Source organism: Mesorhizobium sp. CA6, from assembly GCF_020165035.1.
Taxonomy (GTDB): domain Bacteria; phylum Pseudomonadota; class Alphaproteobacteria; order Rhizobiales; family Rhizobiaceae; genus Mesorhizobium.
Genome location: NZ_JAIUHI010000003.1, coordinates 112,839 through 170,509, shown reverse-complemented (window position 1 = coordinate 170,509; position 57,671 = coordinate 112,839). Strand labels below are relative to the sequence as shown.

Below are 57,671 nucleotides of genomic sequence, written 5' to 3'. Positions count from 1 at the left end.
ATACCGACTAATATGGCGGTCAATTGGACGCAGAAGGAAAGCATCAAACCAGCCGCGAGGATCGCGTGCCACTACGTTGTGCCGGATCGTTTGAACATCGGCGCGATCCAGCATCACTGTCCAGGGCCATTCCTTGCGCGCCAGCGGTTGGCCTACCGACAAGGGCGAATAAATCCAGCTAACGTCGCGCGTAACAGGAGGACGCGCACGGATGAAAGCGGCCACCACAGGTTGGCGGGCGCTTGCAAACAAACGGTAACGAAGGTGGGCGAAATTGGCCGCGCCAACGACGGTGTACTGACGGCCGAGAGCCAAGCGGAACGCTTCGGAAGTCGGATTGATGAATGACTTTGCAGGAAGTAGGAAAGCCAACACGCCATCGGGCGCAACGTGAAATTTCAATGCTTTCCAAACGAAGAGTTCCGCCGCTTGATCGTTGCCGATCGGCGCATTCTGCTTATGGGTGACGTGCCAAGCTACCGCATCATCGGAGCCCAGTTTGCTAAGCGCTTGCCAGGGCGGATTGCCGACCACGCAGTCTACTCGGTCAGGAAAGCGATCGAACGGTCGCGAAACGTCAAAGAAATCGCGGTCGTGGATGTTGCTGCCGATCAGCGGAGGGAACAGTTTCTCAGGTTCTTCGCCGGCGGCGACACGCGTTAGGTCGCGCGGGCTCACATAGTCGAGCAAGGTGAGATAGAGGCTGAATGCGGCAACGTGGCAAGCATCGCGATTGCGCTCGATCCCGAAGATGTTTCGGGTCAGAATCCCCCGCAGTTCATCCAATTCTAATGGGGCATCCGTTTTCGCCCAGCGCGCGCGCTCGATCATCCGGCGATAGGCACCGACCAGGAAGACGCCCGACCCGGCTGCCGGATCGAGCACGGTGACTCCGTCCGCCAGAATCCTCTCTTCCTCAAGGCGGTCCAGCATGAAATCGACGAGGAACGGCGGCGTATAGAAGGCACCGGAGCGTCGTCGCTCTCCGGCACGCAAATTTTCGAGAAATTGTTCGTAAACAGAGGAGAGGGTCTCGGTCCTGAGGGTGCCGAGATAGAAATCGAGGAAGCTCAGTTGCTCGCCGCCAGACGTCAAGGGTTCGGACCCGTGTTTCATCACCCGGCGCACTAGGTTAATGTGAGATGCGTCTATTTCTGCTCGCTCCTCGCTTCGGAGTGGGAAGATGCTTCCGTTGAAAATCGAGTCGAGATCCTCACAGAACGCCCAAGTCGCTTCCGGAGACCATTGATTGAACTTGTCGTCCAGGATTATCTGATGGCCGCGGGTCGTAACCCAATCCTGGTCAATGATTTTTCGATCCACCAAAAAGTAAATATAGAGAAAGCGTCCGATCAGGCCGTTCGCTGCTGCGGGCGAAAGCTTCCCAACGTCACCACTGCTTTCGATAAGGACCTTGCTGAGCCCTTCTAGGCTTCCCAAAAGCCTGCGGTCCACACGCCCGTCGACTTCGATCGAATGCTCGCGCCAGAACAGCGCCGTCCTTAGCCTGACGGCACGCAAGTCCCAGAGTTCGCCGGCATGATCGGTGAGCGTGCCAGGATCCAGAGGAGATGCGGGCAACTCCTCGACGATCATCCAAGGAAAGCGGTGGACGAGTTTGTTCCATTCCCGCTGCGAATAGGTGAACCCAGGACAAAGCAGTATCTCTTCCGGTGTCACGATGAGGAGAAACGGTACGAGCCCTTGGCTCCATACCTTCCGATGAATCTCCTGAGCGTCGGCGAACGTGCCGGCGAGAGCCACATAAACGAGCGGCGTCGAAACAATTTCGTCCTTGGTACTCGGACGCATTAAGCAGAATGCACCATACAGTGCCATCTCCGAGCACGCCTGCTGGAGCGCAAAGCGGTGACTTGCGAGCCGATGGAAATCGTTCGCAGACACCCAACCGGTTGCCTCGTCATAGCCGAGCCGGGCAATGAGCGCCTCAGCCGTCGAGATCATTTCGATGCCGCTCATCGCAAGCCAATCGCCGGGAAAAGTGGAAGCTGTGCAAGGGGCTCGGCAATGCCGAACCCGCGCATGATGGCATCAAGATGGGGCCGAAGGCTCATGACGAGCAGCGGCTGATCCGAATCGAAACAGATATCACGCGATGAGCGTAGCAACGGCGCCCCGGTGCCGCTAACGACCAGAGATAAGCCCCAGAGGGAATGAAACGGTAGGCTGGCGAGCTTGTCTTGGAGGTTCGCAAGCCGGTCGCGGTAGGCCTCCAACTCGATGTGAATCTGGGTCTTCATGGCGCCAGCCAACCGGAGCAATAGCAAGGTCTGCCACGAGAAGCGGGCTTGGGTCCCTTTGCCGCGCGCTGGTACGTCGGGCGAGATCAGGCCGCGCCGCCCGGTCCACTCCCGCAATTGATCCGCCGACAAGCCCGCAATGGCCTGGGCTTCTCTCGATCCGACTAGCCACACGTTGTTTCCACCATTTCGGCTATCGCCCAGCACCCCACGGAATGGGTATCATACCCATTTAAGGCGGTAAAGTTCGATTTCGATGGCTATCGAGCCGAACCCCCCGGCTGAGGTCGCGACGGAACTCTTCAAGCATCGTGAAGGCGATCCGCCTTATATGAAGTCACTTGCCACTGTGGCTAGGCGGGCCGGCCCCATTGCAGATCGTCTGCTTCTGAAGCAACGAGTTCCAAATCCGACCGTCTTCAAACGGCCCCAAAGGTGACATCAGAACATCCGATTGGGGAGCGCCACTCGTGGCGCGAAGCAGACAACCGATCCATGCATCCGCATTCCACCTCCCTTTCCCGCAAGCCTGCCACAAGCTTCTTCAGTCATTGTGCAACTAACAAAACCGGCAAAGGGCGGACTTTCTTGGCCATTTCCCCACCCAGCGACATCGTCATGGACGTCGCCCGCGCAGCGGAGCCGGCCGATGTCGAGGCCGCGCGGGCAGCGCTCGCGAGAAGGGCGAATGGCGCCTCGGCACCGTTCGCGCTCGATCCCCCCGCGACGGTTGATGCCGGCTCCATTCTCTCGCGTGCAACGGCGGACAAGGCGGAAGCCGCCAATCCGGCGAAGAAGTTCCAGCGCTTCGAGGCGATGGTGCTGACAACCTTCATCCAGAATATGATGCCCAAGGACACCGAGGGCGTTTACGGCAAGGGCTTGGCCGGCGACATGTGGAAGTCGCAGCTCGCCGAAAAGGTGGCCGATGTCATGGCCGCGCATGGCGGCATCGGCATCGCCAGATCCATGCTTGCCGACCATTATCTCGACGGCAAGCACAAGGTGCCGGTCGGCCCCATTGCCGGTGGAGCGCAGAAATCCGAGATCGACCGGCAGACCCGGCTTTCGACCTCGATGATCGAGGAGCTTGAGCGCAAAGCAGCACGGTCGATGACCGGCGACGAGACGACCATAAAAACAGATATTAAGATCTAGGGACCTACATGGCCGACCAAACGGACCTTTCCAACCTTCCCGCACGCACCAGCGCAATGGAGGCGCCCGCCGCCGCGCGACCCGGCAACCTCGCCGCCATCATCGGCCGCATCGAGGAAGTCGTGGACGAGGAAACCGCCGGCATCCGCAGCGGAACGGCCTATGACCTCAAGGCCTCGAACGCGCGCAAGAGCCGGTATCTCTACGAGCTGAACCGCGCCATGAAGGGCGCCAACGAGATCGAATTCCTCGAGCAGCATCGCGAAGGCCTGCTGCGGCTGCGCCAGAAGCTGGCCAGGAACGAGGCGGCGATCCTTGCCCATCTCAACGCGGTCAACGAAGTCGCCACGCTTTTGAGGAACGCCATCCAGCGCGCCGATACCGACGGCACCTATTCGGCCGGTGAGTTCGGAATGGCGCGAGCCTGATTGAGATGATAGAGGCGCAAGGACAGACCCGGTGATAAAATTCATCGCCGCCGCGCTGTGGATCTGCGCCGTGACGCTCGGCGCGGTCTTCTATTCCTTCCAGGCAGCGGGCCAGCGCGGCGCGGCCGAGCCGCCGAAGCCGATGCTGGGCGGCCTCGACTATGTCAAGACCGACATGATCTCGGTGCCGCTGCTGCGCGACGGCACGATCGAGGGCTATTTCCTCACCAAGCTCGTCTACACGGTGGAGCCGGACCAGATAAAGAAGCTGTCGATCCCGGCGCAGGCGCTGATGACCGACCAGGTCTATTCCTATCTCTATTCCAACCCGCAGATCGATTTCACCAAGAAGGAATCGATTGATCTCGACGCCTTCCGCAAGTCGATCCGCGACACCATCAACACCCGCGTCGGCGTCGAGCTGGTGCATGAGGTGTTGATCGACCAAGTCAACTTCCTGTCCAAGGACGATATCCGCGACAACGCGCTTCGACGCCGCAAGAATGCCGGTGACACCGCGGCGGCGATGACCAAGCCTTTCCAGGCGGCGCCGGAGCATTGACTGCCTGGCCGCGTCCGGAGGCGATAGACATGGCCCAGTTTTCCTAAGCGATATGACGCATGGTGACCGCGTTGACGTAAACGTCAACTCGAAGCTATATGCGCCTGTGGTCGCGCTGGAGCATGATCCCGAAAAGTGGGAACCGGGTTTCGGAAAAGGTCATGCTCCAACAAAAGAGTTAGATCAGGACGACGATTCAACGAAATGTCATCCTGATCTGGAGCGCGGCGCGTCTACCTCGCCCAGCGGCCAAGCGCCGGTGCGCGTCAACGCAACCAACGAGGAGAATCGCCATGGGCGTTCAGGAGATTGCCGACAAGATCAGGTCGCGCGTGGCAAGCGCCGGCTTCGAGCATTCGGTCAAGTTCGACACCGGCAGCGACGGCGTCATCGTCATCGACAGCGCGACCGTCTCGACCACCGATGCGCCGACCGACTGCACCGTCAAGCTGTCGCTCGACGATCTGGACTCGCTGATTGCCGGCGACCTCAATCCGACCATGGCCTTCATGTCCGGCAAGCTGAAGGTCGAGGGCGACATGAGCGTCGCCATGGCGCTCAGCCAGCTGCTCGGCTGACCCTTTGCAAAAACAGCAACGCCGCCCGATGGGCGGCGTTGCTGTTCTTGTCGAACCTAAAGCAATTCCAGGAAAAGTGCGTAGCGGTTAGGCTCGGCGCCTTCGCCGTAGCCTTCCGTCCGGAATTGCGTGAAAACAAAGGCTTCAGGCGACGAAGCCCAGCGCCTGTCCCTTGATCTTGCGGCCGGCGGCCTTGATCGTGCCTTTGGCGCCGTCCAGCGCGCCGTCCTGCAGTTCCAGCGCCAGAAGCCGGTGCCGCTCATAGGGGCCAGGCATGGCAAGCGCTCCCGTGCGGTCGGCTGAGAAGCCGAACCGCCCGTAATAGGGCGCATCGCCGACGAGCAGGATCGCGCCATGACCGAGCCGCGCGGCTTCGGCGAGTGCATGCCGCATCAGCGCCGAGCCGATGCCGCCGCTCTTCAAGCCCGGATCGACCGCGAGCGGGCCGAGCAGCAGCGCTGCCGGACCGCCCTCGCCCAACCTCACATCCCACAGCCGCACCGTGCCGACGACCGCGCCCGACGCATCGCGGGCGACAAAGGCCAGGCCTTCCGAGGGCCGGCGGCCGCGCCGCAGCTTCTCGGACGACTTCTTCTTGCGCTTCGGCCCGATGGCGCGGTCGAGCAGCGCTTCGCGCGCCGCGGCGTCGCCCGCGCCTTCGCCAAGGATGACGAAGGCCGGCGCCTGGGCGGCCCCCTCGTCCGGCGCGCCGCGCGAGCCAGCCTGTGCCCGCAGGGCCAGGGAGGGCGCAAACGCATTTTCAGGCGAAGTGGAAACCGCTTCGCCGTAAGAAAATGCGCCAAGAAGCACTGCCGTCGAGCCGTTCTCCCCCGCGGAGAAAAGCTCAGCCGACGGTCCGGACGAGGGGGCAATTTCAGTGGCCGCGAAGGCCGATTTGGTCAGGTATTCCATGTCCGCGATCCTTCACGAGCGGAGATCTGTCCCACAAGCGAGCCCGGGCGGGCGACAGGCGCCCGCGCCGGTTTGATCTGAGGTTTCTTGCGAACTGCTCAGATCACGTAGGATCGGAGAGGTTCGAAGCCGTTGAAGGCGACCGCCGAGTAGGTGGTCGTGTAGGCCCCGGTGCCTTCGATCAGCACCTCGTCGCCGATGGTCAGCGACAAGGGCAGCGGATAAGGCGTCTTCTCATACATCACGTCGGCCGAATCGCAGGTCGGGCCGGCGAGCACGCAGGGCGCGGTCTCCGAGCCGTCATGGCGGGTGACCAGCGGATAGCGGATCGCCTCGTCCATTGTCTCGGCGAGACCGCCGAACTTGCCGATGTCGAGGAACACCCAGCGCACATTGTCGTTGTCGGCTTTCTTCGAGATCAGCACGACTTCCGACTTGATGACGCCGGCATTGCCGACCATGCCGCGGCCCGGCTCGATGATCGTCTCGGGCAGCGCGTTGCCGAAATGCTTGCGCAGGGCCGAGAAGATCGCCTGGCCGTAGGCCTGGGCCGCCGGCACGTCCTTCAGGTAACGGGTCGGGAAACCGCCGCCCATGTTAACCATCTTCAAGACGATGCCTTCCTCGGCGAGCGTCGCGAACACCTTCCTGGCGTCGCCCAGCGCGCGATCCCAGGCCGACAGGTCGGTCTGCTGCGAGCCGACATGGAACGACACGCCATAGGCATCGAGGCCGAGGCCCTTGGCATGGCGCAGCACGTCGACGGCCATCGCCGGCACGCAGCCGAACTTGCGCGACAGCGGCCATTCCGCGCCTTCGCCGTCGGTCAGCACGCGGCAGAACACGCGCGAGCCGGGAGCGGCACGGGCGATCTTCTCGACCTCTTCGACGCAGTCCACGGCGAAAAGGCGAATGCCGAGCTGGTAGGCGCGTGCGATGTCGCGCTCCTTCTTGATGGTGTTGCCGAAGGAAATGCGGTCCGCCGGCGCGCCGGCATCCATCGCCATCTCGACCTCGGCAACCGATGCGGTGTCGAAGGACGAGCCCATCGCAGCAAGCAGGCGCAGGATTTCCGGCGCCGGGTTTGCTTTCACCGCATAGTAGATCTTGGAATCGGGCAACGCCTTCTCGAAGGCGCGGAAATTGTCGCGCACGACATCGAGGTCGACGACGAGGCAAGGGCCGTTCGGACGTCGGGTGGCGAGGAAATCAAGGATGCGCTGGGTGGCCATCGGGTCTCTCCATAACGCCTTTCGGCGCGCAATAAGGCTGCGGGACGCGGGCTGTCGGCCTCGCGAGCACGCGGTGGACAAAGGCGGGACGTCAAATCCATGGGACCAGCCGGTGGAGACCCCGGAACCATGAAATGCCGTCTCGCGGCGATGAACCTTGGCCTTGCCCGGCCTCGGTTCGCTTTGTCTGCCTTGGCTTGGATGGGAGACCCGTCCGCACTGCCGGCAATGAAGGTGTGCCTCTTTAGTAACCCCGGTCTTTGGACAACCGGAAGAGAACCAGAAAGGCCCGCACCGTCGTTGCTTCAAGGTGTCCTCGGTCTTGTGGTTGGCCACTGACCGACTGGAGGGGTTGGCTCCAGTTACCTTACCGATTGCCCTCACCATTCGAGGATCGGCGGACACCCACAGGCACGTGCGACTTTGGGCAAGCGCGATATAGGAGCGAAGGATTTCACAATCAATAAAAATCGTAAGTGCAGGTTGTAAAATTTCTGGCATCGAACAATGCTTGCCGCACTGTATCCGGATATCGAACGATGCCAGGAACTCAAGGACCGCTCAACGCCTTCCTCGATCTGCGCCAAATGCCTGTGGCGAATGCGGAATTGGGCCCGCTCGCAGGCCTTCGCCTGGCCGTCAAGGACATCTATGACGTCGCCGGCTACCGCACAGGCTGCGGCAACCCGCAAAAATTCGAGGAGGCGCACGCCGCCTCGCGCACGGCGCAAGCGGTGCAGACGATCCTCGACGCCGGCGCGCGATTCGTCGGCAAGACCCAGACCGACGAGCTGGCCTTCTCGCTGTTCGGCCAGAACGCGCATTTCCCCTATCCGGTCAATCCCGCCGCGCCCGAGCGCGTCACCGGCGGCTCCTCCTCCGGCTCGGCGGCCGCGGTTGCCGGCGGGCTGGCGAACATCGCCACCGGCTCCGACACCGGCGGCTCGATCCGTGCGCCGGCGAGCTTCTGCGGCCTGATCGGACTGCGCACCAGCCATGGCCGCATCCCGCTCGACGGCGCGATGAAGCTGGCATCGAGCTTCGACACTTTCGGCTGGTTCGCCGACGACATCGAAACCTATGAGGCGGTCGGCAAGCTGCTGCTTGGCCGCGATCCGCACCAGCACCCGCTCAACCGGCCGCTGTCGATCCGCTGGCTTGATGCCTTCGTCACCGGTCCAGCCGAAGCCGCCGAATATGCGCGTATGAAGGCGTCGGCGGCGGCCGTCGTCGGCCAGCCCGCGGAGACCGAATACGCCTTCGCCTCGTTCCCTGACGAGCTTTACTGGTGCTTCCGCCGCCTGCAGGCCTTCGAGGCCTGGCGCGAGCATGGTCCCTGGATTTCGGCCGGCGGCCGGCTCAGCCCGGGCGTCGAGGAGCGTTTCGGCTTCGGCCGCGCCATCGACGCCAAGACTGCCGCCACCGAAGCCGCGCGCCGCCTGGCGTTCCGGGCCGAATTCGCGGCGCTGCTCGGCAACAACGGCTTTCTGGTGCTGCCCACCGTTCCCGGCGCGGCGCCGCTCGCTTCAAGCACGCCCGAACAGTTCCAGGCCTTTCGCGAAAGGGCGCTGCATCTCTTGTGTCTCTCCGGTCTCTCGGGCTTTCCGCAGATCACCTTGCCGATCGGCTCCGTGGACGGCGCACCCTTCGGCCTTTCGCTGCTCGGCCCTTCCGGCAGCGACGTTGCCCTGATACGGCTCGGCCGCAGGATTCTCGACGCGGCTCGAAAGGTCTGACCATGGATACATTGACGCGCATGCGCGCCTTCATCGACGTGGTCGAGGCGGAAGGCTTTTCGGCCGCGGCGCGCAAGATCGGGCGCTCCAAGGCGCTGTTGTCGAAATATGTGCGCGAGCTGGAGGACGAGCTCGGCGCGCTGCTCTTAAACCGCACAACGCGCCAGTTCTCGCTGACCGAAGCCGGCCACACCTATTATCAGCGCGCCTCCGAGATCGTGCGCGAGGTCGACAGCCTCGCCGAGGCGGTGCGCCAGTCATCCGGCGACGTTCGCGGCAGGATCAAGCTGTCGGCCGCCCGCACCTTCGCCGATGCGCCGATCGGCCAGTCGCTGGTCGACTTTGCCAGGCAGCATCCCGACATCGTGCTCGACGTCCATCTCGACGACCGCTTCGTCGATCTTGTCGAGGAAGGGTTCGATCTTGCCGTGCGCATCTCGCGGCTGGAGAACTCCTCGCTGATCGCCAGGCGGCTGGCGCCGTTCTCGGTCAGGCTTTGCGCGTCGCCGGAGCTGATCGCCAGGCACGGCAAGCCGACACGGCCGCAGGATCTCGCCAATATGCCGTGCATCGTCGACACCAACGGCCGCTCGCTGTCCAACTGGCGCTTCAAGGGCGAGGGCGAGGACTCCATCAGCGTCGCCGTTTCGGGTCCGATCGAGGTCAACAGCCCGATCGTGGCGAGAGCCGCCGCCCTCTCCGGCCTGGGCTTCGCCATGCTGCCGGATTTCATCGCCGCCCCCGACGTTGCGTCCGGCAAGCTGGTCACCGCGCTCGACGATCGTCTCCCGACGGGCACCGGCATCTTCGCCGTCTACCCGCACCGCCGCTATCTGCCGGCCAAGGTAAGGGTCCTCGTCGATTTCCTGGTACAGTGGTTCAAGACGCGCGACACAGCGTGATAACCCGCGTCCCAATTTCGCCCCCTTTATGTTAACTGTCGGGTCTCACTCCCGAAGTCGATGGAATCGCGGCCCGGAATGCATCTGAAACGGCAAGCAACCATGCTGGCTTCGGCCATAGTGGCCACGTTCGCCTCGGTCGAGCAGGCCGAAGTGCACCCGCATGTTTTCGCCGAGGCTCGCCTCGACGTCATCCTCAGCCAGGATCACCAAAGTGTGACGGCGCTGCGCCACCTTTGGCGCTTCGACGACCTGTTTTCGAGTACGGTGATGATGGAGTTCGACAAGAACTCCGATCTGAAACTTGATGACAAAGAGCTCAAGGAAGTGGCCGACACCGTCCATTCCTCGCTTGCCGAGTTCAATTACTTCCAGCTCGTCACCCAGGACGGCAAGGACGTGCCTATGGTGCCGCCGCCGCATCTGATGGCGAACTTCGACAACGACCAGCTGATCATCCTGTTCGAGTCGCAGCCGAAGACGCCGATCAAGCTCGCCGGCAAAGTCGACATCGGCGTCTACGATCCGACCTTCTATACGGCGATCGACTTCACCGACGACGCCAACCTTGCCGTCGAAGGCCTGCCATCGACCTGCACCAAAAAGGTCATCCGGCCCGATCCTGACGAGGCGATCAAGGAAAACCAGAAGACCCTGACGGAGGCGTTCTTCAACGATCCGACAGGCACCAACATGAGCAAGATCTTCGCCACCAAGCTCGAGTTGAACTGCCCGCCGGAAGGATGATTTGGTGATGAAACCGTCGCTGCGCGCAAGCAGGTTCCGCAAAAGTGTCTCACGGTTTTGCGATCGGAACCTGCGACAAACAAGGGAATCCAAACGGATATTAGTGGCGCATCCCACGAATATCCGCTTGGCCCTCGGGCTCTTGGCCGCCGCCTTGATTGTGACCCATCTGCCTGTCGCGGCGCACGCGCAAAGTTCGCTCGGCATCGGCACCAATGACGGCATGGCGCCGACCGCAACGGGTCCGTTCGCCCATATCCTGATGTGGATCAATCTGCGTCAGCAGGAGTTCTACCATTCGCTGGCGACCGCCATGAAGGCGATGCGCCAAGACGGCAGCAAGCTTAGGCTGCTGATCGGCTTGTCCTTCGCCTATGGCATCTTCCACGCCGCCGGCCCCGGCCACGGCAAGGCGGTGATCTCGTCCTACATGGTCGCCAACGAAGTGGCGTTGAGACGCGGCATCATGCTCTCCTTCGTCTCGGCGCTGCTGCAGGGCCTGACGGCGGTGGTCGTCATGATGCTTGCCTATTTCGTGCTGCGCGGCACCGCGATCTCGATGACCGACGCGGCCTGGTTCCTCGAAATCTCGAGCTACGTGCTGGTGACGCTGTTCGGCGCCTGGCTTTTGTGGCGCAAGCTCGGTCCGTCGATCTTGCGCCTGTTCGGCAGGACGCCTGCCTACAGCCTGTCGGCCGCTCATGCCGGCCATTCGCATGGCGGGCACGCAGGGCATTCGCACGCTCATGCGCATGCACTGCACGTGCATGACGATCATGATCATTCCCGCGGTCACGATCACATTGATCACGACCACCACGACCATGGCCCAGGCGAAGTCTGCGACGCCTGCGGTCATTCGCATGCGCCGGACCCGGCGATGCTTTCGGGCGACCGCTTCGACTGGCGCACGGCCTGGTCGGCGGTGGCCGCCGTCGGCATCCGCCCCTGCTCCGGCGCGCTGATCGTGCTGAGCTTCGCGCTGCTCAACGGCCTGTGGGTCGGCGGACTGCTGTCCGTGCTGGCGATGTCGATCGGCACCGCGATCACCGTCTCGGCGCTGGCGACGATCGCAGTGCTGGCAAAGAACTGGGCGGTCTATTTCGCCGGCGACGGACGCCTCGGCAACCGCATCCATTCCATCGTCGAGATCGGCGGCGCGGCCTTCATCTTCCTGGTCGGCCTGCTGCTGTTGTCGGCCGGCTTGTCGGGCGGCGCCTGACCAAGCAGTGCCCAAAGCTGTATTGAGCTTCGCGTCAGCCCTGCATCACCTGGTATCGACAGACGTCAGGCGATCTTCCCGCCGAGCTCATCCTCGATATGCGCGCGGATGATTTCGTCGAAACTGCTTTCGGCGGCAAATCCCAATTCCCTCGCCCGCCTGGCCTCGAACCGCGTCGGCCAGCCTTTGACGATCGCCCAGACGGTCTCGTCGGGCTGCTCGCGGATCCGTTTCGCGACCTCGGCGCCGGCGATGCGTTCCAGCGCCTCGATCTGCTCGCCGACCGTGACGGCGACGCCCGGCATTGTGAGATTGCGGCGCGGACCAACCTTGTCGCCGTCGATCTCGGCCGCGTGGACGAGGAAATTCACCGCCGAACGCGGGCTGGCATGAGTATGCAGCACCGATCGCGGCACCGGCAGGATCGCCTCCTGGCCGGCGAGCGGCTCGCGGATGATGCCTGAGAAGAAGCTCGACGCCGCCTTGTTCGGCTTGCCAGGGCGGACGCAGATCGTCGGCAGCCGGATGCCGATGCCGTCGAAGAAACCGCGCCGCGTATAATCGGCGAGCAGCGCTTCGCCCATCTGCTTCTGCGTGCCGTAGGAGGTGAGCGGCGTCGGATGGAATTCGTCCGGGATGACGTCCGGAAACGGCGCGCCGAACACGGCGATCGACGAGGTGAAGACGAGGCGCGGCGCGAACGCCGCCAGCCGCACGGCGTCAAACAGGGTGCGCGTGCCGTCGAGATTGACGCGATAGCCGAGGTCGAAATTAGCCTCTGCCTCGCCCGAGACGATGCCCGCCAGATGGAAGATCACATCCGGGCGCGGAGCCACGAGAGCGGACATGGCGCCGGGCGCGGAAAGATCGCCGGTATGGATCGAGACATCGACGCCGGCGAGCGCCGGCGCCTGCGGCGCCACGATGTCATGCAGGTCGAGCGCCGTGATCTTTCGCCCGCGCAAGGCGCCGTCCTTGGCGAGCCGCGCGATAAGCTTGCGGCCGACCATGCCGGCCGCGCCCGTGATCAGTATTCTCATCTTCAGAGACCTTTCTTGCGCTGGCTGCGTCCGCGCAGCCACAGGACGACGAACAGACCGACCATGAAGATCGCGGCGATGACGGCCGCCAGCACCGTCGACACCTTGCCGGCGGCCAGCATGATGGCCGGCAGGAAATAGGCCGCGAGACCGAACACGAGCAGTATCACGGCCGCAGCGGTCGCCGCGTTCTTTGTGTCACGATCCATCAGCTGGCGTTCTTCAGTTCGAGGCTGTTCGGGTTCATCATCACGCCGCGATCAGTGATAGTGCCGGCGATCGCGCGGCGCATCATGCGCATGGTCGTGATCATGATGGTGGTCGTGCTCGTCATGGCTGTCCGCGCATTGGCCGAATTCGGGTTCGACAGTGGCATGCTCGATGCCATGCTCGGCCGCAAGCCGTTTCTTGATGGCGCTCACCGCCACATGCGCATCGACGCCGTCATTCAGGCAAGCATGCAGCGTCGCCATGTTGGAGGTCCCGTCGAGAGACCAGACATGCATATGGTGCACCTCGCGCACGCCCTTGACAGCGCCTTCGATGTCCTTGGCGATCAGGTCGCGATCGAGGCTGGCCGGCACGCCTTCGAGCAGGACGTGGGCCGCCTGGCGCATCAGCGACCATGCCGTCGACAGAATGAGCAGCGACACCAGCACCGACAGGATCGGATCGATGGGCGTCCAGCCGGTTGCCAGGATGATGAGGGCTGCCGCGATTGCCGCGGCTGAGCCAAGCAGGTCGCCCAGCACATGCAGGATGGCGCCGCGCATGTTGAGGCTTTCCCGATCGCCGCCATGCAGCACGAAGAAGGAGGCGATGTTGACCAGAAGGCCTGCCACCGCCACCACCAGCATCGGCCCGCCGAGCACCGGCGCCGGGTTCATCAGCCGCCCCCAGGCCTCGTAGACGATCCAGAGCGCGATGACGAAGATGGCGATGCCGTTGGTGTAGGCGACGAGCGTCTTCACCCGGGCGAAGCCATAGGTGAGACGGCCGGTGGCCGGACGGCCCGTCAGGTGGAAGGCATACCAGGCAAGACCGAGCGCGATGGCGTCCGCCAGCATGTGCCCGGCATCGGCGACCAGCGCCAGCGATCCGGTCAGCCAGCCGCCCAGTGCCTCGGCGACCATGAAGCCCGCGGTCAGGCAGGTCGCGATCAGCACCCGTTTCTTGTCGGTCGAGCCATGCACATGGCCGGCACCGGCCGGGCCGTGATCGTGCGAAGCGTGGTCATGCGCCATCGCTGAACTCCTGTCACGCGCCGAAATCAGCGCGGAAATCCTCAAGCCGCCGCCTCTGGCCGCCTTCGCCATCGAAATTCGCCGGATCGAGCCAGCCCTCATAGGCTTTGCGCAAGGCCGGCCATTCCTTGTCGATGATCGAATACCACGCCGTGTCGCGGTTTTCACCCTTGACCACAAGGTGTTGCCGGAAGATGCCTTCGAACGTGAAGCCGAAGCGCTCGGCGGCGCGCTTCGAGGGCTCGTTGCGGTTGTTGCACTTCCACTCGTAACGGCGGTAGCCGAGATCGTCGAAGAGATATTTCGCAAACAGGAACTGCGCCTCGGTCGCGGCCGGCTTGCGCGAGATCAGCGGGCCCCAATAGATGTTGCCGATTTCGCCGACGCCGTTGTTGGCGTCGATGCGCATCAGCGTCTGACGCCCAGCGACCTTGCGGCTCGCCTTGTCGATGACGGTGAAGAACAGCGGGTCCTCGCTCGCTTCGGCCTTGTCCAGCCAAGGCTGGAAGGCCGCGCGGGTCTCTGGCGGATAGTCCGGCAGCCAGGCGAAACGTCCGCCGGCATCCGAAACCGAGGAGGCCTCGTAGAGGCCGTCGCCATGCTTTGCCGCGCTCAGCGGCTCGAGCCTGACGGTGCGTCCCTCTATCGCTTTGCGCTCCGGCCGCGGGCGCGGCTGCCAATTCTTCAGATCTTCCGACACGGCCATTCCAATCCGTTTGACTTTTGCCTGCGGACGGTCACAAAAACGCTCGCTCACAGAAAGAACCACAGGATCGGGAAAAATGCTCCACACGATCGCGGCCTTCGACCGTCTCGGCGAGGAAAATGCCTTCGCGGTGCTGGCGAGGGCCACCGCGCTTGCCCATCAGGGTCGCGACATCGTCAACCTCGGCATCGGCCAGCCCGACTTCAAGACGCCGCAGCACATCGTCGAGGCGGCGATCAAGGCGCTGCGCGACGGCCACCATGGCTACACGCCGGCAAACGGCCTCTTGGCCACCCGCGAGGCCGTCGTGCGCCGCACGCTGACCACCACCGGCGTCGAGGTGTCGCCCGAGAACGTGATGATCCTGCCCGGCGGCAAGCCGACCATGTTCGCCGCGATCCTGATGTTCGGCGAGGCCGGCACCGAGATCCTCTACCCCGATCCCGGCTTTCCGATCTACCGCTCGATGATCGAGTTCACCGGCGCCACTCCGGTGCCGGTTCCGATCCGCGAGGAGAACGGCTTTGCCTTCTCGGCCGGGGAGACGCTGGCGCTGATCACGCCCAGGACCAGGCTGCTGATCCTCAACTCGCCCGCCAATCCGACCGGCGGCGTTACCCCGCGGGCCGAGATCGAGAAGCTGGTCAAGGGCCTGGAGAAGCACCCTGAGGTCGCCATCATGTCCGACGAGATCTACGACGTCATGACCTATGACGGCGAGACCCACTGCTCGCTACTCAATTTCCCCGAGATCCGCGACCGGCTGATCGTGCTCAACGGCTGGTCGAAGACCTGGGCGATGACCGGCTGGCGCATGGGCTGGTCGATCTGGCCGAACGGCGACAAGGGCGCGCATCTCTACGACAAGGTTCGCAAGCTGGCGGTGAACTGCTGGTCCTGCGTCAACGCGCCGAGCCAGTTCGCCGGCATCGCCGCGATCGACGGCCCGCAAGACGACGTCGAGAAGATGATGCGCGCCTTCGACAACCGCAGGAAGATCGTGGTCGAAGGGCTGAACGCGCTCCCGGGCATTTCCTGCATCACGCCTAAAGGTGCCTTCTATGCCTTCCCCAATGTCTCGAAGACCGGCTGGAAGGCCAAGAAGCTTGCCTCGGCGCTGTTGGAAGACGCCGGCGTGGCGCTCATCGGCGGCCCCGATTTCGGCGTGCTCGGCGAAGGCTATATCCGGCTTTCCTACGCCAATTCGGAGGAGAACATCCTGCGCGCGCTGGAGCGGATCGAGGCGTTCCTGAACAAGTGATCGATCAGGCGCTCATCCACGCCCAACGAATGGCATCTTCGTCGCCATCACCGTCATGAACAGCACATTGGCGTCGAGCGGCAGGCTGGCCATATGCAGCACCGCGTCGGCGACGCGCTGCACATCCATCACCGCCTCGGCGGCGATCGAGCCGTTGGCCTGCGGCACACCCACCGTCATCGGCTGCGCCATCTCGGTCAGCGCATTGCCGATGTCGATCTGGCCGCAGGCGATGTCGAAGGGCCGACCGTCGAGCGCCAGCGTCTTGGTGAGCCCGGTGATCGCGTGCTTGGTCGCCGTATAGGGCGCTGAGCCTGGGCGCGGTGCATAGGCCGACACAGAGCCGTTGTTGATGATCCGGCCGCCCATCGGCTTCTGCCGCCGCATCGCACCGAAGGCTGCGCGAGCGCACAGGAACGATCCGGTGAGATTGACGCCGACGACGTCGTTCCAGACCTCGACCGGAATCTCGTCGATCAGCGTCGACTTGTAGCCCATGCCGGCATTGTTGAAGAGCAGGTCGACGCGGCCGAAGCCTTCGAGCACGGTCTCGAACATGTCGTCGACTTCCTCGGCCTTGCTGATGTCGCAGGCGATGGCCAATGCCTTGGCCTGCGTCTTCCCTGCCTCTGCGATCGCCTCATCCAGCAGCGTCTTGCGGCGGCCGCAGAACACCGTGTTCCAGCCTGCCTTGAGCAGCGCCGTCGCGACGCTCTTGCCGATGCCGGTGCCGGCGCCGGTAACGATGGCGGTCTTCTCTGCTATGGCTGTCATCGCCGTCCTCCGGTCATGGATGGAAAGACGTGGCATCGCAAATGCCTGGGGTCATGGCAAGCCGCTGTTGGCAATAAAGAAAAGGCCAACAAAAAGGGCGGCCATTGGCGACCGCCCCGATCTGAACCGTGCTTGGGAGGAAGAAAAGCCGGTCCGACTGATTAGAATGATGCGCTTGCTGGGTTAACGGAAGATTAACGACCGGCAAGGCCTCCCCGAAGGACGTTTACCACGCCGAATCACCACGGCGAATTGGGCGCCGTTCCCGCCGGCACCTTGGCCGCCGAAACCGTCGCCTCGACATGATCGACCAGGGCGTCCGGCAGTCCGAGGCGGCCGGCGAGCAGGTCGAGATAACCGCGCTCGGTGCGCGTGTCGGGATCGATGGTGAGCCGCGAGGCGGTATAAAGCTCGAGCTTCTGCGCATCGGTCTTGGCGCCGGCGATCAGCGCGTCGAGATCGAGCGGGCTTTCGAGCTCGGCAAGCAGGAACTTTTCCGCTTCGGCCCCGATGCCCGCGAGCTTGAGCTTGTCGGCGATCTTCTTGCGCTCGTCATCGTCGACATGGCCGTCTGCCTTCGCCGCCGAGATCATTGCCCTGACCAGCGTCAGCGTGAACTCGGCCTCGCCCTGCGGCGCCTGCGAGGGGTGGAAGGCGGTGTCGGCCGGCGGCGGCAGCAGCTCTGGCTCGCTGCCGGCCGGTGCCTGCGCCGGCTCCTTGCCGGCCTTGTAATTCTGATAAGCCTTGTAGGCGAGGCCTCCGATCGCAGCCAGGCCGCCGAGCTTGACGGCCGCGCCCGTCACCTGCCGGCCAGTGCCGGTGCCGAGCAGCACGGCTGCCAGCGCGCCGGCGGCGAGCGGATTGTCCTTTGCCATCTGCACCGCCTGCCCCGCCTTGTCGCGGACAGTCGAGCCGGTCCCGGGGATTTGCGAGCCGAGAAGGTCGTCGAGCAGCTTCTTGGGATCGAGCATCAATGCCTCCAGAATGGGCCCGGCGAACGCGCCCGGGCAGGGTTTCGGACCGGCAAGAGGTAGGCCCCGTGCATCGACATTACAATGACGGGGCCAGCTTTTCGCTCGCAGAACTGGCCGCTCTAATTGCCGATATGGCGCTTGCCGCCGCGCGCTTGCGCCAGCTCGACCTGGCGGTGGCGTTCGGCATAGCGCTCGCGATCCTCGTCGGACCGCACTTCAAAGCAATGCGGGCATGAGACGCCGATTGCGTATTTCGGCGACAGCCGGTCCTCGACCGTCAGCGGATGCCGGCAAGCCCGGCAGAGCTCCGCCTCCCCCTCGACCAGACCATGCGAGACGGAGACCCGCTCGTCGAACACGAAACATTCGCCTTGCCAGAGGCTCTCTTCGGCCGGCACGTCCTCCAGATATTTCAGGATGCCGCCCTTGAGATGGAAAACGTTTTTGAGGCCGAGCGACTTCACATAGGCCGTCGCCTTCTCGCAGCGAATGCCGCCGGTGCAGAACATCGCCACCTTGCGACCTTCGAGCTCTCCACGATGCTGCTCGACCCAGGCGGGGAACTCGCGGAAGCTGGTGGTCTTGGGATCGACCGCACCCTGGAAAGTGCCGAGCGAGACCTCGTAGGCGTTGCGGGTGTCGATGACGAGCGTGTCGGTGTCCGAGATCAGCGCGTTCCAGTCGGCCGGCGCGACATAGGTTCCGGCGCTCGCCGCCGGATCGATATCCTCGACGCCCATGGTGACGATCTCGCGCTTCAGCCGCACCTTCATGCGGTGGAACGGCATTTCGGCGGCGGCGCTGTATTTGACTTCGAGACCGGCAAGGCCTTCGATGGCCTGCAGATGGTCCACAAGCGCGGCAATCGCTTCCTCGCTGCCGGCGACGGTGCCGTTGATGCCTTCACGCGCCAGAAGCAGCGTGCCCTTGATGCCGCGGCCGCAGCAGAAGGCGGCAAGCGGCGCGCGAAGGGCCTCGTATCCGTCGAGCCGCGCGAATTTGTAGAGCGCGGCGACCCGGACTGGCTGAATCTCCATAGCAGTTGTCATGGTCATGCCACTAGACCGTGGTGAAAGCCGTTTCAAGGCGACCGATATTCAGCTGGCCACGCGGCATCACGACACGCCGGGCTTCGTGGACTTGGCATATCCCTTCTGCTAATCGGTTTAAAACGATCGAGATGGAGACCAGCACATGACCAGCAAAACCGAAAAGCTCCTGTCGCTCCTCAATGGTCAGCCGGTCATCCCGGTGCTCAAGATCGCCAACGTGGCAGATGCCGTGCCGCTCGCCCGCGCGCTTTCGCGTGGCGGTTTGCGGGCCATCGAGATCACCTTGCGCACCGCCGATGCGCTGGAAGCGATCCGCCGCGTCGCGGCCGAGGTCGAGGACGCGGTCGTCGGCGCCGGCACCATTCTCGATGCCAAGCAGTTCGAAGAAGCAGCCCGCGCCGGTTCGAAATTCATCGTCAGCCCCGGCATCACCAGTCAGCTTCTCGACGCGGCCAAGGACAGCCCCGTGCCGCTGCTGCCCGGCGCCATCACGCCCGGCGAGATCATGGCCGCGCGCGAAGCCGGCCTGCGCTTCCTCAAATTCTTCCCGGCCGAGCAGTCCGGCGGCATCGCTTCGCTGAAGGCTTTCGCCTCGCCGCTCGCCGACGTGAAATTCTGCCCGACCGGCGGCATCACGGCCAAGAACGCCGCCGACTATCTGAGCCTCCCCAACGTCATCTGTGTCGGCGGCTCCTGGGTCGCGCCCGACGATCTCATCAAGGCCGGCAAGTGGGACGAGATCGAAGCGCTGGCGCGTGAGGCGAGCAAGCTCAAGAAGTAATCGGTCCGCCCCATAAAGCAAGGCCGCGCTGGCGGGCCAACGCGGCTTTTCAGCGGCCACGCTGGCTCGCCTATTTCGTTTGGAAGCGCGCGACCGAGAGGAATTTCACCGCGTTGCCCGTGAACCGGCTTGCGTCCGGCACCCCGCCATCCGCCTGGAAGCCGGCCGTATACACTTCGCTCGGCGGCGTATGCACGATGTTATAAGCATAGCGCGGCGCTGTCGTCGGGTCGGATACCGTGGCAATGTTGACGCCGCTGCCCAACGCCCAGCGCGCGGCTTGCGGCGGCGTCGCCACCACCATGGCCTTGGGCCCGGGCTTCAGATCGTGGGCTGACGCCCTGGCTTCCTTGGCCGTCGTCTTCACGCCGGCGCCAATCGCCTGCGCCGGATCGCTCCCGGCCGGGAGCGCGGCAATGGCCTGGCGCGGCGAGGCCGCATCGACGCCCGACGGATCGTTGAATGCGGAGCGCGGCTCCGGCTCGGTCAGCGACGCAAGCTGATATTCGGCGCCGCCGACGCCATCGGCCTCGACGGTGGCATTGGCCTGTTCGAGAACGGCTTTGACCTCGTCCTGCTTGCCGGGCTGCGGCCGTGCGGTCGGCAGCACGGAGAACGCGTCGGTCGCGCTCTTGTCCTGCGAAGCCGTTTCGGCCAGCGCCAGAAGCACGCTCTTGTCCTTCGGCGCCAGATCGGCCGGCGTCGCCGAGCGGTCGGGACGCCAGGTCGGCAGCGGGATGTTGTTGACCGCTACCTGGGCCGGATCGGTGCTCGCGGCCTCGGCGGCGCTGGCCGTGGCGAACGGAACCTTGTCCGGCACCGGCGCCTGCGCAGTCGAAACCGCCTGCTCCGTCGTCGCCGAGGCATCCGCCATGGCGAACGGCACGTTCTGCGGCGTCTGCTGGCCGACATCAACCTTCGGACGCGGCGCGAAATCGGGCAGCGGGATTTCCTTGGGCGGCAGGGCGGCGATGATCGTCTCCGGCGTATCCTGCTGTTGCTCGTCGGCGCCGTCATCCGCGATCTGCGGGATGCTGGCGCGCTTGGCATCCTTCGGCGAAACAATCGCGATGCCCGGAAGATTGCTGTCGCGTGCCGTGGCAGCAGTAGCGACCTGAACCTGCTTCACGGCTTTCCGCTGGGGCGCTGGGGCACTTTCATCGGCGGCGTCGTCGGCCTCGTCGGCACCGCCGCCGAAAAGGGCCGCGAGCAGGCCGCCGGAGCGCTTGGTCGAGCCGCCGGCGCTGGCCAGTTCGATGTTCGGGGTGCCGGCCCCCTTGCGGGCCTGGTAAGCTGCCACTGCTTGCTCATAGCCGGGCAGCGGGCGTCCGTCGCTCGGCACATGCAGCGTCTTGCCGTTGGGGAACAGACTGACCAGTTCCTGGCGGCTGATGCCCGGCCAATGGCGCACGTTGCCGACATCCATATGCACGAAGGGCGACCCGGAAGTCGGGTAATAGCCGACGCCGCCGCCCTGCATCTTGAGGCCGATGTTGCGCAGTTTCTTCAACGGCACGCCGGGGATGTAGAAATCCATCGCCTTGCCCAGCATGTGCTGGCTCTTCTCGGCGACGCCGCGGCTGCGCGAGCGCAACAGCGCGTTGGTCGACGGCGAGCGATAGCCGCAGACGACCTGGATATAGTCGGTCGCGCCGCTTTCGCGATAGGCTTCCCAGACGAGGTCGAGCAGCCGCGGGTCCATCTTGGTCGGCTCGTTGCGGCGCCAGTCGCGCAGGATGATGTTGATCTTGCGCAGGCCTTCGGGATCGTAGCGACCATTGCGCTTGTAGACGATCTCGGCCTTCTCGTGGGTGTGCAGGTGATAGAGCTTGAGCGTACGAACCTCGGCCCGGGCGCCCGACGTCGCCGCGGACAGAAAACCGACGGCCAAAATCACGAACGTCAGCCACCTCGGCCAGACGCTCATGTTAAAATGCCGCCGTTGTTGTGTCGTTCGACTTTGTTCAAATCAAATGGCCTTGCAGGCTGCCGTTTGTCCCCGGATTTGACCAAACGGATGCGTCGTTTTCACATCCGAATATCGATCCTAATGGTTAATCATCGTTTATTGAAGCCGAAATGCGGTAACACCGTGGCGATATCCCGTCAAAAATGATGCACGGCATTTCGTGGTAAACCGCTGGTTTATATCAAGAATCCGGTCTCGCCGAGAACACGATCTGTTACCGTTAGCCTTAATGCGTGATCCTTGGCAACGCCAACCGCTGAAAACCAAGCGTTTTCAGGTCAAAAGCGACAATTTGATTCGGATTTTAGGCAGGCAAGCTGGTTCGAGGCTTGCCCCTCATGAGGCAAGCTGGTTCGAGGCTTGCCCCTCATGAGGCAAGCCGGTCGACGCGACCAGCTTCGGGATCAATGCCATATTCTTTCAACTTGCGGTAGAGTGTCGAGCGGCCGATGCCCAATCGCCGGGCGACTTCGCTCATCTGGCCGTTGTAATGGTCGATCGCAAGCTTGATCATCTCGAGCTCGACGTCGGCTAGCGCCCGCACATTGCCGCGCTCATCGAGCGCACGGAGCGTTCCGAAACGCGGCTGCGGCCTGGCTGACGCTTCGCCGTCGGACAAGCCGGCTCCCATTGCATCTGCGACAGTCTCATCCCCTTGGCGAGTCGTGTCCGCAACCGTATCGGTGATGGCGGACCTCGGTTCCGCTCCGAGATTCACGGTTCCTTCCACCTGCGCCCGGATCTGCGGGAATTCCTCCTCGGTCAGCACGTCGCCCTCGGCAAGCACCGACGCCCGGAAGACCGCATTCTCCAGCTGGCGGATGTTGCCCGGCCAGTCATAGGCCTGGAGCATCGCAAGCGCCGTGGCCGATATGCCGGCAAGGCGGCGGCGCGGATCGGTCGGAGCGACCTTTTCCATGAAATGCCGGACCAGGTAGGGAATGTCGTCGCGGCGGTCGCGCAGCGGCGGCACGAAGATCGGGTAGACGTTCAGCCGGTAGAACAGGTCCTCGCGGAACTTGCCGTCCTTGACCTGCTGCAGAAGGTTGCGGTGCGTGGCCGAGATCAGCCTTATATCGACCTTGACGGTCGAGCGGCCGCCGACAGGATCGACCTCGCCTTCCTGCACGGCACGCAAAAGCTTGACCTGGACGTCGAGCGGCAGGTCGCCGATCTCGTCGAGGAACAGCGTGCCGGAATTCGCCTCGACGAATTTGCCGATGTGCTTGTCCGTTGCGCCGGTGAAGGAGCCCTTCTCATGGCCGAACAGGATCGATTCGACCAGATTGTCGGGGATAGCGCCGCAATTGACGGTGACGAAGGGCTTCGAGCGACGATCGCCGCTGCCCTGGATGGCCCGCGCCACCAGCTCCTTGCCGACGCCGGATTCGCCCTCGATCAGGATCGGGATGTTGGAGGCCGCCGCCTTCTGCCCGAGGCGTATCACGCGGTCCATTGCCGGGCTGCGCGTGATCATGTCCTTGAAGGTGAGGTGGCCGCCGCCGCGCCGCCGCGAAGCGCGCTTCATCTCGTCCTCGACGGCTTCCACCTTGAGCGCGTTGGAGATCGCGGTCTGCAGCCTGTCAGGCGACGCCGGCTTGACGACGAAGTCGAAGGCGCCGTGCCGCATCGCCGAGACGACGGTTTCGATGCCGCCCTGGGCGGTCTGCACGATGACGGGAATGTTGATGGCGCGCTCGCGCATCGCCTTCAGCACGCCGATGCCGTCGAGACCGGGCATGACGAGATCGAGAATGACGACGGAGACCTCGCGCGCGTTCGGCCCGTCGAGCACGTCGAGGCCGGCGGCGCCGCTATCCGTGACGATCGCGGTGTGGCCGAACTTGGTCAACGCGGCCTCGACCAGCCTGCGCTGCACCGGATCGTCATCGACTATGAGTATGGAACCTGTCATGACTGTTTGAGTTGTCCGCCCGAGAAAATCCCATGGATCATCTTGGCACAGGGTTCTAAATAAGGTTTCAAAAAACCCGGTGAACGAATTCCTTAGGATTTGACCGGCTTCTCCTTTCCCTTTGATTCTGGCCTTGGTTCAAAGAAGGTATTGTCGATGCGCATGATGTTTGGCCGGCGGCTTGCGGCCCCAGCGTCCGGCCAGGGCGCGGCGGAGCTTGGCGACCTGCCGGAGTGGAATCTCGCCGATCTCTATTCGGGCATGGAAGCGCCCGAGTTGAAGCGCGACATCGCCAAGGCGGCCAGCGACGCCATTGCCTTCGAAGCCCGCTGGAAGGGCACTTTGGCCACCGAGGCCGGGCGCGGCGGCGCCGGCCGGCTTGGCGAGGCGCTGAAAACCTATGAGGCGCTCGAGGAACTGATCGGCCGCATCGTCTCCTATGCCGGGCTCGTCTATGCCGGCAACACCGCCGATCCGCAGCGCGCCAAGCTCTATGGCGACGTCCAGGAAAAGATGACGGACGCCAGCGCCCATCTCCTGTTCTTCGCGCTCGAGCTGAACCTGATCGACGATGCGGCGATCGAGAACGCCTTGGCCACCGACAGGGACTTCGGCCACTACCGGCCTTGGGTGCTCGACCTCAGGAAGGACAAGCCCTATCAGCTCGAGGATCGCGTCGAGCAGTTGTTCCACGAAAAGTCGGTCACCGGCCGCGGCGCCTGGAACCGCCTGTTCGACGAGACGATGACCGACCTGCGCTTCGACGTCGACGGCGAGGAGCTGACGCTCGAGCCGGCGCTGAACCGACTGCAGGATGCCAATGGCGAGGTGCGGCGCCGTGCTTCCGAGGCGCTCGCGGCGACCTTCCGCAAGAACCTGCGCACCTTCACCCTCATCACCAATACCTTAGCCAAGGATAAGGAAATCTCCGATCGCTGGCGCGGATTCCAGGACATCGCCGACTCGCGCCACCTCGCCAACCGCGTCGAGCGCGACGTCGTCGACGCGCTGGCCGCGGCCGTGCGCGAGGCCTATCCGCGGCTGTCGCATCGCTATTACGCGATGAAGGCGCGCTGGCTCGGCATGGAGGTGATGAACCATTGGGACCGCAACGCGCCGCTGCCGGAGACGCCGCAGGCGGTGATCCGCTGGGACGACGCCAGGGACACGGTGCTTTCCGCCTATCAGCGCTTCTCGCCCGACATGGCCGAGATCGCCCGCGGCTTTTTCGATCGCAAATGGATCGACGCGCCGGTGCGGCCGGGCAAGTCGCCCGGCGCCTTCGCCCATCCGACGGTGCCGTCGGCGCATCCTTATGTGCTGCTGAACTACATGGGCAAGCCGCGCGATGTGATGACGCTGGCGCATGAGCTCGGCCATGGCGTGCACCAGGTGCTGGCCGCCGGCCAGGGCGCGCTGATGGCCTCGACGCCGCTGACGCTGGCCGAGACCGCCTCCGTCTTCGGCGAGATGCTGACCTTCCGTTCGCTGCTCGAGCAGACCGCTGACCGCCGCGAGCGCAAGGCCATGCTCGCCCAAAAGGTCGAGGACATGATCAACACCGTCGTGCGCCAGATCGCCTTCTACGAGTTCGAGCGCAAGGTGCATGCCGAGCGCAAGAACGGCGAGCTGACTTCAGACAGGCTCGGCGAATTCTGGCTGGAGGTGCAGGCCGAGAGCCTGGGGCCCGCGATCAAGCTGCGCGAGGGCTACGAGGTCTTCTGGACCTACATCCCGCACTTCATCCACTCGCCTTTCTACGTCTATGCCTATGCCTTCGGCGATTGCCTGGTGAATTCGCTCTACGCCGTCTACCAGAATGCCGAGCGCGGATTTCAGGAGAAGTATTTCGAGATGCTGCGCGCCGGCGGCACGAAGCATCATTCGGAGCTTCTGGCGCCCTTCGGCCTCGACGCCACCGATCCCGCTTTCTGGCAGATCGGCCTTGGCGTGATCGGTTCGCTGATCGACGAATTGGAGGCGCTCGACAATTGACGACAGCAACGGCGCAGGCATCGACCGTAATAGTTTAGCCGCAACGCATATTAGCAAGAATCTATTCTTGCCCTAAATAGCTGTTCTTGAATAACTCTCCGGCGCATTTTTCAACTGGCTTTCGACAAGCCATATGATAGCGTCCGGCCTCAAGCTCAGCCGGACGCATCGCGCAGGCCAGAGATGGCTGGTCGCGCCGCCACGGCGAATGCGATGACGGCCGTCGGCTTCGGACAAGGCCAACGCCGATGGCTCGATTGAAGCCGGCGATTGCGCCGATCACGGAACCTTTGACGATCCCTGGCGTGAGCTCGCCTTTCCGGGCCTCGGCCAACAGATCGGACTGGAGAGGGAAATGAGCACTTTTTTCTACATGCTCCTGGCGTTCGTTGTGGGTATCCTGGTCGGCTGGTTCATCTGGGGCCGTCTGCGCGGCGAGCTCGACAGCGTGCGTGGCGATCTCGACCGCACGCGGAGCGAGCGCGACAGGCTGCGCGCCGACAGCGATCGGTTGAAGGGCGAGCTCGACGCCAGCGGCCGTGCCCGCGCCGATCTCGAAAGCCGGCTACGCGATACGCCTTCCGCCAAGGCCGGCGCCGACAAGGCCGCCACGCCGGCGCCGTCGGCGCTGATGCCGACGACATCGGCGGCGGCAAAGGCCGGGCCCGCAAAGCCCGCCGCTGCAAAGAAGCCGGCCGCAACGAAGACTGCAGCGGCACCGAAGCCGGCGGCCAAGGCGGCCGCGCCGAAGAAGGCGGCAGCGCCCGCGGCAAAGAAGGCGGCAGCGCCCGGCAAGGCCGACAATCTGCGCCGCCTCATCGGCATCGGTCCGGTCAATGAAAGGCTGCTCAAAGGCCAAGGCGTCACCACCTACGCCCAGATCGCCGCCTGGACCGCCGCCGACGTCAAACGCATCGAGGAGGTGCTCAATTTCGACGGCCGCATCGCGCGTGAAAAGTGGATCGAGCAGGCAAAATTGCTGGCCGCCGGCGACGAGGCCGAATTCGCCCGCCAGTTCCCGACGGCCGGAACCGCAAGCAACAGCTGAACAATCCGCTTGTTGAAGCAAGGCGGCGTCCTCACGGGCGCCGTCTTTGTTTTGGCCCAGCCGCCTTTGCGCCGTTCGACGCCGTTCCCTCGATTGCGCCACGCCGAACCCCCATATAGAGCGGTCGGCTGAATTGTCCGCATCCGAGGCTCATGTCCCTGCCCGCAGCCATTTTCCGCAACGACGCGACCGCTCGTCAGCTGGTCTTCGATAGGCCGGATGAGATCATCGTCGCGCACGAGGCTGAAGAGTTCGGGCCTGCGCTTGAAAGGGCCCAGGCCGCCTCCGACTCCGGCAAATGGCTGGCGGGCTATTTCTCCTACGAAGCAGGTTACCTGCTCGAGCCGAAACTGGTGCCGCTGCTGCCCGATGGCCGCCGCGCGCCGTTGGTTTGCCTCGGCGTATTCGATGCGCCGGACGAGGAGGAGGTCCCGCAGTCACGGGCGTCAGCCAGCAATGGTCCAATCTTCGATGCCCGCGCAGCCTGGTCGGCCGAGGACTATGCCGGCCGTTTCGCGCGCCTTCACAACCACATCCGCAAGGGCGATTGCTATCAGGGCAACCTCACCTTCCCGGTCCGTGCGCAGTGGTCAGGCGATCCGCTTGCGGCCTTCGACGCGCTCACCGAACGCCAGCCGGTGAAATACGGTGCGCTGGTCTCGCTCGGCGATCCGATCGTCCTGTCGCGCTCGCCCGAACTGTTCTTCGAGATCGATGCCGACAGCATGATCGAAACCCACCCGATGAAAGGCACCGCGCCGCGCGGCGCGACCAAGGCCGAAGACGCCCGGCTGAAGGCCTTCCTGCGCAACGACGAGAAGAACCAGGCCGAGAACCGGATGATCGTCGACCTCCTGCGCAACGACATCTCGCTGATCAGCCAAGTCGGCACGCTGGACGTGCCGGAGCTGTTCCGCATCGAGACCTATCCGACGGTGCACCAGATGGTCAGCCGCGTGCGGGCAAGGCTTTTGCCTGGTATCGGCATCCGCCAGGTCTTCGCCGCGCTCTTCCCTTGCGGCTCGATCACCGGCGCGCCGAAAATCCGTGCCATGGAAATCCTGCATGAGCTGGAAGATGCGCCGCGAGACGTCTATTGCGGCGCCATCGGCTGGATCGCGCCGGGCGGCAGGATGCGTTTTTCGGTGGCGATCCGCACCATCTCGCTCTTTGCCGACGGCGGGGCCGTCTACAATGTCGGCGGCGGCGTCGTCTTCGATTCCACCGCCGAGGAGGAGTATCGGGAGTGCCTGTTGAAAGCTCGCTTCGCGACGGGAACGGTGCCGGCTTCGAGCTGATCGAGACCATGCGCTGGGAGCCGGCCACAGGCTTTCTGCGCTTCGAGCGCCACCTTGCGAGGCTCTATGCGTCCGCCGCTGAACTCGGCTTCACCTGCGATCCGGCGCGGATCGGTGAGGTGCTTTCGAATACCGTCGGCGGACAGGGAGTTGCCTTGCGCGTGCGCCTCGCCCTGCAGCGCAATGGCGAAGCGGCAGCTGCCGCTCAAGCCTATGAACCGCTGCCCGCCGACAAGGTCTGGCGGCTGCAGCTGGCGCGCATCCGTCTCGATTCAGCCAACACGCTGCTGCGCCACAAGACAAGCCTGCGCCAGGTCTACACGCAGGCGCGCAGCGAATATCTCGCGACCCGCGCCGACGAAGTGCTTTTGGCCAACGAGCGCGGCGAGCTCTGCGAGGGCACGATCACCAATCTCTTCGCCGATTTCGGCGACGGCCCGCTTGTCACGCCTCGCCTCGACTGCGGCCTTTTGCCTGGAATATTGCGCGGCGCGCTTCTGGACGAAGGCCGCGCGGTGGAAGCGATCTACAGCTTCGACGATCTGAAGGCGGCGAAGGCGATCTTCGTCGGTAACTCGCTGCGCGGGCTGATTCCGGCGCGACTCGGCTGACCGTGCTGGAGACATAAACTGGATAACACCCAAACAGGCATGACCATTCGCCAGCCGACGCACACGCCCTATGACGGGTCTTCGAAACTCTTCACCATCGGGATGAAGCCGCTCGACTTCGACCGCTGGATCGAGGTCGATGAATTGCTGCTGCCGCATCTGGCCGAAAAGCAACGGCTCTATGCGGAAATCCCGGAAAAGGTCTTTGTCGAGGAAGACCACACAAGCGAGGCTCAGCGCGAAGTGCTGGACCTGCTCGTCGCGCATCTCGAAGCCGCGCACCCCGGCACGCACCGCCGCAGCGGAGCGGATGTCGAGCCGATTGGTTTCGAGGAGACGATCGACAGGCTGCCTCCTGCCCTGCGCGAGGCGCCGCTGGCCAAGGCTTCGCTGCTCGTCCAGGAAGATCTGATCCTGATGCGCCGCGGCGAGCACGGCTGGCGGCTCGCCGCCGGCTCGCTCTGCTTCCCTTCGTCCTGGTCGCTGCAGGAAAAATTCGGCAAGCCATTGCAGGAGATTCACAAACCGGTGCCTGGATTCGGACCCGGCACGCGGCCGGCCGAGCTCATCAACCGCATGTTCGACGGCCTGCAGGGCCAGGCGGTCGAGCGCTTCAACTGGTCGATCCAGGCCGGCGATGCGCTCTATCATCCGCTCTCCAATGTCGAACGCATCGACCGCGCCACGAACCGCCCGAGCCGCTTCGCCGACGGCGATGTCGACGCCCACGCCTTCATCCGCGTCGAACGCCAGACGCTGCGCAAGCTTCCCCGGTCGCGCGACATCCTCTTCACCATCCGCATCCATCTCGATCCGCTCAAGCTGCTCATTCGCCATCCTGACCGGGCAGCCCTGGCCGTCTCCTTCGCGGAGCAGCTCCTGGTTCTCGACCAGCAACAACTCGACTACAAGGGCCTGACCGCGGACCGCGACCGGCTGGTCGAATTCCTCAGCGGCATGGCCTGCACGCCTTAACCAAGGTGCCAGCCGGGCCTGGCCGGCGGTTGGTGCTTTTCGCTGGTTTATGACAATGATCTGTGGTTGTAGCGCTTGGCCGTCGGGCAAAAGGCCCGGCTTTGCGCGTGTTTGAAGGAGTGTGCGAAAAAATGGCGAACGAAAACTGGCCCGTTTACGGTGAAATCACCGGCCCTGTCGTGATGATCGGCTTCGGCTCGATCGGACGGGGAACGCTGCCGCTGATCGAGCGCCATTTCAAGTTCGACAAGTCGCGCATGACGGTCATCGACCCGCGCGACACCGACCGCAAGCTGCTCGACGAGCGCGGCATCGCCTTCATGCAGGACGCGGTGACCGAGAAGAATTACAAGAAGCTGCTCACGCCGCTTCTGACCAATGGCGGCGGCCAGGGCTTTTGCGTCAACCTGTCGGTCGACACAGGCTCGGTGGACCTGATGAAATTGTGCCGCAAGCTCGGCGTGCTCTACATCGACACCGTCGTCGAACCGTGGCTCGGCTTCTATTTCGACGCCGAGGCCGACAATGCCAGCCGCAGCAACTATGCGCTGCGCGAGGCGATGATCAAGGAAAAGCAAGACAAGCCGGGCGGCCCGACGGCGATCTCCACCTGCGGCGCCAATCCCGGCATGGTCTCGTGGTTCGTCAAGAAGGCGCTGGTCAACCTCGCCACCGATCTCGGTCTCGAGTTTTCGGAGCCCGCGCAGGAAGACCGCGAGGCCTGGGCCAGGCTTATGAAGAAGGCCGGCGTCAAGGGCATCCATATCGCCGAGCGCGACACCCAGCGCACGAAGAAGCCGAAGCCGATGAACGTGTTCTGGAACACCTGGTCGGTCGAAGGCTTCATCTCGGAGGGCCTGCAGCCGGCCGAGCTCGGCTGGGGCACGCATGAAAACTGGATGCCGAAGAACGGCAAGAAGCACAAGCACGGCTCCAAGGCGGCAATCTATCTGGAACAGCCCGGCGCCAACACGCGCGTGCGCAGCTGGTGCCCGACGCCCGGCCCGCAATACGGCCTGCTGGTGACGCACAACGAGTCGATCTCGATCGCCGACTTCTTCACCGTGCGCTCGAAGAAGGGCAAGGTCCAATATCGCCCGACCTGCCACTACGCCTACCATCCCTGCAACGACGCCATGCTGTCGCTGGACGAGATGTTCGGCGCCGCCGGCAAGCCGCAGCCGGTTCACCACGTGCTCGACGAGAACGAGCTGGTCGACGGCGTCGACGAGCTCGGCGTGCTGCTCTACGGCCACGACAAGAATGCCTACTGGTATGGATCGCAGCTGTCGCTGGCCGAGGCGCGCAAGCTCGCCCCCTACCAGAACGCCACCGGCCTGCAGGTCACCTCGGCTGTGCTCGCCGGCATGGTCTGGGCGCTGGAGAACCCGACCGCCGGCATCGTCGAGGCCGACGAGATGGACTACCGGCGCTGCCTCGAAGTGCAACTTCCCTATCTCGGGCCGGTCAGGGGCTACTACACCGACTGGACGCCGCTGGATAACCGGCCGGGTCTCTTCCCCGAGGACCTGGACAAGGACGACCCGTGGCAGTTCCGCAACATTCTGGTCCGATAGCAGCCGGACCTACCGGAGCAATTCGAGGAAAAGTGTGAAACGGTTTTCCGTCCGGATTTGTGTGAAAACAAGGGGATAGAGCGGTTCGCCGTTTCCGCGAAACGGTGGAGACGCTCTCCCTCTGCGCCTTGCAATCGCCCGGAAATCGGGCGATTGAGTATCGGCGGACTGAGGAGAGGATTTTCAAAATGACCATTGCGCGCAAACTGCTTTCGGCAGGCGCCGCGGCAAGCCTTCTGGCTGCGGCCGCCTGCACCACCACCGGCCCCGCGGACCAGCCTTCGATGGCGGCGCCGAAGGGCGTCGAGGGCAACTGGATCGACGCCAAGGGCACCGGCCTGTCGACCTTCGCGGCCGGCAGCTTCACCACCGTCGCTACCGACACCGGCCAGAAGCTGTCGGAAGGCAGCTACACCATGACCGGAGCGACCTCGGTCGAGATCCACGGCACCTCGCTGATCCGCCAGACGCCGGTCAGCTTCAACTGCCTGATGGTCTCCACCAGCCAGCTCAATTGCACCAGCGCCAGCGGCCAGAATTTCGTGCTGACGCGCCGGGCTTGAGCGTTCGCAAATCTTCAGCCGACAGGGCCGGCGGCGCAAGCCGCCGTCCTTTTTTATGCCGGCAAACATCTCCCTGATTTGTGCTTGCATCGACCGGAACCCGATGTGAACATGACCGGAGCTGACTGTTATTTTCCAGTCAAGCGAGGGCGCTAAGCATATTCGAAGTCAGCTTATCCGGGAGACGAAGATGAAGAAGATTGCCGCGATCCTAGCCCTGTCGGCCTCGGCGCTCGGCCTGTCGGCAGGCGTGTCTTTTGCCGACTACACGCTGAACATCCTGCATTTCAACGATTGGCACAGCCGCATCGAAGGCAACAACAAATACGAGTCGACCTGCTCCGCCGATGAAGAGACCAAGGGCGAATGCATCGGCGGCGCCGGCCGGCTGATCACGGCGATCGCTCAGGAGCGCAAGAAGCTCGAAGGCCAGAACCTGCTGCTGCTCAATGCCGGCGACAGCTTCCAGGGATCGCTGTTCTACATCACCTACAAGGGTGCGGCGGAAGAGGAATTCCTCAATCAGATCAAGCCCGACGCGGTAACGCTCGGCAACCACGAGTTCGACGACGGCGAGACCGCGCTGGTTCCCTATCTCGACAAGGCGAAATTCCCGATCGTCAGCGCCAATGTCGTGCCCAACGACAAGTCCGGCGCCAAGGACAAGATCAAGCCTTCGATCGTCGTCGAGGTCGGTGGCCAGAAGATCGGCATCGTCGGCGCCGTCACCAACGACACGCCGGAACTCGCCTCGCCCGGCCCGAACATTGCCATCGCCGACGATGTCAAGTCGATCACGGCCGAGGTCGAGAAGCTCAAGGCACAAGGCATCAACAAGATCATCGCGGTCACCCATATCGGCTACAGGCGCGAGCGCGAAGTCATAGCGAAAATCCCGGGTGTCGACGTGGTGGTCGGCGGCCACAGCCACACCCTTCTGTCGAACACCGATCCGAAGGCCGAGGGACCGTACCCGACGATGGTCGACAACCCCGACGGTTACAAGGTGCCGGTGGTGCAGGCGGCGTCCTATTCGAAATATCTCGGCGAGTTCAAGGTCGTGTTCGACGACAACGGCGTCGTCAAGGAGGCGAGCGGCGCGCCGATCTATCTCGACAAGTCGATCACCCCCGATCCCGCCGTTCTTGCCCGCATCAAGGAGCTCGGCGCACCGATCGAGGCGCTGAAGAACAAGGAGGTGGCCGAGACCACCAAGGCCATCGACGGCAGCCGCGAGAATTGCCGCGCGCGCGAATGCGAGATGGGCAATCTCGTCTCCGACGCCATTCTCGAGCGCACCAAGGGCCAGGGCGTCGAAATCGTCATCTCGAATGGCGGCGGCCTGCGCGCCTCGATCGACCAGGGCACGGTGACTATGGGCGAGGTGCTGAATGTGCTGCCCTTCCAGAACACGCTGGCCACTTTCAAGATCTCGGGCAAGGACCTGGTCGCGGGCCTTGAAAACGGCCTCAGCCAGATCGAGGACGGCGCCGGCCGCTTCCCGCAGGTTGCCGGCATCAAATATTCCTTCGACAGATCCGTCGCGCCCAATGCCGGCCGCGTCAAATCGGTCGAGGTGATGGAGAACGGCGCCTGGACGCCGATCAGCCCGGACAAGCAGTACCTCGTCGCCACCAACAACTACGTCCGCCAGGGCGGCGACGGCTACAAGGTTTTCGCCGACAAGGCGACCGACGCCTATGACTACGGCCCCGGCCTGGAGCAAGTGGTGGCCGACTACCTCGGCGCCCACCGTCCCTACACGCCGAAGCTCGACGGCCGCATCACCGAGATTGCGGCAACGACGGCGGCGGCCGAGCCGGCCAAGCCTGCGGAACCGGCGAAGCCTGCCGAGACCGCCCCCGCCACCCAGGCGCCTGCGAACGGGGCAGCAAAACCAGCCGAGACGTCGCCGGCAAGCGGCGAGCCCGCCATTCCCGCTCCGCCTTCCGGTTCCAGCGACATTGCCGGCACGCCGCCGGCGGTTTCTACTGAAACCGCTCCGGCCGCGCCCACCGAGACCGCGAAGCCGGCAGAGAGCGCGCCCGCGGCGCCGGCCGCGGAACCGGCAAAGCCCGCCGAGACCGCCCCGGCAACGCCTGCTCCCGCAGCCGAGCCGGCCAAGCCGGCGCAGGCAACGCAGGCCGAAGCGAAACCGGCCGAGACCAGCCACACCGTTGCCGCCGGCGATACCTATTGGGACCTGGCCAAGAAAGCCTATGGCGACGCCACCAAGTGGAAGCTCATCTCCGAAGCCAACAAGGACTTTAAGCCGCGGCGCCTGCCGCTCGGCGCGACGCTGACCATTCCGCCTGCCGCGAAGTAACGCTCGGGCCGGGACTGATCGCACCCGTCCGGGCAACCGGGCGGGTGTTCCTTTTTGAGGTCCTGACGCGATAAGGTGCGGCCAGACGCAGCATTGAAAACCGGCAGGGCATCGCTAGGTTCCGCGGCGCTACCGGAGATTGTTGATGACCGTTGCCGACCCCACCGATGCCAAAGCCGCAAAGGCCGTCGGCCTGCCGCCGGCGCATGCCGCGCCGGTCAGGCCGGGCAAGATCGGCGTCCTGCTGGTCAATCTCGGCACGCCCGACGGCACAGACTTCCGGCCGATGTGGCGCTACCTGCGCGAATTCCTCTCCGACCCGCGCGTCATCGAGCTCAACAAGGCGATCTGGTATCCGATCCTGTATGGACTGGTGCTGACGACCCGGCCGAAAAAATCCGGCGCCAACTACGCCCGTATCTGGAACCGGGAGATGAACGAGTCGCCGCTGCGCACTTTCACCCGCGCTCAAGGTCAGAAGCTGGCCGCCGCACTTACCGACCTGCCCGATGTGGTGGTCGACTGGGCGATGCGCTACGGCAATCCGTCGACGGCAAGCGTCACTCAGAAGCTGGTCGACCAGGGCTGCGACCGCATCCTCACCTTTCCGCTCTATCCGCAATATTCGGCGACGACGACGGCGACCGCCAACGACCAGCTGTTTCGCGCGCTGATGAAGATCAGGCGCGCGCCGGCGATCCGCAGCGTGCCGCCCTATTATGACGAACCGGTCTATATCGACGCGCTTGCGCGTTCGATCGAGCAGCACCTGGCGACCCTCGACTTCGTGCCGGAGGTGGTGATCGCCTCCTATCACGGCATCCCCAAGCCCTATTCCGACAAGGGCGATCCCTACGGGACGCATTGCCTGGAGACCACGCGGCTGCTGCGGGCAAGGCTCGGCTGGGACGAGAAGAAGCTCATCGCCACCTTCCAGTCGCGTTTCGGCGCGCAGGAATGGCTGCAGCCTTACACCGATGTCACGGTCGAGAAACTGGCCAAGGACGGCGTGAAATCGATCGCCATCGTCAATCCCGGCTTCTCCGTCGACTGCATCGAGACGCTGGACGAGATCGGCCGCGAGGCCGCCGAAACCTTCCATCACGCCGGCGGCGAGAATTTTGCGCACATCCCCTGCCTCAACGACAGCGCCGAGGGCATGGCGGTCATCGAAGCGCTGGCGCGGCGCGAGCTTTCCGGCTGGGTGTGACCGGCTTCACCGACAGGCTTGAAACCGGTGCGCAAAAGCCTTCGCTAACCAATATTCCCGATCACCTGATTGTAACGCTGCGGAAACACACTTAAGTGATTCCGTGAGGTCGCCGCCTTTTGAGGGAGAAACGAAATGGGCTTCAGCGGTTTCGATATTGCCATCATTGTTCTTGTCTTCCTGGTCATCATCCTTCTTTTCAAAGGCATCAAGACGGTGCCGCAAGGTTATAATTACACGGTGGAACGCTTCGGCCGGTACACCAAGACGCTGACGCCTGGCCTGAACATCATCAACCCCATCTTCGAGCGCGTCGGCGCCAAGATGAATATGATGGAGCAGGTGCTCGACGTGCCGACGCAGGAGATCATCACCCGCGACAACGCCATCGTCGGTGTCGACGGCATCGCCTTCTACCAGATCCTCAATGCCGCGCAGGCCGCTTATCAGGTGGCCGGGCTGCAGAACGCCATTCTCAACCTGACCATGACCAACATCCGCACCGTCATGGGCTCGATGGACCTCGACGAATTGCTGTCCAATCGCGACGCCATCAACGAGCGCCTGTTGCGCGTCGTCGACGAGGCGGCGCATCCGTGGGGCATCAAGATCACCCGCGTCGAGATCAAGGACATCAATCCGCCGGCCAATCTGATCGAATCTATGGGCCGCCAGATGACGGCCGAGCGCAATAAGCGCGCCCAGATCCTGGCCGCCGAAGGCCTCAAGCAGTCGCAGATCCTCGAGGCCGAGGGCCGCAGGGAAGCAGCCTTCCGCGACGCCGAGGCGCGCGAGCGCTCGGCCGAAGCGGAGGCCAAGGCGACGCAGGTCGTGTCGGAAGCCATCGCCAAGGGCGACGTGCAGGCGCTCAACTACTTCATCGCCCAGAAATATACCGAGGCGTTGACCAGGATCGGCTCGGCCACGAACAGCAAGGTGGTGCTGATGCCGCTTGAAGCCTCGTCGCTGATCGGAACGCTCGGCGGCATCGGCGAGATCGCCAAGGAAGTTTTCAGGAGTGAAGGTACGGCCGGCGCGCAGCGGCAGGCCGCACGCCCGCCGCTGGTTCGGCCGAACGAAACCTGAGATCATAGGAGGCTGCTCCCATGTTCGACCGTATCGTTTCCGAACTCGGCCCGTGGAACTGGATGGTTCTGGGCTTCGTGCTCCTGGTGATGGAGATCGTCGCGCCGGGCGTCTTCATGCTGTGGATCGGCATCGCCGCGCTCATCGTCGGCGCCGTGTCGCTGGCGATATGGGACGCCGCTTTCTGGACCTGGCAGGTGCAGGTGCTGGCGTTCCTGATCCTGTCGCTGATCTCGGCTTTCGTCGGCAAGAAACTGATGGCCGGCCGCCACGACGATGCCGACCAGCCGCTGCTCAACCGCCGCGGCGCGCAGATGGTGGGCAAGCTGGCGACGCTGGCCGAGCCGATCAAGGACGGCCGCGGCCGCATCAAGCTCGGCGACACGCTGTGGCGCGTTTCCGGTCCTGACCTCCCTGCCGGCACGCAAGTGCGCGTTGTCGGCGCCGCCGACACCGACCTGGAGCTGACGGTCGAGGCGGCTTGAACCGAGACAGGTATCGGACGGGCTGAGACTAAGGCAATTCCTGGAAAAGTGCGTGGCTAGGCTGCGCCAATGCGCAGCAGGTCGTGGAAGTGAACTACGCCCACCGGCATTTTGTCTTTGGTCACGACCAGCGCGCCGATATTGTGCTCGTTGAGCATGGCGATCGCCGTGCCTGCCAGCGTCTGCGGATCGATCGTCTTGGGCGTGCGGGTCATGACCTCATCGACGGTCACGTCGGCCAGATTGCGATGCAGATTGCGTGCAACGTCGCCGTCGGTCACGATCCCGACCAGTTTGCCGCTCGCATCGACAATGCAGACGCACCCGACTTTCTTCTGCGACAGCGTCATCACCGCTTCCGGCATCTTGGTGCCGAGCAAGGCGAGCGGCACCTGATCGCCGGTCCGCATGATCTCCGACACCAGGGTCAGGTTGGCGCCAAGCTGCCCGCCGGGGTGCAAGGTTCGGAAGTGATCCGGCGTGAAGCCCCGCGCTTCGAGCAGAGCGATGGCCAACGCGTCGCCCAGTACGAGTTGGAGAAGCGTCGATGTCGTCGGAGCCAGCCCGTGCGGACAAGCCTCGGGCACGACCGGCAGCAGCAAGACCACATCGGCCGCACGCGCCAGCGCCGAGCTCTCGCCGGAAGTAATGGCGATCAGCGGGATGGAAAAACGCCTCGAATAGGCGACGATGCCCATCAATTCCTTGCTTTCGCCCGACCACGACATGGCGATGATGGCGTCGTCCTTGGCGATCATGCCGAGATCGCCGTGATTGGCCTCGGCGGGATGGACGAAAAAGGCTGGCGTGCCGGTCGAGGCAAGCGTCGCGGCGATCTTTGCGCCGATATGGCCGCTCTTGCCGACGCCGGTGACGATGACGCGGCCCTCGATCCGCGAGATCAGGTCGATCGCGGCGGCAAAAGGTTCGGTCAACCCGTTTGCGAGCGCAGCGGCGAGGGCCGCCACGCCGGTCTGCTCCGTCGCCACCGTTCTCAGCGCCGATTCGATCACGGCCTGCCTGTCCGGCTGCTTTCTTTCTGAGGACCCCGCATGCATGGCGCAAGCGATTAGCGTTTTGCCGCGCCCCTGTCCAACGGAATTGCCTTCAACCTCCGATTGGGGGCCCAGAGGCCGCTCTCTCAACCCTCCGTTAACCATCCGCATTTACGGTTCGGTAAGTATGGCGCAACCGCGCCGCGCAAGCAGTGGTGACGATGTCCGGGGGCCAGCCTGAAACGAAAATCGGTCGGAAAGGCCTTGCCGTTGCAGCACTGCTGCTGACGGCAAGCGCGCTTGCCTTGCTGCGTCCCGCGCCGGCATTCTCGCAGGAAACCGAGCTGCGCGGCGAGGTCTCCGAGTCGGCCATACTCGCCGACCAGCAGCGCAAGGCCAGGCGGGCGCAGGGATCGCAGGGCCAGACCCCGCCCGCCGCCGCCGTCCAGGACACGGCATCGACGACCTACCAACCGTCAAGCCCCGGCGCCGTTCCCGATGATGATCAGACGGCGGGCGCGACGGACAGCATCTTCGATCAGCCGCAGGCAACGGACGATCCATTGGCCGTCACGAAGGCTCCGGCAAAACCCCGCCGACCGTCGACGGCAAAGCAGCGTGCTCAGGACGCCAAGGCCGGCGCCAAGACCGCCGACAAGAAAAAGGCCAAGAAGAAAACCGGCGAAGCGACGGACAGCACGACCACCGCCGCGACCGTCGGCACAGGCAACCGGACCGACGCCACCGCCACCGGCGATGAAGACGGCAGCAACCGCCGTGCCGTCACCATCGATAGCGTCGACAAGCAGAAGCTAGACCCCGGTCAGGAGCGCACCGCCTCCATCGAAGGCCTGAAAGTCAAACCGGAGGAGGATCCCTTCGCCGCGCCGGGCATCAAGGTCGGCACCTTTCTCTTCCGGCCGACACTCGAGCAGGGCTTCACCGCGACCTCCAACGCCGATTCCAGCAGCACCGGCAAATCGGCGGTTCTGTCCGAGACGGCGCTGCGCTTCACCGCGACCTCCGACTGGCGCGAGAATTCGGCTTTGATTACCGGCTACGGCCAGTTCCGCAATACCGTCTCTGGCCAGAAGATCAACGACGCGCAGGGCCGTATCGAGGGCCAGCTCAATGTTGACCTCGACAACGAGCTGCGCGCCATCGCCAAGCTGGGCTACGAGGCCGCGCCAGAATCGGCCTCCTCGCCGGATGCGATCGCCGGTGTCACCCAACAGCCGCTGCGCCAGACCGTCGACGGCAGCGTCGGTCTCGAAAAGAGTGTCGGCAAGATGCGCTACGCGCTGACCGGCGCGGTCTCGCATGATTTTTACGGCGATGCCGAACTCTCCGACGGCACCACCGTTTCGCAGAAGGATCGCGACTCCACGCTCTATACCGCGACCTTGCGCACCGGTTACGAGATTTCGCCGGCGCTGACGCCGTTCACGGAAGTCGAGGCCGGGCGGCGCCTCTATGACCTGCGCGTCGACACCGACGGCTTCGAGCGATCCTCGACCAGGCTTGGCGCGCGCGCCGGGCTCGAGCTCGACATGGGCGAGAAGCTGTCCGGCGAATTTTCCGTCGGCTGGCTGCGCGAGGCGATCGACGACAACCGCCTTCCGGCGGTAGCGGGTCCGAGCATCGATGCCGACCTCAAATGGTCGCCCGAGCGCGGCACCACCATAGGCCTGACCGGCAAGACCAGGGTCGAAACAACCACGACGGCTAATGAGAGCGGCGATATCCTCTACTCCGGCCGTCTGACCGGCGAGCGCCAGATCCGCGCCAATCTGACGGCGAACTCGGCGCTCGGCCTCGACTGGCGCGATTACACCGGCTCCGACGGCCACGATTTGATCCTGAGCGCCGAGGCCGGACTGACCTGGTGGCTGAACCGCTATGCCGGGGTCACCACCAGGGTAAGGACGGAGAAGCTGACCAGCAACCTGCCTGGCCGCGACTATACGACCAACAGTGTCTATCTCGGCCTGAAGGTCCAGCGCTGAAGGGCAGCAACCGCCAAGCCTATGCCGAGATTCACGTCAGGCCGAGTCGAGAACGGTGGCTTCCGAGAACCGGAGCGGAGCGTACTCAAAGTACGTGAGCACCGGAAGCGCAGGAAACTGCCGTTCGCAGACCGGCCTCACCTGAATATCGGCATAGGCTAAGACGCGGCGCCGCGCCGCTCTACCGGCCGCACCTCGTCCAGCAGCGTGCGGATGACGCCGGCCATGCTTCCGTTCATGTCGCTACGCCAGAGCGCGAAGGCGACATTGGCCTCGACGAAACCTTCCGGCGAGCCGCAATCGAACGTGCGCCCCTTGTAGTGATAGCCGTAGAAGGGCTGCTCTTTCTCCAGCTTCAGCATTGCGTCGGTCAGCTGAATCTCGTTGCCGGCTCCACGCTCCTGGCTCTCCAGGATGCCGAAGATTTCCGGCTGCAGGATGTAGCGGCCGTTGATGTAAAGATTGGAGGGCGCGGTCCCCTGTTTCGGCTTCTCCACCATGCCGGTGATGCGGAAGCCGTGATGCGCGTCCTCGCCGCGGCCGACGATGCCGTATTTATGCGCTTCCGCCGGATCGCATTCCTGCACGGCGACGATATTGTTGCCGGTCTCGGCATAGAGTTCGACCATACTCCTCGTGCAGCTCTTTTCCGACTGCATGATCATGTCCGGCAAAAGCAAGGCGAACGGCTCCTCGCCGACCAGCTCGCGGGCGCACCAGACGGCGTGGCCAAGGCCCATCGGCACCTGCTGGCGCGTGAAGCTCGTCTGTCCCGGCGCCGGCTGAAGCCGCTGCAGGCGGGCGAGCTGATCGTCCTTGCCGCGCTGGGCAAGCGTGTCATACAGCTCGAACTGGACGTCGAAATGGTCCTCGATGACCGCCTTGTTGCGTCCGGTCACGAAGATGAAATGCTCGATGCCGGCCTCACGTGCCTCATCGACCACATATTGGATGACCGGCCGGTCGACGACGGTGAGCATTTCCTTCGGGATGGCCTTGGTGGCCGGAAGAAACCGCGTGCCGAGGCCGGCGACCGGGAAAACTGCCTTGCGAACGCGCTTCATGCTGACACCCCCTGCGTTTCAGCCAATTATCCGCTCGGCGGCACGCTCCGCAATCCCCCAAACATTTCCCGACGGAAATCATTTTCACGCCGGAATGTTGGATTAAGGGCGAGCAGTGAACGTGAGAACTAAAAGCCGCGACACCTCTTTTCGTTCCCCGCGGGACCTATGGTAAACCAAATGCTAACCCGGTTCGGCGTTGAATGATCTTCCTGATTTGACGAAGGAGGAAATGATGTCCGTTCGCAACACCGCGAGGCGCCTGACGGCACTGGCGACGGCCGCCGGCCTCACGCTGGCCTTGCTGATGCCCGCCGGACCCGCTTTCGCCGATGCCGGATTCCGCCAGTGGGTCTCGGATTTCCGCGCAACCGCGGTGGCGGGCGGCGTTTCGGGGGCGGTCTACGATCAGTCCATGAGAGGCATCGAGCCCGACCCGGTCGTGCTGGAAAAGGCCCGCACCCAGCCGGAATTCACCGCACCCGCCTGGGACTATTTCGACAACCGCGTGCACGACCAGGCAGTCGCCAACGGCCAGGCGATGGCGAAGAAATGGAGGCCGTGGCTCGATCGCATCGAGGCGCGGTTCGGTGTCGACCGCAACATCCTTTTGGCCATCTGGTCGATGGAATCGAACTATGGCGAGACGCTCAAGCGCGACGACATCATGCGCAACGTCGTCCGCTCACTGGCGACGCTTGCCTATGGCGATCCGAAGCGGTCGAAATATGCCCGCACCCAACTGATCGCGGCCTTGAAGATCCTGCAGACCGGCGACATCGATGAAAGCCATCTGATGGGCTCCTGGGCAGGCGCGATGGGCCAGACCCAATTCATCCCGACCAGCTACCAGCGCTATGCGGTCGACATGGACGGCAATGGCAAGCGCGACATCTGGAGTTCGATCCCCGACGCGCTGGCGACCTCCGCCAATCTGCTCAAGAAGAACGGCTGGCAAGCCGGCAAGACCTGGGGCTATGAGGTCTCCATACCGGCCGGCAAATTGCCCGGCGGCGCAAAGACGATCGCCCAATGGCAGGCGCTCGGCGTCGTCAGGGCCAGCGGCAAGCCGTTCAAGAACCTGACCGACAAGGCGACGTTGAAAGTGCCGGACGGCCGGGGTGGACCCGCCTTCCTGATGATCAGGAATTTCTCCGTCATCAAGGCCTACAACAACGCCGACAAATACGCTTTGGCCGTGGGCCTTCTGGCCGACGAGATCGCCGGCGGCACCGGCCTGGTGCAGGACTGGCAGCGGCCTTTCACCAAGCTCAGCTTCGAGGAACGGCAGGAACTGCAGAAGCGGCTTTCAGATCACGGCTACTATGACGGCAAGTTCGACGGAAAGATCGGCGACGGCTCGAAAGCCGCCATCATGGCCTACCAGGCCAAGGTCGGCTTGAACCAGGATGGCTATCCGAGCCTGGAAGTGCTCAAATGGCTCCGCAAGCAGTAAAGCCTGGGGAAGCGCCAGCATCCTCTCAAAGACGGCAAGGATGCTGTAGCGCTTCGGCTTGCGCATGACTTTCCCACGTCTTCCGGTCATGCGCCAAGGGATGGAGAGGTGTTTGGTTTCGGTTGCGCGTATCAGGCAGGGCATTCGCCGGGCGCCGATCCTGTTTCTCGCCCTGGCCGTGCTCGTCGTCACTGCCGCGGGCGCTTTCCACGCACCGGCATTCGCGCAGGAGGAAAGCCGCGGCTGGTCGTTGCGTGACCTTCTGTTCCCGCGCCGCAGCGAACGCGTCGAGCCACCGTTCGAAATCCAGAAATCAAGGCCGAAGCCGAAGAAGAAATCCAAGCCGCGTCCTCCGGCCGAGCCGGAAACGCCGATCGTCGAGAAGACGAACGATGCCCGTGTCGTGCTGGTGGTCGGCGATTTTCTGGCGGGCGGGCTGGCCGAGGGCCTGGACACCGCCTTTGCCGACAATCCCGCCGTCAGGATTGTCGCCCGCGCCAACGGGTCGTCGGGCTTCGTTCGCGACGATTTCTATAACTGGCCGGTCGAGATCAAGTCGTTGATCGAGACCGAGAAGCCGTCGGCCGTGATCGTCATGCTGGGCTCCAATGACCGCCAGCAGATGCGGGTCGGCGAGGTGCGCGAGCAGCCGCGCTCGGAGAACTGGACCAAGGAATACGAGCGCCGCGCCGATGCGCTCGGCAAGGCCATCCAGGACACCAAGGTGCCGTTCCTGTGGGTCGGCATGCCGGCTTTCGGTATGTCGAAGATGAACTCAGACATGCTCGCCTTCAACGACATCTACCATTCGGTCGCCGAAAAGCATGGCGGCGAATTCGTCGACGTCTGGGACGGCTTCGTCGACGAGAATGGCGCTTTCGTCACCTCCGGCCCGGACATCAACGGCCAGCCTGTTCGCCTGCGTTCCGATGACGGCATCAACGTCACCAAGGCCGGCAAGCGCAAGCTCGCCTTCTATACGGAAAAGCCGCTGGCGAAGATCCTGGGCCTGGCGGCGCCCGGAAGCGTCACGACCGTGTCGGCGCCGGCCGGCGCTCCGGTCGAGGCGCCGAAGCCGGCCGCGGCGCCCGTCATCGTCGACCGCACCGCGCCGATGCTTCTCGGCGACCCGGCGCTCGACGGCGGCACCGAGCTGCTCGGTGCCGCGCAGCCGGCCAGGGCCGATCCGAACCTGCCAGGCGAAAAACTGATCGTCGAAGGCAAGGCGCCCGCCGCCTCGCCCGGCCGCGCCGACGATTTTTCATGGCCGCCGAAGACGCAGCCGGCGACAGCAGCTGTCGAGTCGGACCCCACGCCCGCCAGTCCTTAATCGACGTCCATCGGATTCGTCGGGATATCCGTTAAGGAGATCACCCTTAGATCGCCCTGCGTGAAAGGATTTCACGCCAAGCCGAACAATGGCATTGTTCTATTCCGCTGGGATTACAGGGGGCGAACATGTCGGCGACGGGCTATGCCTTGCTTGGCTTCGTAACTTGGACCCTCCTCCTGCTTGTATGGATGGAGATCCTGCGCACCCGTCTTGTGGTGAGTGGGCGCATCCCGGCAAATGGCTTCACGCCGGATAACGCAGGTCTTTCGCCCTTTTTGCAGCGGCTTGCGCGAGCCCACGCCAATTGCATTGAGGGACTCCCGATATTCGGTGGCCTCATGGGCGTTGCCATGATGACTTCGCGGACGGGGATCACCGACCCACTTGCATACTGGTTTATTGCCGCGCGGCTAATCCAGTCGGCCATTCATCTGGCGTCGACAAGTCCAAACGCGGTCAAGGCTCGATTTTCCGCGTTCGCGGTCCAGATGGCCATCGGCCTCTACTGGGCGGTAAAGCTGCTGGCCGGTTAGCGCTTCAAGAAGCAAGAGCATGATCCCGAGAAGTGGGAACCGGTTTTCGGATAAAGATCATGATCCAACAAAGAGTTAGACCGTGATGGCGGTTCAACGAAACGCCATCAGGGTCTAACGGCTGAGTGCTTTGAAGCCTTACCGCGGCAGCACCGTCGATCCCATCAGCGCCTCGTCGATCGAGCGCGCCGCCTGGCGGCCCTCACGGATCGCCCACACCACCAGCGACTGGCCGCGGCGCACGTCACCCGCCGCATAGAGCTTGTCGACGCTGGTCTTGTAGTCGCGATCGTTGGCCTCGACATTGTTCGAGCGGCGGCTGTCGGTGACGACTTTGATCTTGCCGTCGAGCTCCTTCATCAGGCTGTCGCCCGCCGGACCGGCGAAGCCGATAGCGATGAAGGCGAGATCGGCGCGGATGACGAACTCGCTGCCGGCGATCGGCTTGCGCTTGTCGTCGACCTCGCAGCAGCGAACACCGGTCAGCTGGCCTTCCTCGCCGATGAACTCGAGCGTCGCCACCTGGAATTCGCGCTCGGCGCCCTCGGCCTGCGAAGAGGACGTGCGCATTTTCGTCGCCCAGTAGGGCCAGACGGCAAGCTTGTCTTCCTTCTCCGGCGGCTGCGGGCGGATGTCGAGCTGCGTCACGCGCACCGCGCCTTGGCGGAAGGCGGTGCCGATGCAGTCGGACGCGGTGTCGCCGCCGCCGACGACCACGACATGCTGGCCACCGGCAATGATCGGGTGCGAGGGCCAGGCCACCGACTGGATCGGCTCGCCGCCGACGCGACGGTTCTGCTGCACCAGATAGGGCATGGCGTCATAGACGCCGCTGAGGTCGCTGCCCGGAATGCCGGCCGGACGCGGCGTCTCCGAACCGCCGCAATAGAGCACAGCGTCGAATTCCCCGAGCAGATCGGCCGCTTTCATGTCCACGCCGACATTGACGCCGCAATGGAAGGTCACCCCCTCGCCCTGCATCTGCTCGATGCGCCGGTCGATATAGTGCTTCTCGATCTTGAAGTCCGGTATGCCGTAGCGCATCAGCCCGCCGGGGCGGCTTTCGCGCTCATAGACATGCACGTCATGACCGGCGCGGCCGAGCTGCTGCGCCGCTGCCATGCCGGCCGGGCCTGAGCCGATGACGGCAACGCGCTTGCCGGTCTTCTTCTCCGGCGGATAGGGCCGGATGTGGCCGGTCTCATAAGCCTTGTCGGCGATCGCCTGCTCGACCGTCTTGATGGCGACCGGAATGTCCTCGAGATTCAGCGTGCAGGCTTCCTCGCAGGGCGCGGGACAGATGCGGCCGGTGAACTCGGGGAAATTGTTGGTCGAATGCAGGTTGCGGATCGCGTTGTCCCAGTCGCCATTGTAGACGAGGTCGTTCCAGTCCGGGATCTGATTATGGATCGGGCAGCCGGTCGGCCCGTGGCAGAACGGAATGCCGCAATCCATGCAACGCGCGGCCTGTTTCTCGACTTCCTTGTCCGACATCGGCAGCGTGAATTCACGGAAGTGCCGGACGCGGTCCGAGGCAGGCTGGTACTTGTGCACCTGCCGGTCGATCTCGAGAAAGCCTGTTACCTTGCCCATAGTCCAGTCCCTGCTGTCCGAAGGCACGCTTTTGTCGCGCACCCGTTAACCCCATAAGGCTGCCATGGCAACCTTCGTTCCGAGGTCAGGATTGTTGGTGAGGATGCCGGCCGGAAAGTCATCTTCCCGGCCGTGCCCGAAACTATTCCGCCGCCACGCTCATGCGCATGCGTTCCATCTCGATCAGCGCGCGGCGATACTCCACCGGCATGATTTTCCGGAATTTCGGCCTAAAATTCTGCCAGTCGTCGAGGATCTCGCGGCCGCGCACCGAACCGGTGAAATGCACGTGGTTCGAGATTAGCTGGTAAAGCCGCTCCTCGTCATGGCTGGTCATGTCGCCGGAGACGTCGACGCGGCCCTTGTGGTCGAGGTCGCCGCCGTGATGGAGCAGCTTCTCCATCAGATCGTCCTCTTCCGGAACCGGCTCCAGCTCGACCATCGCCATGTTGCAGCGCTCGGCGAAGTCGCCCTTCTCGTCCAGCACATAGGCGACGCCGCCCGACATGCCGGCCGCGAAGTTGCGCCCGGTCTTGCCGAGCACGACGACGATTCCGCCGGTCATGTATTCGCAGCCGTGGTCGCCGACGCCCTCGACGACGGCCGCCACGCCGGAATTGCGCACCGCGAAACGCTCGCCGGCGACGCCGGCGAAATACGCCTCGCCTTCGGTGGCGCCGTAGAGCACCGTGTTGCCGACGATGATCGAGTCCGCCGCGACGATCTTGGCCTCTTGCGGCGGCCGGATGACGATGCGGCCGCCCGACAGGCCCTTGCCGACATAGTCGTTGCCGGCGCCGACCAGCTCGAAGGAGACGCCGCGCGCCAGGAAGGCGGCGAAGGACTGGCCGGCGGTGCCGGTCAGCTTCACCTTGATCGTGTCCTCGCGCAGGCCCTTGTGCTTGAAACGCTTGGCGACTTCACCCGACAGCATGGCGCCGACAGAGCGGTCGACATTGCGGATCGGCAGCTGGATGGTGACCGGCTGCTTGGCGTCCAGCGCCGGCTTCGCCAGCTCGATCAGCTTGCGGTCGAGCACGTCGTCAATCGGATGCTTCTGCCGCTCGGTCCAGTGCAGCGCCTCATGCGGCGCGTCCGGCTTGAAGAACATCTTTGAGAAATCGAGCCCGCGCGCCTTCCAGTGTTGGATGACGTCGCGCTTTTCCAGGAGATCGGTGTCGCCGATGATCTGGTCGATATGGGTGAAGCCCATCTCGGCAAGCAGCGCCCGCACCTCTTCCGCCACATAGAAGAAGAAGTTGATGACGTGCTCCGGCGTGCCCTTGAAGCGCTTGCGCAACACCGGGTCCTGCGTCGCCACGCCGACCGGGCAGGTGTTGAGGTGGCACTTGCGCATCATGATGCAGCCGGCCGCGATCAGCGGCGCGGTCGAGAAGCCGAACTCGTCGGCGCCGAGCAGCGCGCCGATGATGACGTCGCGCCCGGTGCGCAGGCCGCCATCGACCTGCAGCGCGACGCGCGAGCGCAAGCCGTTGAGCACCAGCGTCTGATGCGTTTCGGCAAGGCCCATTTCCCACGGGCTGCCGGCATGCTTGAGCGAGGTCAGCGGCGAAGCGCCGGTACCGCCGTCATAACCGGAGATGGTGATGTGGTCGGCGCGCGCCTTGGCGACGCCCGCCGCGACCGTGCCGACACCGACCTCCGACACCAGCTTGACCGAGACGTCGGCCGCCGGATTGACGTTCTTCAGATCGTAGATCAGCTGCGCCAGATCCTCGATCGAATAGATGTCATGATGCGGCGGCGGCGAGATCAGGCCGACGCCGGGCGTCGAGTGCCTGACCTTGGCGATGGTCGCGTCGACCTTGTGTCCGGGCAACTGGCCGCCCTCGCCGGGCTTGGCGCCCTGCGCCACCTTGATCTGCATGACATCGGAATTGACCAGATACTCCGCCGTGACGCCGAAGCGGCCCGACGCGACCTGCTTGATCGCCGACCGTTCCGGGTTCTTGCCGCCGCCGGGCAGCGGCAGGTAGCGGTCGGCCTCTTCGCCGCCCTCGCCGGTGTTGGACTTGCCGCCGATGGCGTTCATGGCCCGCGCCAGCGTAGTGTGCGCTTCCCTGGAGATCGAGCCGAACGACATCGCCCCGGTCGAGAAGCGCTTGACGATCTCGGCCGCCGGCATGACGTCCTCGATCGCGACCTTCTTGCGGCCGGTCTCGTCCGCTGTTCTGATCTTGAACAGGCCGCGAATGGTCTGGGCGCGCGCGGTCGCGCTGTCGATCTGCGCCGAATAGTCCTTGAACGTGTCCCAGGAGCCCTGCCGCACGGCGTGCTGCAGGCTGGCGACGGCATCGGGCGACCACATATGCGCCTCGCCGCGCATGCGGAACATGTACTCGCCGCCGACCTCGAGATTGTTGCGCAGCACCGGATCGCTGCCGAAGGCATCGCTGTGGCGGCTGAGCGTCTCGGTGGCGATCTCGTCCAGGCCGACGCCTTCGATCAGCGTCGCTGTGCCGGTGAAATACTTCTCGACGAAGTCTGACTTCAGCCCGATGGCGTCGAAGATCTGCGCGCCGCAATAGGACTGATAGGTCGAGATGCCCATCTTGGACATCACCTTGAGGATGCCCTTGCCGATCGACTTGATGTAGCGCGAGACCACCTCGTATTCGTCGACCTCTTCCGGCAGCTCGCCACGCTTGTGCATGTCGAGCAGCGTGTCGAAGGCGAGATAGGGATTGATCGCCTCCGCGCCGTAACCTGCCAGGCAGCAGAAATGATGCACCTCGCGCGGCTCGCCGGATTCCACCACGAGGCCGACCGCGGTGCGCAGGCCCTTGCGGATCAGGTGATGGTGCACGGCCGCCGTCGCCAGCAGCGAGGGAATGGCGATGCGGTCCGGGCCGACCTGGCGGTCGGACAGGATAATGATATTGTAGCCGCCGGCGACCGCCGCCTCCGCGCGCTCGCAGAGCCGGTCGATGGCGCCTTGCATGCCGGCGGCGCCCTCGTTCGAGCCGTAGGTAATGTCGATCGTCTTGGTGTCGAAACGGTCCTCGGTGTGGCCGATCGAGCGGATCTTCTCCAGATCGCCATTGGTCAGGATCGGCTGGCGCACTTCGAGCCGCTTGCGGCGCGACGTGCCGACGAGGTCGAAGATGTTGGGCCGCGGCCCGATGAACGATACCAGGCTCATCACCAGCTCCTCGCGGATCGGGTCGATCGGCGGGTTGGTGACCTGGGCGAAGTTCTGCTTGAAATAGGTGTAGAGCAGCTTCGACTTGTCCGACATCGCCGAGATCGGCGTGTCGGTGCCCATCGAACCCACCGCTTCCTGGCCGGTGGTCGCCATCGGCGCCATCAAAAGCTTGGTGTCTTCCTGCGTGTAACCGAAGGACTGCTGGCGATCGAGCAGGCTGACATCCTTGCGCAGCGCGCGCGGCTCGACCGGCTTCAGATCTTCCAGGATCAGCTGCGTGTTGGCGAGCCAGGTCTTGTAGGGGTGCCTGGTCGCGATCTCCGACTTGATCTCCTCGTCGGAAACGATGCGGCCCTTGGCGAGATCGATGAGCAGCATGCGGCCGGGCTGCAGCCGCCACTTCTGCACGATCTTTTCCTCCGGCACCGGCAGCGCGCCGGCTTCCGACGCCATGATGACGCGGTCGTCGTCGGTGACGATGTAGCGCGCCGGGCGCAGGCCGTTGCGGTCGAGCGTGGCGCCGATCTGGCGGCCGTCGGTGAAGACCACCGCCGCTGGTCCGTCCCACGGCTCCATCAGCGCCGCATGGTACTCGTAGAAAGCCTTGCGGTCGGCATCCATGAGCTTGTTGCCGGCCCAGGCTTCCGGGATCAGCATCATCATGGCGTGGGTGAGCGAGTAGCCGCCCTGGAACAGGAACTCGAGCGCGTTATCGAAGCACGCCGTGTCCGACTGACCTTCATAGGAGATCGGCCAGAGCTTCGAGATGTTGTTGCCGAACAGCTCGGAATCGACCGAGGCCTGGCGCGCCGCCATCCAGTTGTTGTTGCCGCGCACGGTGTTGATCTCGCCGTTATGCGCGACCATGCGATAGGGATGCGCCAGCTTCCATGACGGGAAGGTGTTGGTCGAAAAACGCTGGTGGACCAGGATCAGCGCCGTCTCGAAGCGCGGATCCTTGAGGTCCTTATAATAGGCGCCGACCTGGTAGGCCAGGAACATGCCCTTGTAGACGATGGTGCGCGCCGACAGCGACACGCAATAGGCGCCGACATCCTTGTTGTCGTTCTCGGCATAGATGCGGCCCGAGATCACCTTGCGCAGCAGATAAAGCCGCGCCTCATATTCCTCGTCGTCCGGGATGTCGGCAGTGCGGCCGATGAACACCTGCCGATGGAACGGCTCGGACGCCACGATATCCGGCGCCTTCGACAGCGACGAATTGTCGACCGGCACGTCGCGGAAACCGATGAGCGGCAGCCCTTCCGACTGCGCCGATTCGGCGATGATCTCTTCGATATGGGCGCGCAGCGCCGCGTCCTGCGGCATGAACCAGTGGCCGACGCCGTATTGACCGGCCGGCGGCAGTTCGACGCCCACGACCGCCATTTCTTCGCGGAAGAAAGCGTCCGGGATCTGCACCAGCACGCCGGCGCCGTCGCCGACCAGCGGATCGGCGCCGACGGCGCCGCGATGGGTGAGGTTTTCCAGCATCGCCAGGCCGTCCTCGACGATCCCGTGCGATTTCACGCCCTTCATATTGGCGATGAAGCCGACGCCGCAGGCGTCGTGCTCGTTGCGCGGATCATAGAGGCCCTGCGCGGTCATGCCGTTGGCGGTTCGCAGCCCTTTGGTCAGGACGGTATTTTTAACGGCTGCCGCTTTCGTCTGCGCGGCCTGGCCGTTGATCGCAGATGGCGTCAGTTCCGTCATCGTCCTATCCTCCGTTCTCCACCTTGGCCCCGATTGTCTCAGGACGCTGGTTTGCCTTGGGAAGCATGATGCTTCCCCTTCATGTTGCTGCACGTCTCGCGAAATCCACCGAACCAAACGGCTATACGCCCGGTTCGCATCCGGTATCGTACAGGCCAGAGCCGGGCCGTCTACCCGCCGCTCGCGACAATGGCCGGAATGGCAGCGATGATACGCCAGTCCGGCCTGTTTTGTGCGACAAAATAAGACAGCACTACTGTCCTAAATTTTTTATGGCAGAAATCAGACAGCCGCACAAGACCGATTCACAAAAAACTTGGGCGTGCCACGACACAAAATTTCGCGAAAGGCGCCGGAAACGCAAGCTTTGGTCCAGGCGTTTTGGCGCCGATTGCTGGCTTCACCGCTTTGCCCACGATTGGCCCTTGCGCTTCGACTGCCGAAGCGGTCAAGTCCCGCCGCTTTCGCCAATCACGATACGGATTTCTCGATGTTCTTTGCATCCGACAACTGGGCGGGCGTCCATCCCGACATTTCGGCCAACCTGTCGCGCCATGCCGCAGGCATCGCGACCGCCTATGGCGACGGCGATCTGGACCGCGCCGTCTATCGTCGCTTCAACGAGATCTTCGAGCGCGAGGTGCAGGTCTTCTTCGTCGCGACCGGCACGGCGGCCAACGCGCTTTCGATGGCTGCGTTGAACCGCATCGGCGGCATCGCGCTTTGCCATTACGAAGCGCATATGAATGTCGACGAGTTCGGCGCGATGGGTTTCTACACCGGCGGCGCGCGCATGGCGCCGGTGGCGGGACCGCTGGGACGCATGACCCCGGAGGCTCTCGACCGGACCATCAAGCGATATTCGCAGGACCTGGCCCCCGCCGGCCAGCCGATGGCGGTCACCGTGACCCAGGCGACCGAGGTCGGCACGGTCTACAGCGTCGACGATGTCAAGGCGATCGCCGAGGTCAGCCGCCGCCACAAGCTGCCGCTGCACATGGACGGCGCGCGCTTCGCCAATGCGATTGCAGCGACCGGCGTCAGCCCGGCCGAAATGACCTGGAAGAGCGGCGTCGATCTTATATCCTTCGGCGGCACCAAGAATGGCTGCTGGATGGCCGATGCGGTCGTGGTTCTCAATCCGGATGCCGGCAAGGATCTGCGCCTGCTGCGCCAGCGCGCCGGACAGACTTTTTCCAAGGCCCGCTTCATCTCGGCCCAGTTCGAGGCCTATTTCACCGACGATCTGTGGTTGAGGATGGCAGGCCACGCCAATGCGATGGCCGCGCATTTGGCCGAGACGATCGAGGATGCGCCGGCCGGCAAGCTCGCCTGGCTGCCGCAGGCCAACGAAGTGTTTGCCATCCTCGGTCGGGCCACCGCGGAAAAGCTGCAAGCGGCCGGCGCCAAATTCTACGAATGGGGCGTGCCGCAGGGTTTCGATGGCCACCTCGGCGATAGTGAAGCGATCTACCGCTTCGTCGCCAGCTTCGCCACCACGACGCAAGAGATCGACCGTCTCGGCCAGTTGCTTGGCTGAGCTTGCGGCACTCGGGAGCAGCCAGATGACCAAGCCGTCTCTCGGCTCGACGATGCGGCTGGTCCGTCCGGCGCCGAACGTGCTGGGCTTCTATGACGGCCGCATCGAAGGCGTTCGCATCTGGTCGCACGAGCCGAACTGGCTTGACGACGGCGCTTACACGCTTGGCATCTGCACCTATGCGATCGTCGACGGCTCGCAGGCGCTTGTCTATGACACGCACATATCCCTGCCCCATGCCCGCTTCATCCGGAAAACCCTTGAGGAGATGGGCGTAACCTCGATGCGCGTCGTGCTCAGCCACTGGCATGACGATCATATCGCCGGCAACGAGGTGTTTGAGGATTGCGAGATCATCGCCAACCGCCTCACCGCCTTGGCGCTCGAACGCGGCCGGGCCGACATCGAGGGCGGTAATCCGCCGATCAAGCCGCTCGTGCTGCCCAACAGGGTTTTCGACAACAGCCTCAGCCTGACGGTCGGGGCGGTCCCCATCGAACTGCGCCAGGTCGAGATCCACAGCCATGACGGCACGGTGCTGCTGATGCCCGACGCCGGCCTGCTTTTGGCAGGCGACACGCTGGAAGACTCCGTCACCTATGTGTCGGAGCCGGAGCGCCTGAGCGAGCATCTGGTCGACCTTGGGCGCATGTCCAGTTGGCAGTTCGATCGAATTCTGCCCAACCACGGTTCCTTTGAGGCGATCGAAGCCGGCGGCTATGACAGAAGCTTCATCGACGCCACCGAGGCCTACGTCCGAAAGCTGCTTGCCTGCCGGCAAGACCCCGACCTAGCCAAGCAGGATCTGCGGACCTTCGGCGCCGAGATTTTCGCCACCACGGCGACCGAGTATTTCGCGCCATACGAAGCCGTTCACCGACAGAACGTCGCGGCGATCCTCGCGGCAAGCAGCCGATAGATCAGGCGAGGAATGGCCGCAGCAACAACTCGACGCCGAGCAGGACCAGAAAAATCAGGAACCAGCGGCGAAAAGTTGCCGGGCTGATCTTCCGGCGCAGGATTTGCCCCAGCCACATGCCGAGCAGGGCCGGCAGCACGGCAAGCGAGGACATCGCCAGATGTCCCGCCTCGAAGACGCCATGCGAGGCAAGGCCCAGCGCCAGGGCGATCGTCGACACCGTGAAGGAAAGACCGAGCGCCTGGATCAGATCGTCCCGGCTCAAGCCCAGCGCCTGGATGTAAGGCACGGCGGGCACTACGAAGACGCCGGTGCCGCCCGTGACCAGGCCGGTGAGAAAACCCACGACCGGCGACGACCAGCGCTCGCTTTTCTCGGGAACGACAGGCTGCCGCGCGAGCAGGCTATAGGCGGCATAGGCGATCAATGCCGCGCCGAGGCCGGCGGTCGTCCATTTGACATTGTCGCTGGCGAGCAGCCGCGAGCCGGCGATCGTGCCGATCAGAATGCCCGCCATCATCAGCCAAAGCCGGCGCAGGATCGCCGAAAAACTCGGGCCGGCGAAAAGCTGCCAGACATTGCTGACGAAGGACGGCACGATCAGCAGCGACGCCGCGGTCACCGGCGGCATGATGGTGCCAAGCAATCCCATGGCCAGCGTCGGCAGGCCCATGCCGGTGACGCCCTTGACGATACCGGCGAGCAGGAAAGTGATTGCAACGGTGAGTGTCAGCAGCAGGGAAAAATCGGACATCGCCCTTCATGATCCGCCGCTGCATGCTTCAAAAGAGCCAGAACCGCGCGTTGCCGGTGGCACAATAAAAAGCGGCGCCTTGCGGCGCCGCTTTCGTCTCGGGAGGGAGACGTTGTCTACTCCGGGCCCCGCGGGTTATGCGGCGGCCTTGGTTTCGATCTGCTTGGCCTTGTCCGCGGACGAGGTGATCGCGATCTTGCGCGGCTTCAGCTCCTCGGGAATGTTGCGCTTGAGGTCGACGAAGAGCAGGCCGTTCTTCAGCGTGGCGCCTTCCACTTCGACGTGGTCGGCGAGCTGGAAGCGGCGCTCGAAGGACCTCGAGGCGATGCCGCGGTAAAGCAGCTCGGAACCCTCGCTGTTGTTCTCTTCCTTGCGCTCGCCCTTGACGGTCAGCACGTTGCGGTGGGCTTCGATCGAAATCTCGTCTTCCGAGAAGCCGGCAACGGCCATCGAGATGCGATAGGCGTTCTCGCCGGTGCGCTCGATATTATAGGGCGGATAGGTCTGCGCAGTCTCGGGCTGGCCGAGCGAATCGAGCATGGTGAACAGCCGGTCGAAGCCGACGGTCGAACGATAAAGCGGGGAAAAATCAACGTGACGCATGAGTGTTCTCCTTTTGAGCAACATGGTTTGCGAAAGACCCGGTGCGAAACCCTCGAAAGGCGTTCCGGATAGGCCAGCGGCCCCGACATCGGCGGCCACAGCATTCATTTGGGAAGCTCAAAAAGCCATTTCAAGGTTTTCCTTGGTCGCAATGCAGCCACGTTCATGAACGGTGGATGAACCACGGCTTCGGCATCCGTTCAGTCATGCGGCATTAGGCTTCGGTCAAGTTCGAGCAATTCCAGGAAAAGTGCGAAGCGGTTTTCCGTCCGGAATTACGTCAAGACAGAGAGACAAGCGGCGCCCCCGTCCCTGCGCCGCGACGAGGCCGAACCGGGTGCAACGTCCCTTCCTCCCGGATCGACAGAGGCCGGAAGTGCACCGCAGGCACTTCCGGCCTTCCCCGCGCTACAGCGCCGCGCGTCCTCTGGACGCGCTAGGGACGCAGTAGCACTTTTGATTTCGCGCATGATCCTTTCCGAAATCGATTCCGATTTTCGGGGTCATGCGCGGCAACCGCGTAAATCCTCGCAACGCCTTTGCTTTTGCCGCCTGGCCGTCTATCACCATGCCGACGCCTCGCCCGTCCGGGCAAAGAACAAGCAACGACGCCGCATGACGGATCTTTTCCATCTGACCGAGGACAATCCCGCGCCGCAGAATGCCGCGGGCGGCTTCTTCACCACACGCGACGGCAAGAAGATCCGCTATGGCGTCTTTGCCGCTGTCAGCCGCCCGCTGCAGGGCACGGTGGTTCTGCTGACCGGGCGCAACGAATGCATCGAGAAATATTTCGAGACCATCCGCGATCTCGCCGATCGCGGCTTCGGCGTCGCCATCCTCGACTGGCGCGGCCAGGGCGATTCCAGCCGCCTGCTGCGTGACCGCCAGCGCGGCTATGTCCGTAGCTTCCGTGACTATACGCGCGATCTCGAGCAATTCTTCGAAGAAATCGTGCTGCCCGACTGCCGCGGCCCCTATTACATCCTCGCGCACTCCACGGGCGCGGTGATTGCGCTGCTTGCCTCGCCGTCGATGGTCAACCGGGTGCGACGCATGGTGCTGCTGGCTCCTTTTCTCGAGGTGCCGGACCTGCCGGTCTCGATCGCCACGGTCCGGCGCGTCTGCACGGTTTTCTGCGCGCTGGGTCTCGGCCGGCTCTATGCCGCGCTCGGTCCGCGCCCGAAAGTGCCGCCCGCTTTCGAGGTGAACAAGGTGACCTCGGATCCTGCGCGCTACCGGCGCAATGTCGGAATCTACGAGGCCTGGCCGCAGCTCGCGCTCGGCGGTCCAACCATCCGCTGGCTGAGGGCCGCCGCCGCGGCCGCGAAAGCCGTCAGCGATCCGGATTTCATGGCAAGGGTGAAGGTGCCGATGCTGATCGTCGCCGCCGGCGCCGACCGGGTGGTCTCGACCAAGGCGGTGGAGGCCTATGCCAGGAAACTGCGCGTCGGCTCGCTGTTGATGATTGACGGCGCGCAACACGAGATCCTGCAGGAGAAGGACATCTACCGCGAGCAGCTCCTGGCGGCTTTCGACGCCTTCATCCCCGGCACGGGTGATGCTCCCTGAGCGCGCCCGATCAGCCGCGCAGCGCCGCCATCGCTGCCGCATGAAGCTCGGGCGTCGCGGCCGCCAGTATATCGCCGCCCTTCTCCGCCGGCCCGCCTTCGAAAGTGGTGATGACGCCGCCGGCCTTCTCAATGATCGGGATCAGCGCGACGATGTCGTAGGGCTTCAGGCCCGGGTCGGCGACGATGTCGATGCTGCCGGCCGCCAGCATGGCGAAGGCGTAGCAATCGGTGCCGTAGCGGGCGAGCTGCACCTTTGTCTCGAACTGGTCATAGCGCTTGCGCGCATCGCCCTGGAACAATGCCGGCGTAGTCGTGAACAGCGTCGCTTGCGCGAGTTCGGTCGTCTTGCGGGTCGCGAGCCGGCGCGGGCCGCCCGGTCCTTCATAATGCGACCCGGAAGCGTTGGCGTAGAACAGCTCACCGGTGAAGGGTTGCGACATCATGCCGGCGACCGCCTCGCCGTCGACGGTCAGCCCGACCAGCGTTCCCCACACCGGGATGCCGGAAATGAACGCGCGGGTGCCGTCGATCGGGTCGATCACCCAGACATGTCGGCTGGCGAGGTTGTGGCTGCCATGCTCCTCGCCGAGGATGCCGTGCTCGGGATATTCGGACGAAATCAGCGTCCGGATCGCGCGCTCGGCTTCGCGATCGGCCTCCGTTACCGGATCGAAGCTTCCCGTAAGCTTGTTGGTGACCGCCCCCTGGCTGCGGAAGCGCGGCAGGGTTTCGGCGGCGGCGGCATGCGCGATGCGCCGCATGAAATCGGTGCTGATATCCAAGTCGCTCTCCCCCATCGCGGCCGTTGCCGGCTGCCTGTTTCTCGCCGAACAGGCGCGCTGAAGACCGGTCAGACGCCCGTTTTCTGTTGCCCGAATGTCACATCTGAGCCGCCGAAGCGGAATTTCCACATCATATTGAATTAAAAAAGCCCGCTGTCGATTGACATTTGTGCGACGCACAATAATTTTGTCATCGGACAGGTTTTCCTGTCCATGCCCTCCTTGGGCGTTTCCTCCCTAGACTTCGACCGTGTCGTGAAAACGATGCGGTCTTTTTTTCAGGCAATTCCAGGAAAAATGTGAAGCGGTTTTCCGTCCGGAATTGCGTATACAAGAACTCGGCGCGCCAACCGCGCCGTCATTCCGCCGCAAGCGGCAAATCGACGAAATGGTGGTCGGGCATCGACATCAGGTCGGCCGAGAAGCGGGTCAGGTCGCAGGCCAAGGCGTCGAAGCCGGCCGATTTCTGGAACGTCCGCTCGTCCATGTAAAGCCCGCGATTGACCTCGATCTGCAACGCATGCAGATGCCGCGCCGGCCTGCCGTAATGTTCGGTGATGAACCCTCCCGCATAGGGCTTGTTATGCGCGACGGTGTAGCCCATGCGGACAAGCAGGCCGATGGCCATCTCGGTGAGCGCCGGCGAGGCCGAAATTCCGAACCGATCGCCGATGATGAAGTCGGGCCGCACGCCGTTGTCGCCGACGCGTATACTGGCCGGCATCGAGTGGCAGTCGATCAGCACGGCATAGCCGAACCTGGCATGTGTTCTGGTCAGGAGCCGCTTCAGCGTCTCGTGATAAGGCTTGTACACCGCTTCGATGCGCGCCACCGCCTCGGCCAGCGGCAGGCGGCCGGGATAGATATCGAGGCCTTCGCCGACAAGCTTCGGCACCGTGCCCAGCCCGCCGGCGACACGCGCCGAACGGATGTTGCAGAAGGACGGGACCGGCTCTGCGAACATGCGCGGATCGAGTTCCCACGGCTCGCGGTTGACGTCGAGATAGGCGCG

General features: G+C 63.9%; 49 protein-coding genes (2 of these 49 cut by a window edge). 28 read left to right on the top strand and 21 right to left on the bottom strand.

Annotated features, from left to right (window positions below; all coding sequences use genetic code 11):
* On the bottom strand, window positions 1–1,980 hold the 5' portion of the coding sequence (locus LB526_RS05250; RefSeq protein ID WP_224626648.1) for a class I SAM-dependent DNA methyltransferase. The gene continues 1,071 nt to the left of window position 1, outside the view; 1,980 of the gene's 3,051 nt are visible here — the first part of the coding sequence; it begins with the start codon at window positions 1,978–1,980; its stop codon lies beyond the left edge, outside the window.
* Window positions 1,977–2,261 carry a hypothetical protein gene (locus LB526_RS05245; protein WP_224626645.1) on the bottom strand — a complete coding sequence of 95 codons (285 nt, stop codon included), beginning with the start codon at window positions 2,259–2,261 and terminating at the stop codon, window positions 1,977–1,979. The genes LB526_RS05250 and LB526_RS05245 overlap by 4 nt, the downstream gene beginning before the upstream one ends.
* Window positions 2,262–2,849: 588 nt before the next feature.
* On the opposite strand from LB526_RS05245, the gene LB526_RS05240 reads away from it, so the two are divergent.
* The 4 genes from LB526_RS05240 to LB526_RS05225 all read left to right on the top strand — a co-directional run bounded on the left by LB526_RS05240 (window position 2,850) and on the right by LB526_RS05225 (window position 4,987).
* Entirely contained in the window at window positions 2,850–3,419 is a 570-nt protein-coding gene (locus tag LB526_RS05240) for a rod-binding protein (protein ID WP_224626642.1), read from the top strand.
* Window positions 3,420–3,427: 8 nt separating this feature from the next.
* The gene (locus tag LB526_RS05235; RefSeq protein ID WP_140688726.1) at window positions 3,428–3,847 is read left to right on the top strand and encodes a hypothetical protein; all 420 of its coding nucleotides are present in this window, start codon (window positions 3,428–3,430) and stop codon (window positions 3,845–3,847) included.
* Between the two features lie 31 nt (window positions 3,848–3,878).
* A complete protein-coding gene (locus tag LB526_RS05230; protein ID WP_095766351.1) occupies window positions 3,879–4,409 on the top strand; it encodes a hypothetical protein in 531 nt (176 codons plus the stop codon).
* A 293-nt stretch (window positions 4,410–4,702) separates the two neighbouring features.
* Window positions 4,703–4,987 carry an SCP2 sterol-binding domain-containing protein gene (locus tag LB526_RS05225; RefSeq protein ID WP_224626639.1) on the top strand — a complete coding sequence of 95 codons (285 nt, stop codon included), beginning with the start codon at window positions 4,703–4,705 and terminating at the stop codon, window positions 4,985–4,987.
* Window positions 4,988–5,131: 144 nt separating this feature from the next.
* Here LB526_RS05225 and LB526_RS05220 read toward each other — a convergent pair whose 3' ends face one another.
* Together LB526_RS05220 and odc2 are read right to left on the bottom strand one after the other, a co-directional pair.
* Window positions 5,132–5,722 (bottom strand): GNAT family N-acetyltransferase, encoded by a 591-nt coding sequence (locus tag LB526_RS05220; RefSeq protein ID WP_263483124.1) that lies wholly within the window; start codon window positions 5,720–5,722, stop codon window positions 5,132–5,134.
* Window positions 5,723–5,997: 275 nt separating this feature from the next.
* Window positions 5,998–7,131: an ornithine/lysine decarboxylase gene (odc2, locus tag LB526_RS05215; protein WP_224626635.1), complete on the bottom strand. Its 1,134-nt coding sequence runs from the start codon at window positions 7,129–7,131 to the stop codon at window positions 5,998–6,000.
* Window positions 7,132–7,670: 539 nt separating this feature from the next.
* Here odc2 and LB526_RS05210 point away from each other — a divergent pair.
* The 4 genes from LB526_RS05210 (at window position 7,671) to LB526_RS05195 (ending at window position 11,738) form a co-directional block, all read left to right on the top strand.
* Window positions 7,671–8,867: an amidase gene (locus LB526_RS05210; protein ID WP_224626632.1), complete on the top strand. Its 1,197-nt coding sequence runs from the start codon at window positions 7,671–7,673 to the stop codon at window positions 8,865–8,867.
* Window positions 8,868–8,869: 2 nt separating this feature from the next.
* Complete coding sequence (locus LB526_RS05205) at window positions 8,870–9,769, top strand: LysR family transcriptional regulator (protein ID WP_224626628.1); 900 nt, start codon at window positions 8,870–8,872, stop codon at window positions 9,767–9,769.
* A gap of 78 nt (window positions 9,770–9,847) precedes the next feature.
* Window positions 9,848–10,516, top strand: a complete 669-nt coding sequence (locus LB526_RS05200; protein ID WP_140688713.1) for a DUF1007 family protein — start codon at window positions 9,848–9,850, stop codon at window positions 10,514–10,516.
* Window positions 10,517–10,643: 127 nt separating this feature from the next.
* Complete coding sequence (locus tag LB526_RS05195) at window positions 10,644–11,738, top strand: nickel/cobalt transporter (protein ID WP_263483108.1); 1,095 nt, start codon at window positions 10,644–10,646, stop codon at window positions 11,736–11,738.
* 65 nt (window positions 11,739–11,803) lie between these two features.
* On the opposite strand, the gene denD is transcribed toward LB526_RS05195, so the two are convergent.
* From denD to LB526_RS05175, 4 genes are read right to left on the bottom strand one after another with little or no spacing between them, the layout of a single operon-like run.
* Window positions 11,804–12,778, bottom strand: coding sequence for a D-erythronate dehydrogenase (denD, locus tag LB526_RS05190; protein ID WP_224626622.1), 975 nt, complete (start codon window positions 12,776–12,778; stop codon window positions 11,804–11,806).
* Between the two features lie 2 nt (window positions 12,779–12,780).
* Window positions 12,781–12,987: a hypothetical protein gene (locus tag LB526_RS05185; protein WP_224524247.1), complete on the bottom strand. Its 207-nt coding sequence runs from the start codon at window positions 12,985–12,987 to the stop codon at window positions 12,781–12,783.
* A gap of 51 nt (window positions 12,988–13,038) precedes the next feature.
* Window positions 13,039–14,022: a cation diffusion facilitator family transporter gene (locus tag LB526_RS05180; protein ID WP_224524246.1), complete on the bottom strand. Its 984-nt coding sequence runs from the start codon at window positions 14,020–14,022 to the stop codon at window positions 13,039–13,041.
* Window positions 14,023–14,035: 13 nt separating this feature from the next.
* On the bottom strand, window positions 14,036–14,722 hold the full coding sequence (locus tag LB526_RS05175; RefSeq protein WP_224626619.1) for a GNAT family N-acetyltransferase: 687 nt from the start codon (window positions 14,720–14,722) through the stop codon (window positions 14,036–14,038).
* Window positions 14,723–14,804: 82 nt separating this feature from the next.
* Between LB526_RS05175 and LB526_RS05170 the strand changes: the two genes are divergently transcribed.
* Window positions 14,805–15,989, top strand: a complete 1,185-nt coding sequence (locus LB526_RS05170; RefSeq protein ID WP_224543377.1) for a pyridoxal phosphate-dependent aminotransferase — start codon at window positions 14,805–14,807, stop codon at window positions 15,987–15,989.
* A gap of 12 nt (window positions 15,990–16,001) precedes the next feature.
* Here LB526_RS05170 and LB526_RS05165 read toward each other — a convergent pair whose 3' ends face one another.
* From LB526_RS05165 to LB526_RS05155, 3 genes are all read right to left on the bottom strand, one after another.
* Window positions 16,002–16,763: an SDR family oxidoreductase gene (locus tag LB526_RS05165; protein ID WP_224543380.1), complete on the bottom strand. Its 762-nt coding sequence runs from the start codon at window positions 16,761–16,763 to the stop codon at window positions 16,002–16,004.
* Window positions 16,764–17,002: 239 nt separating this feature from the next.
* Window positions 17,003–17,734: a tellurite resistance TerB family protein gene (locus LB526_RS05160; protein ID WP_224524237.1), complete on the bottom strand. Its 732-nt coding sequence runs from the start codon at window positions 17,732–17,734 to the stop codon at window positions 17,003–17,005.
* 122 nt (window positions 17,735–17,856) lie between these two features.
* Complete coding sequence (locus LB526_RS05155) at window positions 17,857–18,774, bottom strand: rhodanese-related sulfurtransferase (protein WP_224626616.1); 918 nt, start codon at window positions 18,772–18,774, stop codon at window positions 17,857–17,859.
* 157 nt (window positions 18,775–18,931) lie between these two features.
* Between LB526_RS05155 and LB526_RS05150 the strand changes: the two genes are divergently transcribed.
* On the top strand, window positions 18,932–19,570 hold the full coding sequence (locus LB526_RS05150; protein WP_224543385.1) for a 2-dehydro-3-deoxy-phosphogluconate aldolase: 639 nt from the start codon (window positions 18,932–18,934) through the stop codon (window positions 19,568–19,570).
* A gap of 70 nt (window positions 19,571–19,640) precedes the next feature.
* Here LB526_RS05150 and LB526_RS05145 read toward each other — a convergent pair whose 3' ends face one another.
* Together LB526_RS05145 and LB526_RS05140 are read right to left on the bottom strand one after the other, a co-directional pair.
* Window positions 19,641–21,497, bottom strand: coding sequence for a DUF882 domain-containing protein (locus tag LB526_RS05145; protein WP_224524230.1), 1,857 nt, complete (start codon window positions 21,495–21,497; stop codon window positions 19,641–19,643).
* A 409-nt stretch (window positions 21,498–21,906) separates the two neighbouring features.
* A complete protein-coding gene (locus LB526_RS05140; protein ID WP_224626614.1) occupies window positions 21,907–23,454 on the bottom strand; it encodes a sigma-54-dependent transcriptional regulator in 1,548 nt (515 codons plus the stop codon).
* A gap of 156 nt (window positions 23,455–23,610) precedes the next feature.
* On the opposite strand from LB526_RS05140, the gene LB526_RS05135 reads away from it, so the two are divergent.
* From LB526_RS05135 to LB526_RS05085, 11 genes are all read left to right on the top strand, one after another.
* Window positions 23,611–25,449 (top strand): M3 family oligoendopeptidase, encoded by a 1,839-nt coding sequence (locus LB526_RS05135; protein ID WP_224626607.1) that lies wholly within the window; start codon window positions 23,611–23,613, stop codon window positions 25,447–25,449.
* A gap of 355 nt (window positions 25,450–25,804) precedes the next feature.
* Entirely contained in the window at window positions 25,805–26,497 is a 693-nt protein-coding gene (locus LB526_RS05130) for a proton-conducting membrane transporter (protein WP_224626604.1), read from the top strand.
* Window positions 26,498–26,649: 152 nt separating this feature from the next.
* Complete coding sequence (locus LB526_RS05125; RefSeq protein ID WP_224626599.1) at window positions 26,650–27,795, top strand: aminodeoxychorismate synthase component I; 1,146 nt, start codon at window positions 26,650–26,652, stop codon at window positions 27,793–27,795.
* The gene (locus LB526_RS05120; protein WP_095766336.1) at window positions 27,744–28,406 is read left to right on the top strand and encodes an aminotransferase class IV family protein; all 663 of its coding nucleotides are present in this window, start codon (window positions 27,744–27,746) and stop codon (window positions 28,404–28,406) included. The genes LB526_RS05125 and LB526_RS05120 overlap by 52 nt, the downstream gene beginning before the upstream one ends.
* 39 nt (window positions 28,407–28,445) lie before the next feature.
* Window positions 28,446–29,381, top strand: a complete 936-nt coding sequence (locus LB526_RS05115) for a heme-dependent oxidative N-demethylase family protein (protein ID WP_224626596.1) — start codon at window positions 28,446–28,448, stop codon at window positions 29,379–29,381.
* A 131-nt stretch (window positions 29,382–29,512) separates the two neighbouring features.
* Window positions 29,513–30,958, top strand: coding sequence for a homospermidine synthase (locus LB526_RS05110; RefSeq protein WP_224626593.1), 1,446 nt, complete (start codon window positions 29,513–29,515; stop codon window positions 30,956–30,958).
* A gap of 188 nt (window positions 30,959–31,146) precedes the next feature.
* Window positions 31,147–31,521 carry a hypothetical protein gene (locus LB526_RS05105; RefSeq protein ID WP_224626590.1) on the top strand — a complete coding sequence of 125 codons (375 nt, stop codon included), beginning with the start codon at window positions 31,147–31,149 and terminating at the stop codon, window positions 31,519–31,521.
* 190 nt (window positions 31,522–31,711) lie between these two features.
* Window positions 31,712–33,847, top strand: a complete 2,136-nt coding sequence (locus tag LB526_RS05100; RefSeq protein ID WP_224626587.1) for a bifunctional metallophosphatase/5'-nucleotidase — start codon at window positions 31,712–31,714, stop codon at window positions 33,845–33,847.
* 145 nt (window positions 33,848–33,992) lie between these two features.
* The gene (gene hemH, locus LB526_RS05095; RefSeq protein ID WP_224626584.1) at window positions 33,993–35,057 is read left to right on the top strand and encodes a ferrochelatase; all 1,065 of its coding nucleotides are present in this window, start codon (window positions 33,993–33,995) and stop codon (window positions 35,055–35,057) included.
* A gap of 135 nt (window positions 35,058–35,192) precedes the next feature.
* Window positions 35,193–36,143: an SPFH domain-containing protein gene (locus tag LB526_RS05090; protein WP_224543403.1), complete on the top strand. Its 951-nt coding sequence runs from the start codon at window positions 35,193–35,195 to the stop codon at window positions 36,141–36,143.
* A 20-nt stretch (window positions 36,144–36,163) separates the two neighbouring features.
* On the top strand, window positions 36,164–36,628 hold the full coding sequence (locus tag LB526_RS05085) for an NfeD family protein (RefSeq protein WP_095766329.1): 465 nt from the start codon (window positions 36,164–36,166) through the stop codon (window positions 36,626–36,628).
* 56 nt (window positions 36,629–36,684) lie between these two features.
* Here LB526_RS05085 and LB526_RS05080 read toward each other — a convergent pair whose 3' ends face one another.
* On the bottom strand, window positions 36,685–37,686 hold the full coding sequence (locus LB526_RS05080) for an SIS domain-containing protein (protein WP_224626581.1): 1,002 nt from the start codon (window positions 37,684–37,686) through the stop codon (window positions 36,685–36,687).
* Between the two features lie 158 nt (window positions 37,687–37,844).
* Here LB526_RS05080 and LB526_RS05075 point away from each other — a divergent pair, with 158 nt between their 5' ends.
* Window positions 37,845–39,629, top strand: coding sequence for an outer membrane beta-barrel protein (locus LB526_RS05075; RefSeq protein ID WP_224626580.1), 1,785 nt, complete (start codon window positions 37,845–37,847; stop codon window positions 39,627–39,629).
* A gap of 158 nt (window positions 39,630–39,787) precedes the next feature.
* Here the strand turns inward: LB526_RS05075 and galU are convergent, their stop codons facing one another.
* A complete protein-coding gene (galU, locus tag LB526_RS05070) occupies window positions 39,788–40,693 on the bottom strand; it encodes a UTP--glucose-1-phosphate uridylyltransferase GalU (RefSeq protein WP_140842140.1) in 906 nt (301 codons plus the stop codon).
* Window positions 40,694–40,928: 235 nt separating this feature from the next.
* Between galU and LB526_RS05065 the strand changes: the two genes are divergently transcribed.
* The 3 genes from LB526_RS05065 (at window position 40,929) to LB526_RS05055 (ending at window position 44,015) form a co-directional block, all read left to right on the top strand.
* Window positions 40,929–42,149 carry a lytic murein transglycosylase gene (locus tag LB526_RS05065; RefSeq protein WP_224543544.1) on the top strand — a complete coding sequence of 407 codons (1,221 nt, stop codon included), beginning with the start codon at window positions 40,929–40,931 and terminating at the stop codon, window positions 42,147–42,149.
* 112 nt (window positions 42,150–42,261) lie between these two features.
* Complete coding sequence (locus tag LB526_RS05060; protein ID WP_224626578.1) at window positions 42,262–43,479, top strand: DUF459 domain-containing protein; 1,218 nt, start codon at window positions 42,262–42,264, stop codon at window positions 43,477–43,479.
* 128 nt (window positions 43,480–43,607) lie between these two features.
* Window positions 43,608–44,015, top strand: a complete 408-nt coding sequence (locus LB526_RS05055; protein WP_224626576.1) for an MAPEG family protein — start codon at window positions 43,608–43,610, stop codon at window positions 44,013–44,015.
* A gap of 138 nt (window positions 44,016–44,153) precedes the next feature.
* Here the strand turns inward: LB526_RS05055 and LB526_RS05050 are convergent, their stop codons facing one another.
* Both LB526_RS05050 and gltB read right to left on the bottom strand, forming a co-directional pair.
* On the bottom strand, window positions 44,154–45,608 hold the full coding sequence (locus LB526_RS05050) for a glutamate synthase subunit beta (RefSeq protein ID WP_224626574.1): 1,455 nt from the start codon (window positions 45,606–45,608) through the stop codon (window positions 44,154–44,156).
* Between the two features lie 142 nt (window positions 45,609–45,750).
* A complete protein-coding gene (gene gltB, locus LB526_RS05045; protein WP_224626573.1) occupies window positions 45,751–50,487 on the bottom strand; it encodes a glutamate synthase large subunit in 4,737 nt (1,578 codons plus the stop codon).
* 490 nt (window positions 50,488–50,977) lie between these two features.
* On the opposite strand from gltB, the gene LB526_RS05040 reads away from it, so the two are divergent.
* Window positions 50,978–52,027, top strand: a complete 1,050-nt coding sequence (locus tag LB526_RS05040; RefSeq protein WP_224524181.1) for a threonine aldolase family protein — start codon at window positions 50,978–50,980, stop codon at window positions 52,025–52,027.
* Between the two features lie 25 nt (window positions 52,028–52,052).
* Window positions 52,053–52,946: an MBL fold metallo-hydrolase gene (locus LB526_RS05035; protein WP_224524179.1), complete on the top strand. Its 894-nt coding sequence runs from the start codon at window positions 52,053–52,055 to the stop codon at window positions 52,944–52,946.
* Window position 52,947: 1 nt separating this feature from the next.
* Here the strand turns inward: LB526_RS05035 and LB526_RS05030 are convergent, their stop codons facing one another.
* Window positions 52,948–53,700 carry a sulfite exporter TauE/SafE family protein gene (locus tag LB526_RS05030; RefSeq protein ID WP_224524177.1) on the bottom strand — a complete coding sequence of 251 codons (753 nt, stop codon included), beginning with the start codon at window positions 53,698–53,700 and terminating at the stop codon, window positions 52,948–52,950.
* Window positions 53,701–53,835: 135 nt separating this feature from the next.
* Window positions 53,836–54,303 (bottom strand): Hsp20 family protein, encoded by a 468-nt coding sequence (locus tag LB526_RS05025; protein WP_095766320.1) that lies wholly within the window; start codon window positions 54,301–54,303, stop codon window positions 53,836–53,838.
* 615 nt (window positions 54,304–54,918) lie between these two features.
* On the opposite strand from LB526_RS05025, the gene LB526_RS05020 reads away from it, so the two are divergent.
* Window positions 54,919–55,875, top strand: coding sequence for an alpha/beta fold hydrolase (locus tag LB526_RS05020; protein ID WP_224524175.1), 957 nt, complete (start codon window positions 54,919–54,921; stop codon window positions 55,873–55,875).
* 10 nt (window positions 55,876–55,885) lie between these two features.
* On the opposite strand, the gene hisN is transcribed toward LB526_RS05020, so the two are convergent.
* Window positions 55,886–56,659, bottom strand: a complete 774-nt coding sequence (hisN, locus tag LB526_RS05015; RefSeq protein WP_224524173.1) for a histidinol-phosphatase — start codon at window positions 56,657–56,659, stop codon at window positions 55,886–55,888.
* A gap of 358 nt (window positions 56,660–57,017) precedes the next feature.
* A protein-coding gene (locus LB526_RS05010; RefSeq protein WP_095766700.1) for an N-formylglutamate amidohydrolase crosses the window boundary here: on the bottom strand, window positions 57,018–57,671 show its 3' portion. 303 nt of this gene lie beyond the right edge of the window; only the last 654 of its 957 coding nucleotides appear in the window; the start codon falls outside the window, past its right edge — the gene reads right to left on this strand; the stop codon is at window positions 57,018–57,020.

Excerpts from the sequence above, each read along its gene's own strand:
- LB526_RS05200 (WP_140688713.1), top strand. The coding sequence starts at position 9,848 with ATGCATCTGAAACGGCAAGCAACCATGCTGGCTTCGGCCATAGTGGCC.
- LB526_RS05115 (WP_224626596.1), top strand. The coding sequence starts at position 28,446 with ATGACCATTCGCCAGCCGACGCACACGCCCTATGACGGGTCTTCGAAA.
- LB526_RS05090 (WP_224543403.1), top strand. The coding sequence starts at position 35,193 with ATGGGCTTCAGCGGTTTCGATATTGCCATCATTGTTCTTGTCTTCCTG.
- LB526_RS05145 (WP_224524230.1), bottom strand. The coding sequence starts at position 21,497 with ATGAGCGTCTGGCCGAGGTGGCTGACGTTCGTGATTTTGGCCGTCGGT.
- LB526_RS05110 (WP_224626593.1), top strand. The coding sequence starts at position 29,513 with ATGGCGAACGAAAACTGGCCCGTTTACGGTGAAATCACCGGCCCTGTC.
- LB526_RS05185 (WP_224524247.1), bottom strand. The coding sequence starts at position 12,987 with ATGGATCGTGACACAAAGAACGCGGCGACCGCTGCGGCCGTGATACTG.
- LB526_RS05160 (WP_224524237.1), bottom strand. The coding sequence starts at position 17,734 with ATGCTCGATCCCAAGAAGCTGCTCGACGACCTTCTCGGCTCGCAAATC.
- LB526_RS05065 (WP_224543544.1), top strand. The coding sequence starts at position 40,929 with ATGTCCGTTCGCAACACCGCGAGGCGCCTGACGGCACTGGCGACGGCC.
- LB526_RS05140 (WP_224626614.1), bottom strand. The coding sequence starts at position 23,454 with ATGACAGGTTCCATACTCATAGTCGATGACGATCCGGTGCAGCGCAGG.
- LB526_RS05035 (WP_224524179.1), top strand. The coding sequence starts at position 52,053 with ATGACCAAGCCGTCTCTCGGCTCGACGATGCGGCTGGTCCGTCCGGCG.
- galU (WP_140842140.1), bottom strand. The coding sequence starts at position 40,693 with ATGAAGCGCGTTCGCAAGGCAGTTTTCCCGGTCGCCGGCCTCGGCACG.
- LB526_RS05055 (WP_224626576.1), top strand. The coding sequence starts at position 43,608 with ATGTCGGCGACGGGCTATGCCTTGCTTGGCTTCGTAACTTGGACCCTC.
- LB526_RS05105 (WP_224626590.1), top strand. The coding sequence starts at position 31,147 with ATGACCATTGCGCGCAAACTGCTTTCGGCAGGCGCCGCGGCAAGCCTT.
- LB526_RS05100 (WP_224626587.1), top strand. The coding sequence starts at position 31,712 with ATGAAGAAGATTGCCGCGATCCTAGCCCTGTCGGCCTCGGCGCTCGGC.
- LB526_RS05245 (WP_224626645.1), bottom strand. The coding sequence starts at position 2,261 with ATGAAGACCCAGATTCACATCGAGTTGGAGGCCTACCGCGACCGGCTT.
- hemH (WP_224626584.1), top strand. The coding sequence starts at position 33,993 with ATGACCGTTGCCGACCCCACCGATGCCAAAGCCGCAAAGGCCGTCGGC.
- LB526_RS05205 (WP_224626628.1), top strand. The coding sequence starts at position 8,870 with ATGGATACATTGACGCGCATGCGCGCCTTCATCGACGTGGTCGAGGCG.
- LB526_RS05130 (WP_224626604.1), top strand. The coding sequence starts at position 25,805 with ATGAGCACTTTTTTCTACATGCTCCTGGCGTTCGTTGTGGGTATCCTG.
- LB526_RS05125 (WP_224626599.1), top strand. The coding sequence starts at position 26,650 with ATGTCCCTGCCCGCAGCCATTTTCCGCAACGACGCGACCGCTCGTCAG.
- LB526_RS05075 (WP_224626580.1), top strand. The coding sequence starts at position 37,845 with ATGTCCGGGGGCCAGCCTGAAACGAAAATCGGTCGGAAAGGCCTTGCC.
- LB526_RS05235 (WP_140688726.1), top strand. The coding sequence starts at position 3,428 with ATGGCCGACCAAACGGACCTTTCCAACCTTCCCGCACGCACCAGCGCA.
- LB526_RS05225 (WP_224626639.1), top strand. The coding sequence starts at position 4,703 with ATGGGCGTTCAGGAGATTGCCGACAAGATCAGGTCGCGCGTGGCAAGC.
- LB526_RS05085 (WP_095766329.1), top strand. The coding sequence starts at position 36,164 with ATGTTCGACCGTATCGTTTCCGAACTCGGCCCGTGGAACTGGATGGTT.
- odc2 (WP_224626635.1), bottom strand. The coding sequence starts at position 7,131 with ATGGCCACCCAGCGCATCCTTGATTTCCTCGCCACCCGACGTCCGAAC.
- LB526_RS05030 (WP_224524177.1), bottom strand. The coding sequence starts at position 53,700 with ATGTCCGATTTTTCCCTGCTGCTGACACTCACCGTTGCAATCACTTTC.
- LB526_RS05040 (WP_224524181.1), top strand. The coding sequence starts at position 50,978 with ATGTTCTTTGCATCCGACAACTGGGCGGGCGTCCATCCCGACATTTCG.
- LB526_RS05155 (WP_224626616.1), bottom strand. The coding sequence starts at position 18,774 with ATGGAGATTCAGCCAGTCCGGGTCGCCGCGCTCTACAAATTCGCGCGG.
- denD (WP_224626622.1), bottom strand. The coding sequence starts at position 12,778 with ATGAGAATACTGATCACGGGCGCGGCCGGCATGGTCGGCCGCAAGCTT.
- LB526_RS05150 (WP_224543385.1), top strand. The coding sequence starts at position 18,932 with ATGACCAGCAAAACCGAAAAGCTCCTGTCGCTCCTCAATGGTCAGCCG.
- LB526_RS05050 (WP_224626574.1), bottom strand. The coding sequence starts at position 45,608 with ATGGGCAAGGTAACAGGCTTTCTCGAGATCGACCGGCAGGTGCACAAG.
- LB526_RS05025 (WP_095766320.1), bottom strand. The coding sequence starts at position 54,303 with ATGCGTCACGTTGATTTTTCCCCGCTTTATCGTTCGACCGTCGGCTTC.
- gltB (WP_224626573.1), bottom strand. The coding sequence starts at position 50,487 with ATGACGGAACTGACGCCATCTGCGATCAACGGCCAGGCCGCGCAGACG.
- LB526_RS05165 (WP_224543380.1), bottom strand. The coding sequence starts at position 16,763 with ATGACAGCCATAGCAGAGAAGACCGCCATCGTTACCGGCGCCGGCACC.
- LB526_RS05020 (WP_224524175.1), top strand. The coding sequence starts at position 54,919 with ATGACGGATCTTTTCCATCTGACCGAGGACAATCCCGCGCCGCAGAAT.
- LB526_RS05210 (WP_224626632.1), top strand. The coding sequence starts at position 7,671 with ATGCCAGGAACTCAAGGACCGCTCAACGCCTTCCTCGATCTGCGCCAA.
- LB526_RS05170 (WP_224543377.1), top strand. The coding sequence starts at position 14,805 with ATGCTCCACACGATCGCGGCCTTCGACCGTCTCGGCGAGGAAAATGCC.
- LB526_RS05080 (WP_224626581.1), bottom strand. The coding sequence starts at position 37,686 with ATGCATGCGGGGTCCTCAGAAAGAAAGCAGCCGGACAGGCAGGCCGTG.
- LB526_RS05180 (WP_224524246.1), bottom strand. The coding sequence starts at position 14,022 with ATGGCGCATGACCACGCTTCGCACGATCACGGCCCGGCCGGTGCCGGC.
- LB526_RS05135 (WP_224626607.1), top strand. The coding sequence starts at position 23,611 with ATGCGCATGATGTTTGGCCGGCGGCTTGCGGCCCCAGCGTCCGGCCAG.